General features: G+C 68.8%; 56 protein-coding genes (2 of these 56 running past the window's edge). 27 read left to right on the top strand and 29 right to left on the bottom strand.

Annotated features, from left to right (window positions below; all coding sequences use genetic code 11):
• From ASF27_RS17655 to mnmA, 4 genes are all read right to left on the bottom strand, one after another.
• Positions 1-101 carry the 5' portion of a tetratricopeptide repeat protein gene (locus ASF27_RS17655; RefSeq protein WP_056362091.1) on the bottom strand. Its footprint begins 796 nt before the window's first position, so 101 of the gene's 897 nt are visible here — the first part of the coding sequence; its start codon is at positions 99-101; its stop codon lies beyond the left edge, outside the window.
• Positions 88-1,818: a dihydroxy-acid dehydratase gene (ilvD, locus tag ASF27_RS17650; protein WP_056173966.1), complete on the bottom strand. Its 1,731-nt coding sequence runs from the start codon at positions 1,816-1,818 to the stop codon at positions 88-90. Before ilvD ends, ASF27_RS17655 begins: the two co-directional genes overlap by 14 nt.
• Positions 1,819-2,210: 392 nt before the next feature.
• Positions 2,211-2,864 carry a class I SAM-dependent methyltransferase gene (locus tag ASF27_RS17645; RefSeq protein WP_056173964.1) on the bottom strand — a complete coding sequence of 218 codons (654 nt, stop codon included), beginning with the start codon at positions 2,862-2,864 and terminating at the stop codon, positions 2,211-2,213.
• Positions 2,865-2,901: 37 nt separating this feature from the next.
• Positions 2,902-4,050, bottom strand: a complete 1,149-nt coding sequence (mnmA, locus tag ASF27_RS17640) for a tRNA 2-thiouridine(34) synthase MnmA (protein ID WP_056362087.1) — start codon at positions 4,048-4,050, stop codon at positions 2,902-2,904.
• Between the two features lie 334 nt (positions 4,051-4,384).
• Between mnmA and ASF27_RS17635 the strand changes: the two genes are divergently transcribed.
• The 8 genes from ASF27_RS17635 (at position 4,385) to ASF27_RS17600 (ending at position 12,327) form a co-directional block, all read left to right on the top strand.
• Positions 4,385-5,947: a flagellar hook-length control protein FliK gene (locus ASF27_RS17635; RefSeq protein WP_056362084.1), complete on the top strand. Its 1,563-nt coding sequence runs from the start codon at positions 4,385-4,387 to the stop codon at positions 5,945-5,947.
• A 13-nt stretch (positions 5,948-5,960) separates the two neighbouring features.
• Positions 5,961-6,638 carry a flagellar hook capping FlgD N-terminal domain-containing protein gene (locus ASF27_RS17630; RefSeq protein ID WP_056173954.1) on the top strand — a complete coding sequence of 226 codons (678 nt, stop codon included), beginning with the start codon at positions 5,961-5,963 and terminating at the stop codon, positions 6,636-6,638.
• A 101-nt stretch (positions 6,639-6,739) separates the two neighbouring features.
• Positions 6,740-7,015: a DUF1153 domain-containing protein gene (locus ASF27_RS17625; protein ID WP_018044452.1), complete on the top strand. Its 276-nt coding sequence runs from the start codon at positions 6,740-6,742 to the stop codon at positions 7,013-7,015.
• Positions 7,016-7,246: 231 nt separating this feature from the next.
• Positions 7,247-8,860: a flagellar basal-body MS-ring/collar protein FliF gene (gene fliF / locus ASF27_RS17620; protein WP_056264277.1), complete on the top strand. Its 1,614-nt coding sequence runs from the start codon at positions 7,247-7,249 to the stop codon at positions 8,858-8,860.
• 44 nt (positions 8,861-8,904) lie between these two features.
• Positions 8,905-9,957 (top strand): flagellar motor switch protein FliG, encoded by a 1,053-nt coding sequence (fliG, locus tag ASF27_RS17615; RefSeq protein WP_056173951.1) that lies wholly within the window; start codon positions 8,905-8,907, stop codon positions 9,955-9,957.
• A complete protein-coding gene (locus ASF27_RS17610; protein WP_056362081.1) occupies positions 9,954-10,541 on the top strand; it encodes a FliH/SctL family protein in 588 nt (195 codons plus the stop codon). Before fliG ends, ASF27_RS17610 begins: the two co-directional genes overlap by 4 nt.
• A gap of 18 nt (positions 10,542-10,559) precedes the next feature.
• Positions 10,560-10,904 (top strand): flagellar motor switch protein FliN, encoded by a 345-nt coding sequence (gene fliN, locus ASF27_RS17605; RefSeq protein WP_056173945.1) that lies wholly within the window; start codon positions 10,560-10,562, stop codon positions 10,902-10,904.
• Positions 10,905-10,959: 55 nt separating this feature from the next.
• Entirely contained in the window at positions 10,960-12,327 is a 1,368-nt protein-coding gene (locus ASF27_RS17600) for a sigma-54 dependent transcriptional regulator (protein ID WP_056173943.1), read from the top strand.
• A 106-nt stretch (positions 12,328-12,433) separates the two neighbouring features.
• Here the strand turns inward: ASF27_RS17600 and ASF27_RS17595 are convergent, their stop codons facing one another.
• Together ASF27_RS17595 and ASF27_RS17590 are read right to left on the bottom strand one after the other, a co-directional pair.
• Positions 12,434-12,709, bottom strand: coding sequence for a hypothetical protein (locus tag ASF27_RS17595; RefSeq protein ID WP_056174174.1), 276 nt, complete (start codon positions 12,707-12,709; stop codon positions 12,434-12,436).
• A 109-nt stretch (positions 12,710-12,818) separates the two neighbouring features.
• Positions 12,819-14,132 (bottom strand): hypothetical protein, encoded by a 1,314-nt coding sequence (locus ASF27_RS17590; protein ID WP_056174171.1) that lies wholly within the window; start codon positions 14,130-14,132, stop codon positions 12,819-12,821.
• A gap of 242 nt (positions 14,133-14,374) precedes the next feature.
• On the opposite strand from ASF27_RS17590, the gene ASF27_RS17585 reads away from it, so the two are divergent.
• Positions 14,375-14,779 (top strand): hypothetical protein, encoded by a 405-nt coding sequence (locus ASF27_RS17585; protein ID WP_200918879.1) that lies wholly within the window; start codon positions 14,375-14,377, stop codon positions 14,777-14,779.
• A 70-nt stretch (positions 14,780-14,849) separates the two neighbouring features.
• Entirely contained in the window at positions 14,850-15,896 is a 1,047-nt protein-coding gene (locus ASF27_RS17580) for a lysylphosphatidylglycerol synthase domain-containing protein (RefSeq protein ID WP_056173940.1), read from the top strand.
• A gap of 1 nt (position 15,897) precedes the next feature.
• On the opposite strand, the gene gmk is transcribed toward ASF27_RS17580, so the two are convergent.
• The 12 genes from gmk to ASF27_RS17530 all read right to left on the bottom strand — a co-directional run bounded on the left by gmk (position 15,898) and on the right by ASF27_RS17530 (position 27,756).
• Positions 15,898-16,542 (bottom strand): guanylate kinase, encoded by a 645-nt coding sequence (gene gmk, locus ASF27_RS17575; RefSeq protein WP_056173937.1) that lies wholly within the window; start codon positions 16,540-16,542, stop codon positions 15,898-15,900.
• A gap of 11 nt (positions 16,543-16,553) precedes the next feature.
• A complete protein-coding gene (locus tag ASF27_RS17570; protein WP_056362078.1) occupies positions 16,554-17,432 on the bottom strand; it encodes a YicC/YloC family endoribonuclease in 879 nt (292 codons plus the stop codon).
• Between the two features lie 268 nt (positions 17,433-17,700).
• Positions 17,701-19,062 carry an endolytic transglycosylase MltG gene (mltG, locus tag ASF27_RS17565; protein WP_056362075.1) on the bottom strand — a complete coding sequence of 454 codons (1,362 nt, stop codon included), beginning with the start codon at positions 19,060-19,062 and terminating at the stop codon, positions 17,701-17,703.
• A 237-nt stretch (positions 19,063-19,299) separates the two neighbouring features.
• A complete protein-coding gene (locus ASF27_RS22455; RefSeq protein WP_156467570.1) occupies positions 19,300-19,674 on the bottom strand; it encodes a hypothetical protein in 375 nt (124 codons plus the stop codon).
• On the bottom strand, positions 19,653-20,066 hold the full coding sequence (locus tag ASF27_RS22450) for a hypothetical protein (RefSeq protein ID WP_156467569.1): 414 nt from the start codon (positions 20,064-20,066) through the stop codon (positions 19,653-19,655). The genes ASF27_RS22455 and ASF27_RS22450 overlap by 22 nt, the downstream gene beginning before the upstream one ends.
• Positions 20,067-20,170: 104 nt before the next feature.
• Entirely contained in the window at positions 20,171-21,433 is a 1,263-nt protein-coding gene (gene fabF / locus ASF27_RS17560) for a beta-ketoacyl-ACP synthase II (RefSeq protein ID WP_056362072.1), read from the bottom strand.
• 99 nt (positions 21,434-21,532) lie between these two features.
• The gene (locus tag ASF27_RS17555) at positions 21,533-21,769 is read right to left on the bottom strand and encodes an acyl carrier protein (protein WP_018044468.1); all 237 of its coding nucleotides are present in this window, start codon (positions 21,767-21,769) and stop codon (positions 21,533-21,535) included.
• 309 nt (positions 21,770-22,078) lie between these two features.
• Complete coding sequence (gene fabG / locus ASF27_RS17550; RefSeq protein ID WP_056362069.1) at positions 22,079-22,819, bottom strand: 3-oxoacyl-[acyl-carrier-protein] reductase; 741 nt, start codon at positions 22,817-22,819, stop codon at positions 22,079-22,081.
• Between the two features lie 14 nt (positions 22,820-22,833).
• Positions 22,834-23,772 (bottom strand): ACP S-malonyltransferase, encoded by a 939-nt coding sequence (fabD, locus tag ASF27_RS17545; protein ID WP_056173925.1) that lies wholly within the window; start codon positions 23,770-23,772, stop codon positions 22,834-22,836.
• A gap of 91 nt (positions 23,773-23,863) precedes the next feature.
• Positions 23,864-24,580 carry a carbonic anhydrase gene (locus ASF27_RS17540; protein WP_056173922.1) on the bottom strand — a complete coding sequence of 239 codons (717 nt, stop codon included), beginning with the start codon at positions 24,578-24,580 and terminating at the stop codon, positions 23,864-23,866.
• Positions 24,581-24,879: 299 nt separating this feature from the next.
• Positions 24,880-26,106: a BLUF domain-containing protein gene (locus ASF27_RS22445; protein ID WP_156467568.1), complete on the bottom strand. Its 1,227-nt coding sequence runs from the start codon at positions 26,104-26,106 to the stop codon at positions 24,880-24,882.
• A gap of 33 nt (positions 26,107-26,139) precedes the next feature.
• A complete protein-coding gene (locus ASF27_RS17530; protein WP_244481034.1) occupies positions 26,140-27,756 on the bottom strand; it encodes an EAL domain-containing protein in 1,617 nt (538 codons plus the stop codon).
• 486 nt (positions 27,757-28,242) lie between these two features.
• On the opposite strand from ASF27_RS17530, the gene rpoZ reads away from it, so the two are divergent.
• The 4 genes from rpoZ to ASF27_RS17510 all read left to right on the top strand — a co-directional run bounded on the left by rpoZ (position 28,243) and on the right by ASF27_RS17510 (position 32,848).
• Entirely contained in the window at positions 28,243-28,647 is a 405-nt protein-coding gene (rpoZ, locus tag ASF27_RS17525; protein ID WP_056092390.1) for a DNA-directed RNA polymerase subunit omega, read from the top strand.
• A 249-nt stretch (positions 28,648-28,896) separates the two neighbouring features.
• Positions 28,897-31,134, top strand: coding sequence for a bifunctional (p)ppGpp synthetase/guanosine-3',5'-bis(diphosphate) 3'-pyrophosphohydrolase (locus ASF27_RS17520; protein ID WP_056261919.1), 2,238 nt, complete (start codon positions 28,897-28,899; stop codon positions 31,132-31,134).
• A 43-nt stretch (positions 31,135-31,177) separates the two neighbouring features.
• Entirely contained in the window at positions 31,178-31,768 is a 591-nt protein-coding gene (gene pyrE / locus ASF27_RS17515; protein ID WP_056303258.1) for an orotate phosphoribosyltransferase, read from the top strand.
• A gap of 402 nt (positions 31,769-32,170) precedes the next feature.
• A complete protein-coding gene (locus ASF27_RS17510) occupies positions 32,171-32,848 on the top strand; it encodes an NYN domain-containing protein (RefSeq protein ID WP_056362220.1) in 678 nt (225 codons plus the stop codon).
• Between the two features lie 16 nt (positions 32,849-32,864).
• On the opposite strand, the gene ASF27_RS17505 is transcribed toward ASF27_RS17510, so the two are convergent.
• The 3 genes from ASF27_RS17505 to dapA all read right to left on the bottom strand — a co-directional run bounded on the left by ASF27_RS17505 (position 32,865) and on the right by dapA (position 34,956).
• Entirely contained in the window at positions 32,865-33,431 is a 567-nt protein-coding gene (locus ASF27_RS17505; protein ID WP_056362062.1) for a peroxiredoxin, read from the bottom strand.
• Between the two features lie 70 nt (positions 33,432-33,501).
• Positions 33,502-33,975 carry an SsrA-binding protein SmpB gene (gene smpB, locus ASF27_RS17500; RefSeq protein WP_056173907.1) on the bottom strand — a complete coding sequence of 158 codons (474 nt, stop codon included), beginning with the start codon at positions 33,973-33,975 and terminating at the stop codon, positions 33,502-33,504.
• Between the two features lie 81 nt (positions 33,976-34,056).
• Positions 34,057-34,956: a 4-hydroxy-tetrahydrodipicolinate synthase gene (gene dapA / locus ASF27_RS17495; protein ID WP_056362060.1), complete on the bottom strand. Its 900-nt coding sequence runs from the start codon at positions 34,954-34,956 to the stop codon at positions 34,057-34,059.
• A 183-nt stretch (positions 34,957-35,139) separates the two neighbouring features.
• On the opposite strand from dapA, the gene ASF27_RS17490 reads away from it, so the two are divergent.
• Positions 35,140-37,467 carry a lytic transglycosylase domain-containing protein gene (locus ASF27_RS17490; protein ID WP_056362057.1) on the top strand — a complete coding sequence of 776 codons (2,328 nt, stop codon included), beginning with the start codon at positions 35,140-35,142 and terminating at the stop codon, positions 37,465-37,467.
• Between the two features lie 8 nt (positions 37,468-37,475).
• On the opposite strand, the gene ASF27_RS17485 is transcribed toward ASF27_RS17490, so the two are convergent.
• From ASF27_RS17485 to ASF27_RS17460, 6 genes are all read right to left on the bottom strand, one after another.
• Positions 37,476-37,751 carry a hypothetical protein gene (locus tag ASF27_RS17485; RefSeq protein WP_056173898.1) on the bottom strand — a complete coding sequence of 92 codons (276 nt, stop codon included), beginning with the start codon at positions 37,749-37,751 and terminating at the stop codon, positions 37,476-37,478.
• Positions 37,752-37,761: 10 nt separating this feature from the next.
• Complete coding sequence (locus ASF27_RS17480) at positions 37,762-39,711, bottom strand: hypothetical protein (RefSeq protein WP_082479262.1); 1,950 nt, start codon at positions 39,709-39,711, stop codon at positions 37,762-37,764.
• A gap of 119 nt (positions 39,712-39,830) precedes the next feature.
• A complete protein-coding gene (locus ASF27_RS17475; protein WP_056262219.1) occupies positions 39,831-41,657 on the bottom strand; it encodes an ATP-binding cassette domain-containing protein in 1,827 nt (608 codons plus the stop codon).
• A gap of 64 nt (positions 41,658-41,721) precedes the next feature.
• Entirely contained in the window at positions 41,722-41,931 is a 210-nt protein-coding gene (locus ASF27_RS17470) for a hypothetical protein (RefSeq protein WP_056303269.1), read from the bottom strand.
• Positions 41,932-42,006: 75 nt separating this feature from the next.
• On the bottom strand, positions 42,007-42,321 hold the full coding sequence (locus tag ASF27_RS17465; RefSeq protein ID WP_056092422.1) for a polyhydroxyalkanoic acid system family protein: 315 nt from the start codon (positions 42,319-42,321) through the stop codon (positions 42,007-42,009).
• Positions 42,322-42,465: 144 nt separating this feature from the next.
• Entirely contained in the window at positions 42,466-42,813 is a 348-nt protein-coding gene (locus ASF27_RS17460) for a septal ring lytic transglycosylase RlpA family protein (RefSeq protein ID WP_056173892.1), read from the bottom strand.
• 609 nt (positions 42,814-43,422) lie between these two features.
• Here ASF27_RS17460 and ASF27_RS17455 point away from each other — a divergent pair.
• Positions 43,423-44,616, top strand: a complete 1,194-nt coding sequence (locus ASF27_RS17455; protein ID WP_274533799.1) for a site-specific DNA-methyltransferase — start codon at positions 43,423-43,425, stop codon at positions 44,614-44,616.
• Between the two features lie 63 nt (positions 44,617-44,679).
• On the opposite strand, the gene mutY is transcribed toward ASF27_RS17455, so the two are convergent.
• Complete coding sequence (gene mutY / locus ASF27_RS17450) at positions 44,680-46,047, bottom strand: A/G-specific adenine glycosylase (protein ID WP_082479261.1); 1,368 nt, start codon at positions 46,045-46,047, stop codon at positions 44,680-44,682.
• Between the two features lie 126 nt (positions 46,048-46,173).
• On the opposite strand from mutY, the gene ASF27_RS17445 reads away from it, so the two are divergent.
• From ASF27_RS17445 to ASF27_RS17400, 10 genes are all read left to right on the top strand, one after another.
• On the top strand, positions 46,174-46,671 hold the full coding sequence (locus ASF27_RS17445; RefSeq protein WP_056173886.1) for a DUF721 domain-containing protein: 498 nt from the start codon (positions 46,174-46,176) through the stop codon (positions 46,669-46,671).
• Between the two features lie 93 nt (positions 46,672-46,764).
• Positions 46,765-47,421, top strand: coding sequence for a thioredoxin domain-containing protein (locus ASF27_RS17440; protein WP_056261939.1), 657 nt, complete (start codon positions 46,765-46,767; stop codon positions 47,419-47,421).
• A 172-nt stretch (positions 47,422-47,593) separates the two neighbouring features.
• Positions 47,594-47,968, top strand: coding sequence for an AtpZ/AtpI family protein (locus ASF27_RS17435; RefSeq protein WP_056173881.1), 375 nt, complete (start codon positions 47,594-47,596; stop codon positions 47,966-47,968).
• Between the two features lie 85 nt (positions 47,969-48,053).
• A complete protein-coding gene (locus tag ASF27_RS17430; protein ID WP_056173877.1) occupies positions 48,054-48,809 on the top strand; it encodes a F0F1 ATP synthase subunit A in 756 nt (251 codons plus the stop codon).
• Between the two features lie 110 nt (positions 48,810-48,919).
• Positions 48,920-49,147 carry a F0F1 ATP synthase subunit C gene (locus tag ASF27_RS17425; RefSeq protein ID WP_018044493.1) on the top strand — a complete coding sequence of 76 codons (228 nt, stop codon included), beginning with the start codon at positions 48,920-48,922 and terminating at the stop codon, positions 49,145-49,147.
• Between the two features lie 130 nt (positions 49,148-49,277).
• Positions 49,278-49,841: an ATP synthase subunit B gene (locus ASF27_RS17420; protein ID WP_056173874.1), complete on the top strand. Its 564-nt coding sequence runs from the start codon at positions 49,278-49,280 to the stop codon at positions 49,839-49,841.
• A 112-nt stretch (positions 49,842-49,953) separates the two neighbouring features.
• Positions 49,954-50,439 (top strand): ATP F0F1 synthase subunit B, encoded by a 486-nt coding sequence (locus ASF27_RS17415; RefSeq protein WP_200918883.1) that lies wholly within the window; start codon positions 49,954-49,956, stop codon positions 50,437-50,439.
• A gap of 283 nt (positions 50,440-50,722) precedes the next feature.
• Complete coding sequence (locus ASF27_RS17410; protein WP_056362054.1) at positions 50,723-51,646, top strand: ABC transporter ATP-binding protein; 924 nt, start codon at positions 50,723-50,725, stop codon at positions 51,644-51,646.
• On the top strand, positions 51,643-52,404 hold the full coding sequence (locus ASF27_RS17405) for an ABC transporter permease (RefSeq protein ID WP_056173867.1): 762 nt from the start codon (positions 51,643-51,645) through the stop codon (positions 52,402-52,404). Before ASF27_RS17410 ends, ASF27_RS17405 begins: the two co-directional genes overlap by 4 nt.
• A gap of 33 nt (positions 52,405-52,437) precedes the next feature.
• A complete protein-coding gene (locus ASF27_RS17400) occupies positions 52,438-53,403 on the top strand; it encodes a hypothetical protein (protein ID WP_056362051.1) in 966 nt (321 codons plus the stop codon).
• A 10-nt stretch (positions 53,404-53,413) separates the two neighbouring features.
• Here ASF27_RS17400 and ASF27_RS17395 read toward each other — a convergent pair whose 3' ends face one another.
• Positions 53,414-54,178: an alpha/beta hydrolase gene (locus ASF27_RS17395; protein WP_056362048.1), complete on the bottom strand. Its 765-nt coding sequence runs from the start codon at positions 54,176-54,178 to the stop codon at positions 53,414-53,416.
• Between the two features lie 160 nt (positions 54,179-54,338).
• Between ASF27_RS17395 and ASF27_RS17390 the strand changes: the two genes are divergently transcribed.
• Positions 54,339-54,375 carry the 5' end (the start) of an FkbM family methyltransferase gene (locus tag ASF27_RS17390; protein WP_056173858.1) on the top strand. Its footprint extends 794 nt past the window's final position, so 37 of the gene's 831 nt are visible here — the first part of the coding sequence; it begins with the start codon at positions 54,339-54,341; its stop codon lies off the right edge, out of view.

Genomic DNA, 54,375 nt, shown 5'->3' with positions numbered 1-54,375 from the left:
CCGGCCGCCATGGCGACGCGCAGCCGTCCGCGCGTCAGCCGATCCGGGGCGGCCCGGTCCGGCCGCACGGGGCGGCCGAGGGCGGTCCTAGATGTCGGCATAGGTGTGCGTCTCCTCGGCGCCGCCCGGATGGGTCACCGCGCCGTCCACGGCAGGACCTACGGTCTGCATGTACTTCCACAGGTAGCCGGACGTCGCCGAGTTGGTCCGCGGCGTCCAAGCGGCCCGGCGCGTGGCGAACTCCTCGTCGCTCACGGCGACGTCGAGGGTGCCGTTGATCGCATCCAGGGTGATGACGTCGCCGTCCCGGATCAGGCCGATGGGGCCGCCGATGGCGGCTTCCGGCCCGACATGGCCGACGCAGAACCCGCGCGTCGCGCCCGAGAACCGGCCATCGGTGATGAGGGCGACCTTGTCGCCCATGCCCTGGCCGTACAGAGCCGCGGTGGTCGAGAGCATCTCGCGCATGCCGGGGCCACCCTTCGGGCCCTCGTAGCGGATGACCAGAACCTCGCCTTCCTTGTAGGTGCGCTTCTGGACCGCTTCGAAGCAGGCCTCCTCGCCATCGAACACCCGGGCCGGGCCGGTGAAGACCTGGGCGGATGCCGGCATACCCGCGACCTTCACGATGGCGCCCTCGGGGGCGAGGTTGCCGCGCAGGCCGACGACGCCGCCCGTGGGGGTGAGGGGCGTGTTGGCGGCCCGCACCACGTCCTGGTCCGGGTTCCAGTGCACCCGCTCCATGTTCTCCGCCATGGTGCGGCCGGTCACCGTCATGCAGTCGCCGTGCATGAAGCCGTGGTCGAGGAGCGTCTTCATGAGGAGCGGGATGCCGCCGACCTCGAACATGTCCTTGGCGACGTAGCGCCCGCCCGGCTTCAGGTCGGCGATGTAGGGCGTGCGCTTGAAGATCTCGGCGACGTCGAACAGGTCGAACTTGATGCCGCATTCGTGCGCGATGGCCGGCAGGTGCAGGGCCGCGTTGGTGGAGCCGCCCGAAGCGGCCACCGCCGCCGCCGCGTTCTCGAGGCTCTTGCGGGTGACGATGTCGCGCGGACGGATGTTCTTGGCGATAAGCTCCATCACCTTCTCGCCCGCCGTCATGCAGAATCTGTCGCGGATCTCGTAGGGAGCCGGGGCACCGGCCGAGTATGGCAGCGCCAGACCCATGGCCTCGGAGACGGTCGCCATGGTGTTGGCGGTGAACTGGGCGCCGCAGGCGCCGGCCGAGGGGCAGGCGACCTGTTCCAGCTCGTCGAGGTCGTCGAGGGACATATCGCCCACCGCAACCTTGCCCACGGCCTCGAACAGGTCCTGCACCGTGACGGGCCGACCCCGGAACGAGCCGGGCAGGATCGAGCCGCCGTAGATGAAGATCGACGGCACGTTGAGGCGCACCATGGCCATCATCATGCCGGGCAGGGACTTGTCGCAGCCGGCCAGCCCCACGAGGGCGTCGTAGGCGTGGCCGCGCATGGTGAGTTCGACGGAATCGGCGATGACTTCGCGGGACGGCAGGGAGGCGCGCATGCCGGCATGCCCCATGGCGATACCGTCGGTGACCGTGATGGTACAGAACTCGCGCGGGGTGCCGTTGGCGGCCGAAACCCCCTTCTTCACGGCCTGGGCCTGACGCATCAGCGAGATGTTGCAGGGCGCCGCCTCGTTCCAGCACGAAGCCACGCCGACGAGCGGCTGATGGATCTGCTCCTTGGTGAGGCCCATGGCATAGAGGTACGAGCGGTGGGGCGCGCGCTCGGGTCCCTCCGTCACGTGACGGCTCGGAAGCTTGGACTTGTCGGTGGTGCGCGCGTCCATGGTCAATCTCGCCGCCCCGGCCTGCTACCGCTTGGACATGAGGTCCGGTCGTCCGGTGTGCCGCACGACCCCACGCGGGTGGCGTGCGAACCCACGTGGTTCACTCGTCGAATGACTCGGAACTGTGCGGTAAATCGTTGGGGGGACTACCGTTTACCGCACGGCATGAGGTGGTCCCGGTTTATGGCGGGATCGCGGCGGGGGCTGGCGCCTCCCAAGGCAAAGTCTGGATGGTTTTGGGGTGTTGCGACCTCGCCACAGCCACGCTTTGGTCCGGTGCGACCGCGCGAAGGACCTTCGGAGGAGGATGAAATTCCAAGCCGCAATCATGAAGAAGCCCGGAGCGTGCGGGACGAGCCGGGCCGGATTCAGAGGTTCGCGGGGTTGCGGTGTCAGGCGCGTTTGCGCATCCGCAGGATCTTGAAGAAGCCACCCGGGAAGGTCGGGGCGACGCCGATGAACTCGACGCCGTTGGTCCGCGCCCAGGCCTCGATCCGTGTGGATTTGAAGTCGGACGACCACCCGATCTTGGTGCAGAGCGGGGCGACGATCTCCTCGACCTTGGCCATCGGCCCGTCCGTCTGACCGAAATGGTTGGCGAGCACGATCTCGCCGCCCGGCCGTACCACCCGCAGGAACTCCGACAGTGCGCCTTCCGGATCCGGCACCAGGGTGATGAGGAACTGGGCCACCACGGCGTCGAAGCTGGCGTCGGCGTAGCCGAGGCGGCAGACGTCCATCACCTGGAGACCGCGCACGTGGGTGAGGCCGCGCCGGAGCACCTTGGCGCGGGCGCGCTTCAGCATGTCCTCGGACAGATCGACTCCGCAGACGAAGCTGGTACGCGGGTAGTAACCCAGGGAGAGGCCGGTGCCGACGCCGGCTTCGAGGATGCGCGGACCGCAGGCCACGGCCGCTTCCACGGCGTCGCGGGCGGCGGGTTCGGTCAGCTTGTCGTAGACGACGTCGTAGACCGGCGCCCAGCGGGCATAGGCCTTGCGCATCAGGGCGGTGCTCGGACCGGCCTCCCGCGGCTCGCTCAGCATGTCGATCTCGAAGTCCTGTGGGAAGTGGAAGAGTGGGTCAGGCCGCCTGCGCGGCTCCAGCCTGCAACGCGTCGATGCGCCGGATGGTGCCACCGCCGAGCACCCGCGCACGCGGGCCGTCATCCGCGTAGATCACGCAGGCCTGACCCGGCGAGACGCCGTCCTCGGGCGTCGCCAGAACGACCTCGGCGGTGCCGGCGGCGGTGTCGAGGGTGAGATGGGCCGGGCGCGGCTCCCGGGTCGACCGGACCCGCACGGCCACGGACAGATCGACCGGCACGCTTTCGGACAGCCAATTCACGTCGGTGAGGCGAATGCGACTGGTGGCCAGGGCCTCGCGCGGGCCGACGACCACGCGGGCGGTGTCGGGCTCCAGGCGCACCACGTAGAGCGGTTCGCCCACGGCGAGGCGCAGGCCCCGGCGCTGGCCGACGGTGTAGTTGACGATGCCCTCGTGGCGACCGAGGATCCGGCCGGCGAGATCGACGATGTCGCCGGCCCGGGCAGCGTCCGGGCGCAGGCGGGCGATGACGTCGGCGTAGCGCCCCTGCGGCACGAAGCAGATGTCCTGACTGTCCGCTTTCTGTGCGACCGACAGGCCGAGCTCATGGGCGAGGCGCCGGGTCTCGTCCTTCGGCAATTCACCCAAGGGAAAGCGCAGGAAATCGAGCTGCTCGCCCGTGGTGGCGTAGAGGAAATAACTCTGGTCGCGGGCGGGATCGAGGGCGCGGTACAGGCCGCGTCCGCCCTGCGGCATGGGCCGGCTCGCGACGTAATGGCCCGTCGCCAGGGCGTCCGCATCGAGGTCGCGCGCCGTGGCGAGGAGATCGCGGAACTTGATGGACCGGTTGCACTCGACGCATGGGATCGGCGTCTCGCCCGCGAGGTAGCTCTCGGCGAACCGGTCGATCACCGATTCCCGGAACCGATCCTCGTAATCGAGGACGTAATGCGGGATCTCGAGGACTTCGGCGACCCGGCGGGCATCGTGAATGTCCTGGCCGGCGCAGCAGGCGCCCTTGCGATGGGTCGCTGCACCATGATCGTAGAGCTGGAGCGTGATGCCGACGACGTCGTAGCCCTGGCGCTTCAGGAGGCCGGCCACGACGGAGGAATCGACGCCGCCGGACATGGCGACGACGACACGCGTCTCGTGCGGGGCCTTGGGAAGATCGAGGGAATTCATCGCGCCAGGTTTCACCGACGGGGCCGGTCCGGTCCCGGTCGCGAGTCTATAGCGTTCCTTGCGCCCGAGTTCCAGGGACAGGGCCGGCAGGGCCGATCGCCACCGGAACGGACTCGGGCCGCGCCTTCGAAGAGCGCGCGTCTCTAGGAACGAAACGGCTTACGCGAAGTCGGGCATCCCGCTGCAGACCCGGCAGGTTCTGCCGGGCGACGCGCAGATTTCGCCGGATCGCCTTCGGGCCGCTGCGAAAAAATCTCGTCTTTACAAGATATTGACTGGTTCGGGAGGCTGGCGCGTCCCTTGCTCCAGGATCCGACAAGGAGACCTTGGACCCATGGCGCAGACGTTCCTCGAAACGGATTTTCTCCTGCGCCGTGCGACGCCGACCGCCCCCCGTGTTTCGGCGCAAGCCCCGGCACGGGCCGCTTTCGTCGTTCGTGATCCCGAACCGTCCCGTGCGACCGTGGCCACCCGGTCCCAGGACGTCCATACACCGGACGCCCGTACGCAGACCGCCCGGGCCGAGCTTGCCCGCGCGAACATCGCCAGCCGATCCGAGCGAGCCCGGACGCCGGACATCGACACGGGGCAGACCCGGACCACGGAACGGACCAAGGCCGGGTCATCGAGGATCGATTCATCCGGGGCTGAAAGCTCACCGGCGCCCGTTCGAGCCGTGCGTGACGCCCCGGCTCCTTCGGCGAAGGTCTCGACAAAGGCGAATGCCGGCCCATCCGGCGAGGCTGGGGCTGGGACGAACGCCCTGTCGCAGGACCGGGCAGGCCTCGTCGCCTCCGTTCCGGCCGGCGCTGCGGGCTCCCCCGAGGCGGGCATGGCCGGGGCGGTCCTCGCCAGTTCGAATGTCGCGGCGATCATCGGTTCCTCGGAAGTGGGTACCGGCGACGGGACGGAGGAGGACACGGACCCCGCCGGGCTGTCGGCCGACGAGCCGGCCATCTCCCTCATGGGCTTCGGCGTTCTGCCCGCGCCCCCTCCGCCCCAGCCCATGCTCCAAGCAGGACCCGGCCAAGGGGGACAGACATCCGTCGCTGGGGACGCGGTGTCGGGGGGGCAGGATGCGGCGGGTCAGGCCTCAGCCGTGACTGGGCAAGTCTCGTCCTCGCCGGGTCAGCTCCAGCTTCCATCCGGGAGCGTCCCGTCGCCCAGGGGCGAGGCGCCCGCCGCCGCTGGGCAGAATACCCTTGCCCGGCCGGACATATCGGCGGCCGGAACGTTCGATCCGGCACTCGGCGGCAAGTCCGATGCGGCGGTGGCCGTGCACGAGGCGTTCGGCAGCGCCGAGCCCGTCGCGGCGTTCGCCATGCCCGAAGGGTTGTCCGCCGTCCGGGAGAATTTCGATGCGCTCGTGCCGGGCTTCTCGGCCGCGCCCGCCGCAACGGCGGCGTCCGGTGCGTCGGTCACGGCCGCCCCCGCGCCGCAAGCCGCCGCGCCCGCCGTACCGTTGGGAGCCGTGCCGATGACCATCGGCCTACGCTCACTTCAGGGTTCGAACCATTTCGAGATCCGGCTCGATCCCGGTGAACTCGGACGCATCGACGTCAGCCTCGACATCGACAAGGAGCGCGGGACGGTGATGGCACATCTCGTCGTCGACCGCATCGAGACCCTCGCCCTGCTCCAGCGCGATGCCGGCAGCCTGCAGCAGGCCCTTTCGCAGGCCGGCCTCGACGCCCCTGAGGCCAACATCAGCCTGTCCCTGCGCAGCGACACGCAGTCCGGCGGCCAGGGCACGGAGAACCAGGGCTCCGATGGGCGCCGCCCCGATGGCCGCTCCGGTGGACCCGGCCTTTCCCACCAGCCCGAGGGCCGCGCCGCCCTCGAAGCCATCCCCGTACGCACCCTGAGGGGCCTGACCGGCCTCGACATCCGAATCTGAAGGGGCATCCGATATGTCATCCGGCATCAGCAGCTTGGCGAACACCGCCGCGTCGGCGAGTTCGACCACCAGGACGTCCGCCCAGGAGATCGCGGGCAACTTCACGCAATTCCTGACGCTGCTGACGACGCAGCTCAAGAATCAGAATCCCCTCGACCCGATGGACACCAACCAGTTCACCCAGCAGCTGGTGCAGTACGCGGGCGTCGAGCAGCAATTGAAGTCCAACGATCGCCTCGACTCGATCCTCACCAACGCCAAGGCGTCGAGTTCGGCTTCCGCCACGGGCTTCATCGGCCAGACCGTGACCGCCGACGGCAAGACCGCCGATCTGGCCGGCGGCTCGGCCACCTGGACCCTGACGCCCTCGCGCGCCGCCACCCAGGCGACCATCACCATCACGGATGCCCAGGGCAACGTGGTGGCGACGCAGAGCAAGGCCATGCCGGCCGGGGCGCAGAGCTATGTGTGGGACGGGCGGGCATCCACGGGGATGAGCGCACCGTCGGGAACCTATTCCATCAAGGTCGATGCCCGCGACGCGACGGGGACCCAGGTGAACGTCGATACGCAGATCACCGGCAAGGTCGACGGGATCGATCTCAGCGGCACCGCACCGGTCCTCCTGATCGACTCTGCACGGGTTCCGATCGGCAGCGTGCGGAGCATCGGAACAGGGTTGTCCACATGAGCTTCGAGACGAATCAGATGCAATCGTTCCGCTTCAACATATTTTAAGTGGAGGCAAGTAGCTTCCAATCTCGACAGGTCAGTCGAGTTGTAGAGCGTATCATGACCGAACCAAGCCGCCCGAGAGTGAAGTATGTGATCGGGCCTGATGGTAGTCCATTAACCATTGCCGATCTTCCCCCGACGACTACCCGCCGTTGGGTGATCCGTCGCAAGGCCGAGGTGGTCGCCGCCGTGAGGGGTGGCCTGCTCAGCCTGGAGGAGGCCTGCCAGCGCTATACCCTCACCACCGAGGAGTTCCTCAGCTGGCAGTTCTCCATCGACCAGCACGGCCTTGCCGGCCTGCGCACCACGCGCATCCAGCATTACCGGCACTGACGAATCGGATCTGACCGGGACCGCCTCGTCCGACGGGGAAAGCGCCCGCCGATCCTCTCGAAAGACCGCGCCCCCCAGGGGACGCGGTTTTTTCGTGTTTTCGGGGGGCGCTCGTTCGGATTCCCGCGATGGTCTCCGCATCGTTAACCGCTCGCTAACCACGGCCTGGGCAAATTTTGCCGGGCGGGGGCGGGGTGTCCGCCACGCTTGTTCGGGTGGGTGCGTCGCGCGGTGAAATCGGTTCTCGAACTGGTGATGAAGTTGGGGCCGGCGCGGTTGGCCGCCATGGCCGCCGTCACCATGACGCTGATCGGTTTCTTCGCCTTCGTGATCCTTCGCGTCTCGAAGCCCGACATGGGCGTGCTGTTCGCCGACCTGTCCATGTCCGACTCCTCCGCGGTGATCCGCGACCTCGATGCGCGGGGCATCAAGTACGAGACCAAGGGCGATGCCGGTCAGACCATCATGGCTCCCCGCGCCGATCTTCCCCGCCTGCGCATGGATCTTGCCGGCAAGGGGCTGCCGGGCCAGGCGGGTGTGGGGTACGAGATTTTCGACAAGGGCGATGCGTTCTCGTCCACCAACTTCGTCCAGAACGTGAACCACCTGCGGGCCCTCGAGGGGGAACTGTCCCGCTCCATCCGCGCCATCGGCCGGGTCCAGGCGGCGCGCGTCCACCTCGTGATCCCCGAGCGGCGCCTGTTCGACCGTGACCGCGAGACGCCGAGCGCCGCCATCGTGCTCAAGCTCATGGGCGACCTGGATCCGTCCCAGGTCCGCGCCATCCGCCACCTCACCGCCTCGGCGGTGGAGGGGCTCAAGCCCGAGCGGGTCTCCATCGTCGACGAGCGCGGCCGACTTCTCGCCGATGGCGCCCGTGACGCGGAGGCCGACAAGGGGCTGGGGCTCGAGGAGAAGCAGGTCGGCCTCGAACGGCGCCTGCGCGCGCAGATCGAGGAGATCGTCGCCGGCATCGTCGGTGCCGGCCGCGCCCGGGTGCAGGTCAGTGCTGAACTCGACGTCAACCGCATCGAGAGCCGCTCCGAGAGCTTCGATCCCGAGAGCCGCGTGGTGCGCTCGACCCAGACCCGCAGCGAGACCTCCCTGACGGGCGGGACCGAGGGAGCCGTCAGCGTCGGCAACGAACTGCCCGGAGCCAATCAGCCGGGCGCCGCCCCGGCCCAGAAGGATTCCACGAACAAGAACGAAGAGACCACCAACTACGAGATCTCGCGGGTGACCAAGACCGAAGTTGTCGAGGGCGGCCGGGTCAAGCGGCTCTCCGTGGCGGTCCTCGTCGACGGAGCCTACGTTCCGGGGGCCGACGGCAAACCCACCTACCAGCCGCGCCCGGCGGCCGAAGTCGAACGCATCACGACCCTGGTGCGCACGGCCATCGGCTTCGACAAGGCGCGCGGCGATCAGGTCGAGGTGGTCAACCTGCGCTTCGCGGAGGCTCCGGCCCCGCCCGAGTTCATCGAGCCGAGCCTCGTCCAGTCCCTGATGTCACCCTCCAAGGAGGACGTCATGCGCATCGTCGAGCTGACGGTCCTGGCCATGCTGACCCTCATCGTGCTGCTCGCCGTGGTGCGTCCGCTCCTGCGCAGGGTGCTCACCGCCGAGCCCGTCGCCATCGCACTGGTGGCCGGCCCGTCCGCGAGCACCGGCGACCCTGCGCTGGATGCGATGATGGCGCCACGCGACAACCCGACCGCCCGCCTCGTCGATTTCGCCAAGATCAACGGCCAGGTTCAGGCCGAAACCGTGCAACGAGTGGTCGACATGGTCCGTGCCAGCCCCGGCGAGACCGTCGAGGTCCTGCGCAACTGGATCAACGACAACTGAGATCCGCCTAGCCTTTCGCGCGTCGTCCCTAAGGAGTTGAGGCCATGTCCTCGGGTTTGAACATCGCGGCGGAACTGGCCAATGCCGGCGGAGCGGCCTTCGCCGCCATGCCCGGCACCCAGCGCGCCGCCGCCCTCCTCCTGCTGCTCGGCGATACCGAAGGTGCGCCGATCTGGCAGATGCTCGACGAGGACGAGGTCAAGAAGGTCTCGCACGCCATGGTCCAGCTCGGCTCCCTCGAGGCCGAGACCGTGGAGAAACTCATCGTCGATTTCGTTTCGCGCCTGTCGTCGGGCGGCGGCATTACGTCGAACTTCGAGCGGACTGAATCGCTCCTCCTCAAGATCTTTCCGCAGGATCAGGTTTCCTCGATCATGGCCGAGATCAAGGGGGCCTCGGGCAAGCGGGTCTGGGCGAGCCTGACCCAGATCGATCCCGAGATCCTCGCCTCGTTCCTGCGCAACGAGTACCCGCAGACGGTGGCCGTGGTTCTCTCGAAGGTCCGCTCGGAATACGCCGCCAAGGTGCTGACCATCCTGCCCGAGGATTTCGCCATCGACGTCCTGAACCGGATGCTGCGCATGGAGACGGTGCAGAAGGAGGCCTTGCGCCACATCGAGGAGACCCTGCGCGTCGAGTTCGTCTCGACCATCGCCCAGACGACGCGGCGCGACGCCCACGAGCTCATGGCCGATGTGTTCAACGCCTTCGACCGCCAGACGGAAGGCCGATTCCTCGCCGCCCTCGATCAGGCCAACCGCGGGTCGGCGAAGAAGATTCGCCAGCTGATGTTCACCTTCGAGGATCTGCTGAAGCTCGATCCGGGCAGCGTGCAGACCCTCCTGCGCAAGATCGACAACGATACCCTGTGCCGGGCCCTGAAGGGGGCGGAGGAGCGCGTGCGCGGCTTCTTCCTGTCGAACATGTCCACCCGGGCGGCCAAGAACATCACCGACGAGATGGGATCGCTCGGGCCGATCCGCCTCAAGGAAGTCGACGAGGCCCAGGCCAAGATGACCGAACTCGCCAAGGACCTGGCCGAGAAGGGCGAGATCATGATCGCCAAGTCGAGCGGTGAAGAGGAACTGGTCTATTGAACGCCCGTCCCTTCTTGTTCGACACCGACTTCCGGCCCCGCCCCGCCAGCGTCGCCTCGCCCAAGGACGATGCGGCCCTGGCCGAGGCGGTGGCCGACGCCTACGCCCGTGGCGTGCAGGAGGGCCGCGCCCAGGCCGAGATGCAGGCGCAGGGTCGCATGGCCGATGCCCTTACGCGCCTCGGGCTCGCCGCAGCCGGATTGCTCGGCCAGGCGGACGCACGCGACGCCGAGCGCGAGGCGCAGGCCATGGATTTCGCCGTGGCGCTGGCCCGGCGCATCGCCGGCGAGGCCCTCGATACACAACCCCTGGCCGCCATCGGCGATGCGGCCCGTTCCGCCCTGCAGCATCTGCGCGGCGTGCCTCACCTCGTGGTCCGCGTCCACGAGAGCCTCGTCGACGAAGCCGAAGCCCTGGTGAAGCGTCTGGCGCGCGAGCGTGGCTTCGAGGGCCGCCTCGTGGTTCTCGGGGAACCCGACCTCGCTCCGGGGGATGCCCGGATGGAATGGGCCGACGGCGGTGTGGTGCGCGACCGCGCCCGCATCGAAGCCGCCGTGCTCGATGCCCTCGGCCTCACCGCCTGATCCTTTGAAAGCCAGACCATGTCGGACGATTTCACCCTGCCGCAGCTCAATGGAATGGATGCGTCCTTCGATGGACTCGGCACCGAATCCATCCGCGAAGCGCCGACCACACCCAAGAGTGCAGCCGACCTCGAACAGGTCTTCGACGTGCCCGTGGTGGTCTCGGCGGTGCTCGGCTCCTCGCGCATGCCCATCGGTGATCTGCTGCGGCTCCAGCCCGGTGCCGTGCTCGAACTCGACCGCAAGGTCGGCGAGGCCATCGACATCTTCGTCAACAACCGCCTCGTCGCCCGTGGCGAGGTCGTCCTCGTGGAGGAGCGCCTCGGCGTGACCATGACCGAGATCATCAAGAACGATCACTGACCATTCCCGGCCCACCGCGCGCCCGCGCGAGGCCCCGACACGGAGACCTTGAGCCATGCGGCTTCTCATCATCGGACGCCTCAACGGCGAACTCGTCACCGCTTCCAAGATCGCCATGAACCGGGGAGCGGCGGTCACCAACGCCGAGAGCTTGCCGCAGGGACTGGCTGTGCTGCGGGCCAAGGGCGCCGACCTCATCATGATCGATGTCGGTCTGCCGATCCGCGAACTCGTCACCGCGCTCACCGACGAACGCATCCGCACGCCCGTGATCGCCTGCGGCATCGCCACCGACGCCAAGGCGGCGGTGGCGGCCATCCAGGCGGGCGCACGCGAATACATTCCCCTGCCCCCCGACCCCGAGCTCATCGCCGCGGTGCTGCAGGCGGTCTCCGAAGACGGGCGCGCCTTCGTCTGGCGGGATGCTTCCATGGAGCGGGTGGTGAAGCTCGCCGAACAGGTCGCCCGCTCGGAGGCGTCCGTGCTCATCACCGGCGAGAGCGGCACCGGCAAGGAGGTGCTGGCCCGTCACGTCCACGGCAAGTCGAACCGCACGGCCAAGCCCTTCGTCTGCGTCAATTGCGCGGCGATCCCCGAGGCGCTCCTCGAATCCGAGCTGTTCGGCCATGAGAAGGGTGCCTTCACCGGCGCGGTCGCCCGCCGCATCGGCCGCTTCGAGGAAGCCAGTGGCGGCACCCTCCTCCTCGACGAGATCTCGGAGATGGACGTACGGCTGCAATCGAAGCTGCTGCGTGCCCTCCAGGAGCGGGTGATCGACCGGGTCGGCGGCTCGGCGCCGGTCAAGGTCGATATCCGGGTGCTCGCGACCTCGAACCGCAATCTCCTCGACGAGGTTCGAAAGGGCACGTTCCGCGAGGATCTATACTACCGCCTCAACGTCGTTCACCTGAAGTTGCCGCCTCTGCGTGAGCGCCCCGCCGATATTCTCGAACTCGCTGGCCACTTCGCCCGGAAATACGCCGAGGTGAACGGCGTGCCCGTGCGACCCCTGAGCCGCGAGGCGCAGGGGCTCGTCCGTGCCAATCCCTGGCGCGGCAACGTGCGGGAACTCGAGAACACCCTTCACCGGGCGGTTCTGCTGGCTTCCGGTCCGGAGATCGGCCCCGACGCGATCCTGACGCCCGAGGGCGAAAGCATCGGTGGTCCCGCCGCCGGTCCGGCCGAGCGTGCCGCGCGCGTCGCCGAAGCCGCCACCCGCGGCCTCGTCGGCCAGACGGTGGCGCAGGTGGAGTGCGACCTGATCCTCGACACCCTCGACCATTGCCTCGGCAACCGGACGCATGCCGCCAAGATCCTCGGCATCTCGATCCGGACCCTGCGGAACAAGCTCAACGAGTATGTCGATGCCGGTCTGAGCGTGGCCGAACCCGGCAGCGCGCGGGCGGCTGCCGCCTACGGCTGACGCCCGGGTGAAGGAGGTGCTCCGACGAGCATTCCGGGGCTCGCCGCTGGCTCTCCAGGGAGACCGCTTTACGGGGGATTGGGTTCAGCTCACCCCCCAATGGCCCTCAGCGGTTCCGCGCGGCCTCGTCGGCGACCTGGGCCGCGTGCGCCCGCTCGAGCTTCTCCAGGGACACGAAGCGGGCGATATCGGCTTCGACGTCGCGGATCGTCTCCTCGACGAGGTGCTGCTGCAGCGCGATGCGTGGATCGTCCGCCGCCAGCCCATCTCGGGTCTGGAGACGCTGCACCGCTTCCTTGACCACGCCGTAGACGGATTCCCGTGCCTCGCGCGTCATGGACGGGTTTACGGCGCGAGCGATGAGGTCGGAGAATTCGGACATGTCGTTCCGGCTGTGACGCATGGGCGGGCGGGAATGCCGGCTCGGCGAGATACCACGACGAACCGGTGACCGAGAGCCGCTATCCGATCCGGCCGGATCGGTCGCAGCCTCAGAGACGCTGATCCTTCAGACCGGCGACGATCAGGGCGATGGAACTCCACACCACCAGGAAGCAGAAGAACCCGACGACGAGGGCATACCCGCGTTGCGGATACAGCGAGGCGATGGGTAGATCCGGCGGCACGAAGGTCGCCAGAAAGATCTGCTGCTTCGTGGCCGCGACGCGGGCCCGATCGACCATGAGATTAGCGGATTCGTTGAGTTTGCCCGCGATGGTCTTCTCGACCTGCAGCCCTTCGTATTCGAGCAGCGCCCGGGTCATGTTGTTCGACGGGTCGGAACCCGAGAGACCTTCCGTCGTCAGCTGATCCTGAAGCCGTTTGGTCTGCTGCTGGATCGCCGCGAGGTTGGCGACGAGGGTCTGGATGCTGCGGGACTTCTCGTCGAGGTTCGAGCCGCGAAGAACCTGGAGATCGGTTTCGGCCTTGAGCTGATCCTTGCGCAGGCTGCCGAGGGTCGTCAGCGTCGCTTCCGCCGCCTTGATCGGATCGATGATGCCCCAGCGGTTGCGGAATTTCTGAAGGGCGAGGTGGGCTTCGCGCAGGCGTGTTTGCGCCCGCACGGCATCGGCTTCGGCATGGGCGACGAGATCGGCCTGGGCCGCGCGCGAGATCTGGTTGATCAGCACCTCGGTGCGCGCGATCACCTCCTTGGAGATCGCGAGCGCATCCTGCGGCGTGAAGGCGCGAACCGTCAGGGTGATCACGCCCGAGATCACGTCGATGCGGGCGATGACATGCTTACGCCAGTATCGAGCCAGGTCCTCGATGGGCTGGGGCGGCCGATAGCGGGTCCAGAAATCGGCCTCGTCACGGGCGAACATCGCCGAGACCTTCAACGTTTCTTCCATCTTGGACACCAGCGTCTGGCTCTGGATATAGTCCTTGACGATGAAACTGTCCTGACTGTTATGCTTCTGGATCAGGTCGGCGAACTGGCCGACCGAAGCCTCCTCCATGGGCTCGACATTGCCCCGGACGGTGAATTGTGCTTCGGCGACGTACTGGTTGGCGGCGAAGCCGTAGAGATAGATCGCCAGCATCAGCGTCGGTAGCAGCACGAAGACGCTGAAGTTGCGGATCAGGTCGATGGTGAGGTTCGGCGGCTTGGAGGATGCCGGCCGCAGGCCGGGAAGGCGCCGCCAGTCGAGGCGTTCGCTCGCCCTGCGCAGGAGGGTCGGCGCCCGGCCGGTGGGGATCGGTTCTACGGTCTCGGCGTTGCGCCGCAGATCGGGGACCGCCCGCAGTGCGAGGTCGATGACCCCGCGCAGGCGCTCCGACTGCTTGACCTCGTCGACATTCATCGCATCGGATTCCTGAAGGCTCGGCGCGCGAACGCGACCCCACACCGCGCTTCCGGCACCCATGGCACCGGAGGCGGCGCGGAGCCCTTTCGACCCCATGCCGTTACCTTGGGAAGTCCCGTGTTTTTCGGCCCTTTTTAAGGCGTGGCTTCAGCGGTCGAGCCCGGGTGGCTAGACCCGAGCGGCCGGGTCGAGCGCAGGAACGAATGAACGCCGGGCAGACCGCCCCGCCGAGGAACACGATGACACGAGACCTGACCGATGTGACGCCCGATAAGATCCGGTACGCCCGGGCCAAATTCGGTGATGTCGTTCTCGTTTGCACCAAATGCGCCAAGCGTCAGGGACTGCCCAAGGGCGCCGTGCGCACGATCCTCAAACGCGCCCTGAAGGAGTGCGGCGGATCGTCGAAGGGGGGCCTCCTCAAGCCCCGCCTCGTAGAGGTCGGCTGCCTCGGACCATGCCCGAAACGGACCGTGGCGGTGGCAACGACCGCGAGCCTCGCCGAGGGGCGCATCGTCCTCATCGATCCGGCGGGGGACCGTCGGGCGATCCTCGCCGCCCTCCTCCCCGATTTCGGCCCCAAAGCTAAGCTAACGCCGCCCGGCACTCCGGAAGATCCGTGTTCCGGGCCGCGTGCGCCCTGAATTCCCGAGGCTATCCGCCCCCCGCGATGATGCAGATCCGAAGCGTTTCGATCCGCCAGGATCGCCCATCATGAAGCCGTCTTCGACCGGCGCCATCGGCCGGGCGCTCCTGCGCCGGCTGCCCTTGATCGGGACGATTCTGGGATTGGGCCTCGGGATCTGGCTCGTGGTGACGCACGATCTGCATGCGGTCGGGGAGGCGTTCGGGCGGATCGGCGCCCTCGGCCTCGTCGGCATCGTCCTTGTGCGGGCGGCCATCGTCGCAACCTGTGGTTTTGCCTGGGCGCGGCTCCTTGCGGGGCTCGCTCAGGTTGAAACGGGGGCGTTCCTCATCCTGCGCTTCGTGCGCGAGGGCATCAACGTGCTGCTGCCCGTCGCCTCGGTGGGGGGGGATGTGGTGGGGGGACGCCTGCTGACGTTCTGGGGCGTGACCGGGTCGCTCGCGGCGGCCTCGATCCTCGTCGACATGCTGATGCAGGTCGCAACCCAAGGTCTGTTCGCGCTCCTCGGCGTGGTGCTGCTGACGCGGGTGGGCGGCGGCACCGCCGAGGCCTTGGCGGCCTGGACGGCGGGTGCGCTCGCCGTGACGGCGGTGATCGTCGCGGCTTTCTTCGCGGTCCAGCGCAGCGGCGCGGCCCGTGACCTCGTGCGCCGTTCCACCGACCGGATGCGCCGCTGGGCTGGCGCGGCCGTGACGCCGCGGAACGGCGCGCCGGGCGGGGTCTACGACGCCCTCGACGCGGTCTGGGCCCCGGATCGGCGCGGTGCGCTCGCGGCCGGATTCGGCCTCCACCTCCTCGCCTGGGGCATGGGCGCCGTCGAGATCTGGATCGCGCTCGCCTGCATCGGCGTCGAGGGGGTGACGTGGACCGAGATCGTGGTGATCGAGGCGCTGAGTCAGGCGATCAAGTCCGCGGCGTTCCCGGTGCCGAGCGGGCTCGGGGTGCAGGAGGGCGGGTTCGTGCTCCTCGGCGGCCTGTTCGGCCTCGATCCCGGGACGGCGCTGGCGCTGTCGCTGGCCAAGCGCGTGCCCGACGTGGTGCTGGGCGTGCCGGCCCTCATCGCGTGGCAGATGCTGGAGGCGCGCCGCGCCACGGTGGTCTCGCCCCGGGTGTAGCTCAGTCCGGCTCGGCGAGCAGTCCCTCGACGAACGGCGTCAGGCCGGTGCGACGGTCGCGCTTCAGCCGCTCGGCGATGAGGATGCCTTCGAGCGAGCGGAAGGCGTCGTCGAGGTCGTCGTTGACGATGACGTAGTCGTACTCGCTCCAGCGCTGGATCTCCATCCGGGCGTTGGCGAGGCGCTTCTCGATGGTGTCGGGCGAATCCTCGGCCCGGCGCTCCAGGCGGTGGCGCAGCTCGGCGAGCGAGGGCGGCAGGATGAACACCGTCACCACGTCCTGGGTGAGCTTGGACCGCACCTGCCGGGTGCCCTGATAGTCGATGTCGAAGATCATGTCCCGGCCGGCCCCCAGTACCTTCTCCACGGGGCGGCGCGGGGTGCCGTAGAAATTGCCGTGCACCTCGGCCCATTCGAGGAGGTTGTCTGCGCTGCGCAGGGCGTCGAAGGCCTCGCGGTCGATGAAGTTGTAGTGCTTGCCGTCGATCTCCGAGGGGCGGCGCGCGCGGGTTGTCACCGAGATGGAGAGGTCGAGGCCCCATTTCGGGTCGCCGGCCACGGCCCGCGTCAGGGTGGTCTTGCCCGCGCCCGAGGGTGAGGACAGGATGAGGATGAACCCGCGCCGCTCGATCGCCGTCGCCTGCATCGCAAAAAAACCTACTCGACGTTCTGAACCTGCTCGCGGAATTGCTCCACCACGGCCTTCAAGTCGAGTCCGATCCGCGACAGGGCGATGTCGTTCGCCTTGGCGCACAGGGTATTGGCCTCGCGGCCCAGCTCCTGCGCCAGGAAATCGAGCTTGCGGCCGACGGGACCACCGGCCGCCAGCAGGTCGGCGGCGCTGGCGAGGTGGGCGGCCAGGCGGTCGAGTTCCTCGCGGACATCGGCCTTGGCGGCGAGCAGCACCGCCTCCTGGTGCAGGCGGTCGGGGTCGAGGTTGCCGACCGCGATCAGGGTCGAGACCGTGGCGGCGAGGCGGGCGCGCACGGCCTCGGGCTTGCGTGCCGGGCAGTCCTCCGCCGCTCGGGTCAGGCGGCCGATCTCGGCGAGCTGCGCCTCGATGACGGCGCGCAGCTGCCGCCCCTCGGCGCGGCGGGCCTCCACGAGGTCGGTGACGAGGCGCACCACCCCCTCGGCGAGATCGCGGTGGAGGGCCTCCGTATCCGTCGACGCGTCGTCCTCGGCCTCGATGACGCCGCGCAGGGCCAGGAGCCCGTCGAGGGTCGCCGGGGCGACGCCCTCGGGCCGGGGCACCCGCGCCACCGCCGCCGCGAGTTCGGCCAGCAGCCCCTCGTTGATCTTGATGCGCGGGGCCGCGTCGGGTCGGGAGAGGTTGAGGGAGAGCTGGCACTGCCCGCGCGCCAGGGTCTTCTGCAGGGCGGTGCGGGCGACCTCCCCGGCCGCGTCGTAGCCGTTGGGCACGCGCAGGCGGACCTCCAGCCCGCGCCCGTTCACGGCGCGGACCTCCCAGGCCCATTGCACCGCCCCGGTGGTGCCGGCGGCCCGGGCGAACCCTGTCATGCTGGAGAGGATCATTGTTGGACGGGACCGTATTCGAAGGAGAGCCACACCGGTTGCCGCTCCCCTCTCCCCGCCGGGCGGGGAGAGGCCTGCCTGCACCTCGGCGTGCAGGCGGGGAGCGCAGGCGGAGCCGAAGCGAAGATGAGGGGGCCTCTCATCAGCAGGAGGCTCGTTCGGGGCCGCCCCCTCACCCTCGGCTGCCGCCTCGCCGCGCCGACGACGGGGGCGTCGCGGCCCTCTCCCCACAAGCGGGGCGCGGGGACGCGCGCGGCTACCCCGCGTCTCACGGCTGCTTCAGCACCGGGACGCTTTTGGGCGAATTCAGGTCGAAGGTCTTGTTGCGTAGGGGATCGAGGCGTGTGCCCTCGGAGGCGTCGAAGGCCTTCGGACGCGGGGCCGAGGGGTCGGCGCCGCCGGCGAAGTTGGTGCCGTCGGCCGGTGCGTAGGCCGAGGCGCGGCCCGGATCGGGCGTCGGGTTGGGCTCGACCTTGTCGACGGCCGCGTCCGGGGTCGGGGCCTGGCGGGCGCGCTCGACCTGGCGCCAGCGGGCGACGTTGCGCGAGTGGCCCTCCAGGGTCTCGGCGAAGGCGTGGCCGCCGGTGCCGTCGGCCACGAAGAACAGGTCCTTGGTACGCGACGGGTTGGCGACGGCCTCGAGGGCGGCGCGGCCTGGATTGGCGATGGGGCCGGGCGGCAGGCCCTCGATCACGTAGGTGTTGTAGGGCGTCGCGCGCTCGATCTCGGAACGCTGGATGCCGCGCCCGAGGGTGCCGCGCCCGCCCACCAGCCCGTACACGATGGTCGGGTCCGATTGCAGCTTCATGCGCTTGTTGAGGCGGTTGACGAACACGCCCGCCACGCGGGGCCGCTCATCGGCCCGGCCGGTCTCCTTCTCGACGATGGAGGCCAGCGTCACCATCTCGGCCGGGGTCTTCACCGGGATCTCGGCGGAGCGGCGCTTCCAGATGTCGGCCAGGACCTCGCGCTGCTTGGCGCGCATGAGGTTGACGATCTGCTGACGGGTGGCGCCGCGCTCGAACTTGTAGGTGTCGGGCAGAAGCGCGCCCTCGGCCGGGATCTCGTTGATGTCGCCCGACAGGATGTCGTTGTCGTTGAGCCGCGCCACGATCTGCTCGCTCGTCAGTCCCTCCGGGAAGGTGACGGCGTGCTGGACCTGGCGGCCCGACGACAGGGTCTCGATGGCGTCGTTGATGCTGGCATGGGCCTTGAACGTGTACTCGCCGGCCTTGAGCGCCTTGCCGCTCAGGCGGGCGGCCCATTCGAACAGGGCCGTGTGGGCGATGACGCCCTCGCGGGACAGGGCCTCGGCGATCTCGGAGGTGCCGCTGCGGGGCGAGATGACCACCACCTTGTCGGCGGGCAGCGGCCCCGGCTCCTTCACCTGCCGCTCGAACAGCGTCATGCCGATCATCACCCCGATGGCCAGCACCACCGACAGGGTGAGCAGGCCCGAGATGGTGGCGAGCAGGCCGCCCCGGCGGCGCTCCGGCAGATCGGGCGGCGGCGGCGCGGCGGTGGGCTTGATGGCCTCGCTCGGGCTGCGCGGCGACAGGCGCTGCGGCAAGGCCCGCTCCTCGGAGGCGGCCGGCACGGGCTCGGGATTCGGGCGCTTGCGGAAGAACATGACGATCCTGTTCGGGCCTCGGGCCCCCTCCCCCGCCGTGTTTTTCGGACGTGGGACAGTCTCGCACCCCCTCGAATGGGCGCGACGGGCTGGCCGTTAGGCGCGCGAGTTTGGTCGGTTTTGTGGCGAAATGGGAGGTTTGGTTGGCGGGATTCCCGGGGGCAGGCCCAACTGCTTGACCAAACTTACGGAAAATTCGGCGCAAAGTTCAGTTAGAAGATGTGTAATGCTCGTGGACTAAATATCGTATTCAATCACTATCGCTTTTGGTAGGTAGAATCCGTTAAGCATGGAGTTATCAATAGTTATGGAGCTCCGGTCCGTAACTTTAAACATTCCCTGGAGCGCCTTGATTGCTGGATGCTTCTCTGTTATCATTTCCGTGTCGCTGACTTCAATGCATAGCGTCAATTCTTTATGACCTGAAAGAATTTCCGAGATATTCCGATAAAAACTATGTTTGTCTTTTATGGAAACGTCTGGCACAAGCCATAATCGCCAAGCATCGATGTCTGTGTTATAGAACCAAAGTGCTGCTTTTATGTTGATATTTCTTTCGCGTAATAAGCGGATCAACTCGTGTCCAGCGGTCACCAAAATTTTTTGATCCATTCGATGACATCCTGTGTTGCATTGATCATCAATTGTGAAGATATCGCGTCACTGGAGTCATATCTTAGATCTGGTTTCCATTCACATACAATTGCCCACTGCGCTGCAAAGGAAGAGTCGCTTTCTTCCTTAGATCTTAACTCCTGTGATAGCCCAGCCAGTTTAATCAGCTTGGCAATATCGTGGCTATACAAATCAAAAACAAAGTTTTTATCGGGTATCGTTTCAGCTTGAAACCGTGCTGCAATTACTGCCTTTATTCCGATTTCAACTGCAAATCCAGCCAGATAATGTGCATTTGAGAAGCGCTGGTGGGCAAGAAGTAAAACTGCGTCCTCCAGTTTAGCCGTCGCAACTCTTTGCAAAGTAGCTCGGCGAAGACCCAATGCCATGCACGATCCTCTTATGGTCAGCCAGTAATGTCTGCTTAAAATTTGAATAGATGAGTAAAATAATTGGCGCTAGCAGTCTGATCGCGACAGAAGTAACTTGCTATTCAGTCCACCCGCCGCATCACCAAGCTCGCATTCGTCCCACCGAACCCGAACGAATTCGACAGCACCACATCGACGCGCTTGCGCTTGGCCTCGTGCGGTACGAGGTCGATGGCGGTTTCGACGGAGGGGTTGTCGAGGTTGAGGGTCGGCGGGAGGATGCCGTCGCGAATGGTCAGCACCGAGAAGATGGCTTCCACGGCGCCGGCCGCGCCGAGCAGGTGGCCGATGGCGGATTTGGTGGACGACATGGCGGCGCGGGGCGCGGCGTCGCCGAGCAGGCGTTCCACGGCCTTCAGCTCCAGCTCGTCGCCCATGGGCGTCGAGGTGCCGTGGGCGTTGATGTAGTCGATGTCGGAGGCCTGGATGCCGGCGCGCTTCACGGCGGCGCTCATGCAGCGGAAGGCGCCGTCGCCGTCCGGGGCCGGCGAGGTGATGTGGTAGGCGTCGCCCGTGAGGCCATAGCCGACCACCTCGGCGTAGATCTTCGCGCCGCGCGCCTTGGCGTGCTCGTACTCCTCCAGCACGACCACCCCGGCGCCCTCGCCCATGACGAAGCCGTCGCGGGCCTTGTCGTAGGGGCGAGACGCGCAGGTCGGGTCGTCGTTGAAGCCCGTGGAGAGGGCGCGGCAGGCGGCGAAGCCCGCGAGCGCGAGGCGGTTCACCGGGGATTCGGCGCCGCCTGCCACCATGACGTCGGCATCGCCGAACTGGATCAGCCGGGCCGCGTCGCCGATGGCGTGGGCGCCCGTGGAGCAGGCGGTGACGACGGAGTGATTCGGGCCCTTGAGGCCGTGGGCGATTGAGACCTGACCGGAGGCCAGGTTGATGATCCGCCCGGGGATGAAGAACGGCGAGATCCGGCGCGGACCCTTGTCGTGCAGGGTCACGGACGCGTCGTAGATGCCGCCGATGCCGCCGATGCCGGAGCCGATCATCACGCCCGTAGCGCACTGATCCTCGTGGCTCTTCGGATGCCAGTCGGCGTCGTCCAGCGCCTGGCCGGCGGCCGCCATGGCGTAGACAATGAACGGATCGACCTTGCGCTGCTCCTTCGCCTCCATCCAGGCATCCGGATCGAAGGTGTCGTTAGAGCCGTCGCCGAACGGCACGGAACAGGCGATGCGGCAGGCAAGATCGTCGACTGGGAAAGCCGTGACCACTTTGGCCGCCGACTCACCCGCGATCAACCGGCTCCAGGTGGCCTCGACCCCGCTGGCCAGCGGCGTCACCATGCCCAAACCCGTCACCACAACCCGACGCATCGCGCTATCCCGAACCGGTCCCATCATGAAACGAATGGCGCGCGGGGTCGGACACGACCCCGCTTATGACTCGCGAGTCAATCGGCGCCTCGTCGTGCCTCAGGCGGAGTTCTTCTCGAGGAACTTCACCGCATCGCCGACCGTCTGGATGGTCTCGGCCGCATCGTCGGGGATCTCGACGTTGAATTCCTCCTCGAACGCCATCACGAGCTCGACGGTGTCGAGGCTGTCGGCGCCGAGATCATCGATGAAGTTCGCGCCCTCGACCACCTTCTCCGGCTCGACACCGAGGTGCTCGACAACGATCTTCTTCACGCGCTCAGCGATATCGCTCATCGTTCTTGGTCCTTAGCTCTTCAAGGTCGTGATGGTGTCGCCGTGGCCGCCGGCCCGTGACCGAAATGGACTGGTCTGGGATACGGCCGGTGTGTTCGATCGCGCGCGTCTCGGGCGGTCCTTAACAAGGTCCGCGTCGTTATGGAAATCTCCGCAACACGCCGAACCGTCAACCCCCCTCGCACGGCAGGCGGGGTGTTAACACAGGGTTCCGGTGCTGGCGAGGCCTGGTTCACAAGCCGTTCATCGCTGTGGCTTTTTCGAGCCGCCCGGGGCTGTTCCGGGTGTGCGGTGCAGCAAAGCTTGCGCTCACACCATCGCCATGCCGCCGTTGACGTGGAGCGTCTGGCCCGTGACGTAGCCGGCCTCGTCGGAGGCGAGGTAGAGGGCAGCGGCCCCGATCTCCGCGCCGGTGCCGAGGCGGTTCATGGGCACGCGGGTCAGGATGCCCTCGCGCTGCTTCTCGTTCAGGGCGTCCGTCATCGGCGAGGCGATGAAGCCCGGCGCGATGCAGTTGACCGTGAGGTTGCGGGTGGCGACCTCGGCCGCCATGGCCTTGGTCATGCCGACCAAGCCGGCCTTCGCGGCGGCGTAGTTCACCTGGCCCGGATTGCCCGTGGTGCCGACGACGGAGCCGATGTTGATGATGCGGCCGTGGCGGCGCTTCATCATGCCCCGCACGGCGGCGCGCGACAGGCGGAAGGCGGCGCTGAGGTTGACGGCGATCACCGCGTCCCACTCGTCGTCCTTCATCCGCAGGAGGAGGTTGTCGCGGGTGATGCCGGCGTTGTTCACCAGCACGTCGAGGCCGCCCATGGCGCTCTCGGCCGCCGGCACCAGGGCCTCCACCGCCGCCTTGTCGGAGAGGTCGCACTCGGCGATGTGCAGGCGCTCGCCCCCGAGTTCCGCCACCAGGGCTTCGAGGGCCGGGCGCCGGGTGCCCGACACCGTCACGGTGGCGCCCTGCGCGTGCAGGGTCTTGGCGATGGCGCCGCCGAGGCCGCCCGTGGCGCCGGTGACGAGAGCCTTGCGGCCGGAGAGATCGAACATGGCTCGTCCTGTGCTCAGAAGGTGGGGAACGCCGCGACGTCGTCGGGCGTGCCGACGGCGCTGGCCGCGGCCCCGGCGGCGATGCGCTTGACGAGGCCGGTGAGCACCTTGCCGGCGCCGATCTCGTTGAAGCAGTCGATGCCCTCCGCCGCCATGGCGGCGACGCTCTCGCGCCAGCGCACGGTGCCGGTCACCTGGGCGACGAGCGCGTCCCGGATGGCGTCGCGGTCGGTGATCGGGGCGGCCAGGACGTTGGCGTAGATCGGCACCACGGGGGTGTGCATGGCGACCTGCCCGAGGGCCGCCCGCATGGCCTCGGCGGCCGGGGCCATGAGGCGGCAGTGGAACGGCGCCGAGACGTTGAGCATCACCGCGCGCTTGATCCCGCGGGCCTGCGCCAGGGCGACCGCGCGCTCCACGGCGGCGCGATCGCCCGACAGCACCACCTGGCCGCCGCCGTTGTCGTTGGCGACGTCGCACACGCCGCCCTGCGCCGCCTCTTCGGCGATGGCCTGCGCCGCGGCGATCTCGGCACCGATGAGGGCCGCCATGGCGCCCGCGCCAGGGGCGACCGCCGCCTGCATGGCCTCTCCGCGAATCCGCAGCAACCGCGCCGCGTCCGCGATGGAGAAGGTGCCGGCGGCGGCGAGCGCCGTGTATTCGCCGAGGGAATGGCCGGCGACGCAGGCCACGTCGCGTTTGAGATCGAGGCCGCGCTCGGCCTCCAGCACCCGCAGGGTGGCGAGCGACGCCGCCATGAGGGCCGGCTGGGCATTGGCCGTGAGGGTGAGCTCGTCCACCGGCCCCTCGAACATGAGGCGGGAGAGGTGCTGCCCGAGGGCCGCATCGACCTCCTCGAACACCGCGCGGGCCTGCGGAAAGGCCTCGGCCAGCGCGCGTCCCATGCCGACGGCCTGGCTGCCCTGGCCGGGGAAGATGAGTGCGCGCGCCATTGAGCTGTCCTCGTTCGCGAAGAGGGCGGCGCAGTCGCACCGCCCGCCCCCCGTGTCAACTTTTCCCGTCGAACGCGACGGACGGCGCCGGTCAGGCCTCGTCGAAGAAATCCACCGTGCCGGTGTCGAGGCTGTAGGAGGCGCCGACGATCCGCAGCTTGCCGGCCTTCAGGGGATCGAGCAGGGACGGCTCCGAGGCGGAGCGAAGACGGTTCACCACACGGCTCACATTGGCCCGGACGCAGTTCTCGACGTAATCGCCGGGCTTGTCGCGCTGCGACAGGATTGCGGGGACGATGGGCTCGATCATCCGGCCGATGGAGCCGGGATAGACGGTGTTGTTCTTCACCACATCGATGGCGGCCTCGACGGCGCCGCAGCGGCTGTGGCCCATCACCAGAACCAGGGGCACGCCGAGCTGTGAGACGCCGTACTCGATGGAGCCGAGGGCGGCGGTGTCGACGCAATTGCCGGCGTTGCGCACGATGAAGAGTTCGCCTAGGCCCCGGCCGAACAGGATCTCGGGCGAGACGCGGGAATCCGAGCAGCTCACCAGCACCACGAACGGGGTCTGGCCGAGCGCGATCTCGATGCGGCGCTCGCGGCCCTGCACGGCGCGCACGGGGCTGTCGGTCTGGTAGGCGCGGTTTCCCTGCTTCAAGGTCTCCAGGGCCTCGTCGGCGCCGAGCGTCGTCTTCTTCGCGGACGGGCTTGCCGCAAGGGCCGGCAGGCTGGTGGCGGCAAAGCACGCGGCGCCAAGGCCGCAGCCGCAGGCGAGCAGGCCGCGGCGGCTGAGCAGGGTGGTCATCGGTTTGGAGCTCCCCTCGTTCCGGTCTCGGGCGAGCCCCGGACGCGCGAGGATAAGGAGTATTCGGCACGGTGTCGCCCGGGCCATTCGCGCAGGGCGGTGCCGGGATGAGGCGGCCCGTTCGGACGTACGGGCCGCCTCATCCCGGGGGGCTTGGCCCCACGACGCCGGATCCTTCCCTACGCCGTCCGGCTCGAATCAAGTGTATTCCGGGGCGGAACTCGAGGGACGCGACCCCTCGTCGTCCCACCGCCGGGGACTCCGACGGCGTGTCCGGTCATCGACGTGGCCCGGCCCTCTCAGGCGACGGCCTTGATCGACGAGCCCGAGCGATCCTCCCGGTGCGCAGGCGCGGTGCCGCGATCCCCGTTTCCGGAACGCCCCGGGACCGCACCCGCTTCTTGGCTCATGGCGCTCGCGAGCAGCTGCGCACGCCCGGCCCAGAGGTCGCGCTCCCGCGAGAGCCGGTCCGACTGTTCCTGCTGGAGTGCGATTGCGATGCGCAGGCCGTCGAGTTCGTTGCGCAGGTCCGTCGTCAACTGACGCTCCTGCGCGAGGGCCGTGCGCAGCACCGTGAGGACGGCATCGGGCTTGGCCGCAAAACGATCCCCGTCGTCCGATGCTGCGCGGGCGGCTTTCGCCTCGCCGGCCTTCGTTTCAGCGGCTTGCGCCGTCCCGCCGTCCTGTCTGCGTCCCGCATCCTGCGCGATGGAAGCACCTCGCTCGGTGCGGGCGCCGTCCCTGTTGGAAGCGCCGTCCCTGTTGGAAGCGTCTTCCCTGTTGGAAGCGTCTTCCCGCACGGGAGCGTCTTCCCGCACGGGAGCGTCTTCCCGCACGGGAGCGTCTTCCCGCACGGGAGCGTCTTCCCGCACGGGAGCGTCTTCCCCGACGGAAGCGTCTTGCTCGATCGAAGATCCGTGCCTGGCCTGCAAGGCTTGGCCGGGTTGCGGCAACTCGGCTCGGACGCGCGCGACGTCCAGCGTCGCCCTGGATCCGGGAGTGGGAAATCTGCCGGTGGCCGCCGATTTCTCGGCTTCCACCGGCTTATCGGCCCCCGCGGGCGTCCCGGAAGCGGCGAGGCTCGCCGGTGGCAGGCCTTCCTCGTCCAGCACCAGTTCGTGCAGCATGGCGAACACCGCGTCGCCGTCGAGGCGGGTCAGATCGAATCCGCTCGCGGACGCGATTCCCTCCCAACGGGTTTTGCCGAGTGCGGATTGCCCGACGAAGGCCATGGACCAATTGGTGAAGCTGCGATTCTCGGTCGGGCCGCATTGCAGAACCGTCACGTCGCCGTGGCGCGGATCGCACTGGATGCGCTCGAAGGTAGTTTCGACGCCGCGCTGCGGGCCTTCCAACACCTGCGCGAACGCCCCGGCATTGAACATCAGCGCGCCCGTGACGTCGACGCCGGTGTTGTTGCGCTGCGAGGCCGCAAGGATCTGGGAGACCGCCTGCGCGATCTCGGCGTCCGTGCCTTGAAGAAGATTCTTGCTGGCATAGACCAGTCGGTAAAGGTCGCTCATCATGAAAACTCCGAAATCGAAAATAACCGCAATCTTTTATCTGGGGTTGTCGAGCGTGAGGAACTTGAAGACTTCGGAAGCGGAAATGGGCTTGCTGATGAGGTAGCCCTGCACATCGGTGCACCCCTCCGCCCGGATACGCTCCAACTGGTCGGCGGTCTCGACGCCCTCGGCGACGGTGGTCATCCCGAGGCTTCGCCCCAGGCCCGCGATGGCCCGGATGATCGCTTCGCCGTCGCGCTTGCCCGAAAGGTCGCTGACGAAGGACCGATCGATCTTGATCTTGTCGAACGGGAACGAGCGGAGGTAGCTCAGGGACGAGTACCCGGTCCCGAAATCGTCCATCGACACGCGGACGCCGAGTTCGCGCAGGCGATGCAGGGTCTGCAGGGTCTTCTCGCTCTCGTTCAGGAGGACGCCTTCGGTGATCTCCACTTCCAGGCGCGTCGCAGGGAGGCCCGAGGCCGACAGGGCCGACATGACCATCTCGACCAGACGCTCGCTCTTGAACTGCGCCGGCGAGACGTTCACCGCGACGGAGAGCGGGGCGGGCCAGGTCGCCGCGTCGCGGCAGGCCTGACGCATGACCCATTCGCCGATGGGAACGATGAGGCCGATCTCTTCCGCCAAGGGAATGAAGTCGAGGGGCGAGACCATGCCCCGCACGGGGTGCTGCCAGCGGATCAGGGCCTCGCACCCCACGAGACGGTTGCCTTCCAGCTGGAGCTGTGGCTGGTAGTGCAGGTAGAACTCGCGGCGTGCCAGGGCCTGACGCATGTCGAGTTCGAGCTGACGGCGCGCCTGCATGCGCGCATCCATCTCCGGTTCGAAGAAGCGATAGGTGCCCCGCCCGTCGAGCTTGGATCGATAGAGGGCTAGGTCGGCGTTCTTCAGGAGCCGGTCGGCATCCTCGCCGTCGTTCGGCGCGAGGGCGACGCCGACACTGGCGCCGATGGTGAGGAGCTGCCCTTCGACCATGTAGGTCCGGCCGACCAGATCGACGATGCGCCGTGCGAGGATCTGGGTATCGGATGCTCCGCGAATCCCGGTTTGCAGGATCACGAACTCGTCGCCGCCGATCCGTGCCACGGTGTCCGTGACCCGCACGGTCGAGCGCAGGCGATCGGCGACCTTCTTCAGGAGGGCATCTCCCATGGGGTGGCCGAGGGTATCGTTGATGGGCTTGAACCGGTCGAGATCGATCAGCAGGACTGCGCAGGCCTCCCCGGTCCGCTGCAACCGTCCCAGGGCTTCATTCAGGCGCTCGCGCAGGAGCAGGCGGTTCGGCAGGCCCGTGAGCAGATCGTGACGGGCCATCTCCTCGGCTTGCGCTTCGGCGGCGCGCCGCTCCGTGACATCCTCGAACGCGACGGCCCAGCGCCCGCCCGCGACGGGGTGCAGGTGCACCTCCAGCAGGTGCCCGCGAAGGGTCACTTCGAACCGGGACGAGTCCGGCTGCACGAAAGAGCGCGGAAGCTGGGCTCGAACCTGGCTCCAGGTATCCCCCGCATGGTCCCGGACGAGGTACAGCACCTGTCGAAGGGACGATCCCACGGGGATCAAGGCCTTCTCGCTCCCGAGCAGGCGCAAGGTCTGGCCCGACGCGAGGACGATGCGTCCGGTCTCGTCGATCAGCAGGAGGCCGTGGCGCATGGCATCCAGGTACGGCAGCAAACCAGCGACGAAGGATGGGACCTCCGTTTGGGAGCCGGAATTGATATTTGTTATGTCTCGGATGGTTGTTTCGATCTGATTGCGCAGTGGAGCGGCCATATCAAAGCAATCCGATGCCGGCGCTGAAATCGCCATGGGCGTGTTATCGAACGGTCTGCCTGGGAACAGCTAAATTTCTACTAAGCCGTGGCTACCATGATCGCGTCTGAACTCGGCCGCACAACGTCGCACCGCGTCGTCTCGGGGGAGCGCCCTCGCCGGTGCTTTGCAAGTCCGGGATCCCGCGTTTCCGAAGTTTCCGGGATCGACGGCCGTTCGTCGCGTCGGGGCCGAGCCGCGGGCGAGACCGCACGCCCCTGCCCAGGGGCGTCGCTCCATCCCCACCCCTGCCTTGTTGCCAAACGTCAAGGGGTGTAAGAGGCCGGTTCAATTCCCCACACCCTGTTCGAGGAAGGAGCCGTCCACATGGCTCGCGTCACCGTTGAAGACTGCATCGACAAGGTCGAGAACCGGTTCGAGCTCGTGCTGCTCGCGAGCCACCGCGCCCGCCTGCTCGCCGCCGGCGCACCCCTGACCATCGACCGCGACCGCGACAAGAACCCCGTCTGCGCCCTGCGCGAGATCGGCGACGCGACCATCACGGCCGACGACCTCAAGGAACAGCTCATTCACTCGATGCAGAAATACGTCGAGGTCGACGAGCCCGAGGCCGAGACCGTGCCGCTGCTGTCGAGCTCGCCCGCCGCCGCCGCCGTCGCCCCGCAATCCACCAGCGACGACGTGCAGTTCGACCGCATGAGCGAGGAAGATCTTCTGCGCGGCCTCGAGAACCTGGCGCCCCCGACCGAGACGGACGAAGAGGCCGAGTAATCGGTCCACCCGACGGGACGTTTCGAACAACCCGGCCTCGCGGCCGGGTTTTTTGTTGGATGTCCGCGCCCGAAACCCTGCTCGTCGCGCCTTCGCTGCGGCCTGCGACGTTCTAAAACCAACGGGGGGCCGCATTAATGTCCGCCCGCGCGCCTTGGGGGCTGGCGTGGGCGCGTGCGATGCGGGACAAATCCAGGGGGGCGCCCGCGCGGTGCGGGACTTCGAAGCCGAAAAGGGTCTGTCTCGCGGATGATGCGCCAATACGAGCTTGTCGAGCGGGTCAAGCGCTACAACCCCGCCACGGACGAAGCCCTGCTCAACCGCGCCTACGTCTACGCCATGCGCGCCCACGGCACCCAGAAGCGGGCGTCCGGCGACCCGTTCTTCGCCCATCCCCTCGAGGTCGCCGCGATCCTCACGGATCTGCGCCTCGACGACGCCACCATCGTGGCCGCCGTGCTGCACGACACCGTGGAGGACACCGCCGCCACCCTGGACGAGATCCGCGCGATCTTCAGCCCCGAGATCGGCGCCCTCGTGGACGGCCTGACCAAGCTGAAGCGCCTCGACCTCGTCTCGAAGCGCGCGGCCCAGGGCGAGAACTTCCGCAAGCTCCTCCTGGCGGTGGCGGCCGATGTCCGCGTGCTGCTGGTGAAGCTCGCCGACCGCCTGCACAACATGCGCACCCTCCACCACATGCGCGTCGACAAGCGCGAGCGCATCGCCGAGGAGACCCTCGACATCTACGCGCCCCTCGCGGGTCGCATGGGCATGCAGGAGCTGCGCGAGGAACTGGAGGATCTGGCGCTTCGCAACCTCAAGCCTGAGATCTACGCCACCATCGCGCAGCGCCTCTCCGACCTCACGGCGAAGTCCGAGCGCCTGGTCGAGAGCATCGAGCAGGACCTCACCGCGCGGCTGGCCGCCCAGGGCATCACCGCCGCCGTGACGGGACGGCAGAAGCGCCCCTACTCGATCTCGGCCAAGATGGAGCGCAAATCCGTCGCCTTCGAGCAATTGTCGGACATCTTCGGATTTCGCGTCATCGTCGAGTCCCTGGCCGATTGCTACGGGGCCCTCGGCGTCGTCCATACCACCTGGCCAATGGTGCCGGGGCGCTACAAGGACTACATCTCGACCCCGAAGCAGAACGATTACCGCTCGATCCACACCACGGTGATCGGTCCGAAGAGCCAGCGCGTCGAGCTGCAGATCCGCACCGCCGCCATGGACGAAATCGCCGAGTACGGCATCGCCGCCCACGCCCTCTACAAGGAGGGGGCGGCCCGGGACGACGCGGGCGGCGTCCATCCGCGGCTCGCCACCGAGAGCGGCGCCTACCAGTGGCTGCGCCGCACCATCGAACTCCTGGCCGAGGGCGACAGCCCGGAGGAGTTTTTGGAGCACACCAAGCTCGAGCTGTTCCAGGACCAGGTGTTCTGCTTCACCCCGAAGGGCCGGCTCATCGCCCTGCCGCGCGGGGCGACGCCCATCGACTTCGCCTACGCCGTGCACACGGACGTGGGCAATTCGGCGGTGGGCGCCAAGATCAACGGCCGCATGGCGCCGCTCCTGCACGAACTCGTCAACGGCGACGAGGTCGAGATCGCCCGGGCCGACGGGCAATCGCCCCCGGCCGCCTGGGAATCCCTCGTGGTGACCGGCAAGGCTCGCGCGGCCATCCGCCGGGCGACGCGCTCGGCCGTGCGGCGGCAATATGCCGGCCTCGGCCGCCAGATCCTCGACCGGGCCTTCGAGCGGGCGGCGAAGAGCTTCTCCGAGGACAAGCTGCGCGGCGCCCTGCCGCGCCTCGCCCGCCTCTCGACGGAGGACGTGTTCGCGGCCGTGGGCCGGGGCGAGATGTTCTCGGGCGACGTGGTGCGGGCGGTCTATCCCGACCACAAGGACGAGCGCCGCACCGCGCCCTCCCCCCTGCAGCAGCCCGTCGCCGGCGGGGCCGGACGCCTCAGCCTCTCGAAGGACCAGACCATGCGTCTGACCTTCCCGGAGGGACCGTCCGAGGCCGGGCGCCCCGACGCGATCCCCATCCGGGGCCTCGACACCGACCTGCCCGTGAGCTTCGCGCCCAATGGCGGCGCCGTGCCGGGCGACCGCATCGTCGGCATCCTCACCCCCGGGATCGGGGTGACCATCTACCCGATCCAGTCGGCGGCCCTGGCCGCCTTCGACAACGAGCCCGACCGTTGGCTCGACGTGCGCTGGGACGTGGAGGCCGGCGCCAGCGAACGTTTCCCGGCGCGCCTCGCCCTCCAATCCATCAACGAGCCGGGCGTGCTCGCCTCCATTGCCCAGGTCATCGCCGACCACGACGGCAACATCGACAACCTCTCGATGAAGCGCAAAACCCAGGACTTCACAGAGATCGTCATCGATCTGGCGGTGTGGGACCTGAAGCACCTCAACGCCATCGTGGCGGAGCTGCGCGGCAAGCGCACGGTGGCACGGGTGGACCGGGTGAACGGCTGAGCCTACATACGCCCGCAATCCCGAACCGACCGGAGCCGAGATCATGACCCCTGAGCAGGTGCTCGCCGAATTCCGAGACGCGAACGCCCTCCTCGACGGGCATTTCGTCCTCAGTTCCGGCCTGCACTCCGGGGTGTTCCTGCAGAAGATGGCGATCTTCTCCGATCCGGTCCGCACCGCGCGCCTGTGCAAGGCACTGGCGGCGAAGATCACCGAGCGGTTCGGCCCCGTCGACATCGTGGTCTCGCCCGCCATCGGCGGCATCGTGCCGGGCTACGAGACCGCCCGGCACCTCGGCGCCCGCGCGATCTTCGTGGAGCGCGACCCCGGCGGGCCCTTCACCCTGCGGCGCGGCTTCAGCATCCCGGCGGGGATGCGGGCCGTCATCGTCGAGGACATCGTCACCACCGGGCTCTCGGCGCGCGAGTGCCTCGCCTCCCTTGGCGGCGAGGCCGGCGAGATCGTGGGCGCGGCCTGCCTCATCGACCGCTCGGGCGGGCGCGGCGAGATCGGCCTGCCGCTGGTCACCCTCGTCACCCTCGACATCCCGGCCTATCCGGCGGATGCCCTGCCGCCCGAACTCGCCGCCCTGCCTGCGGTCAAGCCCGGCAGCCGGGTCTCACCGAAACCGTGAGAGGCATACGGCGCCGCGCCTCCGGAACTTGCGTCGGGGCCGGCCACTTGTCCGCGTATCGGCCCCAAATCTGGGTCGTCGACATCACCCAAGCAGGCGCGCCAAGCTGGTGCGCCAAGCGATCGACAATTACATCCTCCGGAAACGCATTGAAACCAGGCCGGGTAATCTCATAAAAAGCCAGTGCCATTATGCTTGAGCTTGACAAAATTCTTATTAACCTGCATTAGTGATGTAGATTGTTTCGGCGCTCGTTTTTGAAGCACGGTCGTTTGTCGAGCTCGCCGATTTGAAGTCAGGTCTTCCGAGGCCGATGCGTACAATTAAGCTATCAGATCTTTTAGGTATCGGAGCGCTCAAGGCCTCTACGACCTAAATGCTTATCAGAAAATGGATCATTACATGAGCGCACAGCAGCGCAGCGCCCTCTTCATTGACGGGGCCAACCTCTATGCCGCTACCAAAGCGCTTGGGTTCGATATCGATTACCGGCGTCTGTTGAAGGAATTCCAGGCGCGCGACAATCTCATTCGGGCGTTCTACTACACCGCCATGGTCGAGGATCAGGAGTATTCTTCGATCCGCCCGCTGATCGATTGGCTCGACTACAACGGCTACCGAGTCGTGACCAAACCCGCCAAGGAGTTCACGGATTCCGCCGGGCGGCGCAAGATCAAGGGCAACATGGACATCGAGCTCGCCATCGATGCCCTCGAACTCGCCCCCCGCATCGACCATATGGTGCTGTTCTCCGGCGACGGCGATTTCCGCTCCCTCGTCGAGGCGATGCAGCGCAAGGGCGTGCGCGTCACCGTGGTCTCCACGATCCAGACCCAGCCCGCCATGGTCGCCGACGACCTGCGCCGGCAGGCCGACGAGTTCCTCGACCTCGTCCAGCTCATCCCCCGGGTCGGGCGCGATCCGGGCGAGCGCACCATGCGGTCCGCCCCGGACGCACGCGGTCCCGCCGACACCGCCACCCGCTCGCGCGGCGAGACCCCCGAGCGCTCGGCCCGCCCGAGCCTCGGCCTCGAGACCCGCTACGGCATCCGCCAGGGCGAGGACAACCCCGAGGGGTAAGGACGGCCGTTGCGAATCATGCTCCCGCGTCGAGCCAGGCGATGACCTGTTCAACACTGCGGTCGGGCGGGAAGACCGGGTAGAACACCTGTCTCACCCGCCCGTCGTCGAGCACCAGGGTGAGGCGGCGCAGGAGGGTGAGGCCGCCGGCCGTGAAGGTCGGCAGCCGCATCGCCTGCGTGAGTGCCCCATGCGGATCGGCCAGCAGGCTGAACGGCAGGTGCAGGCGCGCCGCAACCTCGCGCTGGTAGGCGCTCGTCTGCGTCGAGAGCCCGTGCACATGGGAAACCCCGCGCCGGATCAGCTCGGCGTGGTGATCGCGAAAGTTGCAGGCCTGGGGTGTGCAGCCGCGCGCGCCCGGAATCGCGTCCCACTCGGGCACGAGAGTGGGCCGGCCGGGTTCGCCCGTGCGTGGATAGGCGTAGATCACCGCACGGCCCGGCAGGCGGCTCAGGGACACCCGCGTTCCGTCCGTCGCCTCGAGGGACACGTCGGGCGCGATCAGGCCTTCGAGGTGGCGGGCGGCGCCGTCATCCTCCGGCACGGGCAGGTCGGCGGGCAGGGACGCGTAGTCGGGGGTCATGACGGCGATCCGGCGGTTGGGGCGGCGTCAGGCTATCCACGCTCCACCCCGGCGGCCAATCGCGAAAAGTTCAGCCGCGGTCGCGCATGATCCGGGCGCGATCGCGCTCCCAATCGCGCTGCTTCGTCGCCTCGCGCTTGTCGTGGAGCTTCTTGCCGCGCCCGAGGCCGAGCTCGATCTTCGCCCGGCCGCGCTCGTTGAAGTAGATCTTCAGGGGCACCACGGTGAAGCCCTCGCGCTGTGTGGCGCCGATGAGCTTGTTGATCTGCTTTCGGTGCAGCAGCAGCCGGCGCGGGCGCTTGGTCTCGTGGTTGAAGCGGTTCGCCTCGACGTATTCGGGGATGTAGGCGTTGAACAGCATCAGGTCGGAGCCCGACGGCCCGGCATAGGCCTCGCCGATGGTCGCCTTGCCCTTGCGCAGGGATTTGACCTCGGTGCCAGTGAGCGCGAGCCCGGCCTCGATGGTGTCGGTGATCTCGTAATGGTAGCGGGCGGCGCGGTTGTCGGCGACGACGCGGCGATCGGGATCGGGTTTGGGTGCCATCACATCGTCGGTTCAGGCCGGCCGCCGGAATACGGCCGGGCCGAGGGATATGGTCTGTCGCGTGCGGTTTCGCCAGCGGTTTCAGCCGTCCAGAAGACCGGCATGGCGCAGGGCGGCATCGATCGCCGCCTTGCTCTCCTCGCTCACGGGCAGGAGCGGCAGGCGCAGATCCTCGCGCATGTGCCCGAGGCGGGACAGGGCGTACTTCGCCGGCGCCGGGTTCGGCTCGATGAACATGGCCGTGTGCAGGGGCATCAGGATGTCCTGCAGCTGGAGCGCCTTGGCGTAGTCGCCGGAAAGCGTCGCTTCCTGCAGGTCGGCACACAGGCGTGGGGCGACGTTCGACACCACCGAGATGCAGCCGCAGCCGCCCTGGGCGTTGAAGCCCAGGGCCGTCGCGTCCTCGCCGGAGAGCTGGACGAAGTCCGGCCCGATGGCCTGGCGCTGGAAGCTGACCCGGTCGAGCCTGGCCGTCGCGTCCTTCACCCCGACGATGTTCGTCAGCTCGGCAAGGCGTGCCATCGTCTCGACGCTCATGTCGACGATGGAGCGGCCGGGAATGTTGTAGAGGATGATCGGGATGCCGATGGCGTCGTTGACGGCCTTGAAGTGGGCGTAGAGCCCGGCCTGGGACGGCTTGTTGTAGTAGGGCGTCACCACCAGAACCGCATCGGCGCCGGCCTTCTCGGCATGGCGCGCGCGCTCGACCGCCTCGGCGGTGGAGTTCGAGCCGGCGCCCGCGATCACGGGCACGCGCCCGGCGGCCTCGGCGATGCAGATCTCGACCACGCGGTCGTGTTCGGCCGGAGTCACCGTCGGGGTCTCCCCCGTGGTGCCGACGGGCACGAGGCCGTGGATGCCCTGCGCGATCTGCCAGTTCACGAAGGCACGGAACGCGGCCTCGTCGAAGGCGCCGTCCCGGAACGGCGTCACGAGGGCGGTCATCGCGCCCTTCAGGCGCCGGGTGGTCGTGCTGGTCATCCTGGCGTTCCCGGCCCTTGGGGCTCGTCATGCGCCGGGGCCAGGACCGGCCCCGTATCAGGCGGGGAGACATAAGGCCTCGGCCGCACGGGCGCAAACGCTGCTTTGACGGGGTTAATGCCTTCTTAACGCCCTTTGGATGAGCTTGAAGGAGGCCCGCTCCCGCAGGGATTCGTAAGATCCATGGTGTTCCGGACGTGTTCGCATCGCGCCGCCCTGGCCCTCTTCCTGGGCGGCACCGCCCTGGCCGGGACGGCCTTCGTCAGTTCGACCCTGCCCCGCCTCTTCGGCTCCGGCGTGCTCGCGGCGGGATCGGACGCGCTGCCGGCGAGTGATGCCGCCGCCCCGTCGAGCGCCCTGACCGATACCAAGACCCTCGATCCCGTGGCGGCCGACGCCCTGAAGGTCGAGGCGCGGAGCACCGAGACCCCACCGGCCGACACGGCACCGCCCGGGGCCCGGACGGGCCTGCCCGCCACGGTGAAGGCCTACGCCTCGGCCGACCCCGAGGCCGGCATCGCCTTCCCCTTGCCCGACGCCGCCGTCTCGCCCGCGGCTCCGGTGCCCGAGCTGCCCGATCCGGTCCGCGCCGCCCGCATCGCCCCCGACATCGACGTGCCGGCCCTGCGCCAGGCCATCGACGCCTACCGCAAGGGGCGCGTCGGGGACGGCGATCGCCTGCGCGACGGGTTCAAGGACCCGGCCGCCCGCGCGCTCCTCGAATGGGTCGCGATCCGGGCCGGCGCCGGGATCGGGTTCGAGCGCACCATCGCGTTCACCCGCGCCAATCCGGACTGGCCGGCCGGGCCGCTGCTGCGTCGGCGCGCCGAGGAGGCCCTGCTCATCGAGCGCAAGGGACCGGCCATCGTGCGTGCCTATTTCGCGGCCTCCAAGCCCGCGAGCGCGCCGGGCCGGTTCGCCCTGGCCCTGGCGTTCCGGGCCGAGAACCTCGATGCCGACGCCGCCGCCCTGGTGCGCGAGCTGTGGCGCTCGGACACCTTCGGGCGCAGCCTCGAAGCCAAGGTGATGGACGCCTTTCCGGGCGTGCTCACCCGCATCGACCACCGCTTCCGCATGGAGCGCGCCCTCCTCAAGGAGGATTACGAGACCGCCGGCCGCGCCGCCGCGCTCGCGGGCGGGAGCTATGCCAGCCTGGTGCGGGCCCGCCGCGCCGTGGAGGACAAGAGTTCGGGCGCGCCCGGTGCCCTCAACGCGGTACCGCCGTCCCTGCGCAACGACTCGTCCTACATCCTGTCGCGGGCGCAGCACCTGCGCCGCACCGACAAGTATGCCGAGGCGGCCGCCCTGCTCTCCGTCGCGCCGACGAACCCGGACGTCCTCGTCGACGGCGACGAGTGGTGGGTGGAGCGCCGGATCGTCGCTCGCAAGCTCGTCGATCTCGGCGACGCCCGCACCGCCTACATCGTCGCCGGTCGCCACAGCGCCCGCACGGTGGAGAAGCGCATCGAGGCCGAGTTCCATGCCGGCTGGATCGCCCTGCGCTTCCTCGACGACGCGGGAACCGCCGCCCGTCATTTCGACGCCGCCGCCGCCATCGCCGAGACGCCGATCTCGCAGGCCCGCGCCGCCTACTGGCAGGGCCGCGCCGCCGAGGCCGAGGGGCGGACCGACGTGGCGAAGGCTGCCTACGAGCGCGCCGCCCTTCAGCCCATCGCCTATTACGGCCAGCTCGCCCGGGCGAAGCTCGGCCGCGCCAACCTGTCGCTCCGCTCGATTCCCGAGCTCGACGCACCCGCGCAGGCGGCCTTCTCGGACCGGCTCTACGTCCGGGCCCTGCGCATGCTGGAGGCGGCCTCCCTGAAGGATCTGGCCCTGCCGCTCTACATCGACGCGGCGACGAAGCTTTCCGATCCGGCCGAACTCGATGCCCTCGGCAACATCGCGGCGGATGTCCGCAACGCCCGGGCGCTCGTGGCCATCGGCAAGATCGCCGTGCAGCGCGGTTTGCCGCTGGACGCCCACGCCTACCCGACCATCGGCATCCCGGCCTACGAGGCGTCCGCCGCCGTGCCCCTGGTCGAGAAGGCCATGGTCTTCGCCATCGCCCGGCAGGAGAGCCAGTTCGACCCCCTGGCCCAGTCGAGCGTCGGCGCGCGCGGCCTGATGCAGATGATGCCGGCCACGGCCCAGCGCACGGCCCGCCGGGTCAGCGCCGCCTTCGACCAGGACCGGCTCACCAGCGATCCGGCCTACAACGCCCGCCTCGGCCACGCCCATCTCGGCGAGCTCATGGACGATTGGCGCGGCTCCTACATCCTCGCCTTCGCCTCCTACAATGCCGGCGGCGGCAACGTGAAGAAGTGGATCGACGCCTACGGCGATCCGCGCAAGGCGGGCGTCGACCCCATCGACTGGGTCGAGCGCATCCCCTTCACGGAGACGCGCAACTACGTCCAGCGGGTGATGGAGAACCTGCAGATCTACCGCACCCGCCTCGACACCAAGAGCGCGCTCCTCATCGACGGGGATCTGCAGCGCGGCGCGCGCTGAGGGACAGGTCAGGCCGCCTGTCGCCCGGGCGAGACGGCGCCCACGGCCGCACCCGCGAGGTAGGCCGCGAGGATCAGAGCACCGACCTCGACCCAGAGGCCGGCGCGGCCCGGAACGAGCCCGGCGAGGCTGAGCCCGCCCGCAACGGCCGCCGCGAGCACCAGGGCGAGGGTCCCCGCCAGGGTCGACCCCGTGCGCGGCAGGCCGGCGAAGCGGCCCACCACCGCGCCGAGGAGGAAGCCGAGCACCAGGGCCGGGCCGATCAGCGTCAGCAGGGGGATCACGCGAGACTCCTCATGGGCGCAGGGCCAGGCCGATGCCCTCGGCGGGCGGGCGGCTTTGCGCGGCGGGATCGGCGGCGACCCGGTCCGGCGGGAGGCCGGCCTGGAGCAGATACTCGACAAGGGCGAGGGCGCGCTGCCGCGGCAGGTCCGGCTCGGGCTCGGACGGGATGTCCGCTTTGGCGGGCGGCTTCTCGGGAGGCGTCTTGGTGGCGGCCTTGGCGCTCGCGCCCGTGGCGGGCTTCGCCTTGGTGTCGGCCTTCGTGGGCGCCTTGGCGTCCTTCGGGGGCTCGACGGAGGCCGTGCTGTCCACGGCGGTCTCGACGGCCGGCTTCGGGGCCGGCGGGGCGCCCGCCGGGTCCGTGTGGCCGGTGACCGCGATGCGGCCCGTGGGGCAGGCCTTGGCCCAGGCCGCCACCGAATCGAGGAGGGGATAGAACGCCGCCGTCAGGATGGCGCTGCCGGGCACGAACGTCAGGGCCCGGCCCGGATCGAGGGCGGTGAACCGCGTCGCACAGGCCTTCGCGTCGGGGGCGGTACCCACGCCCGGCACCGCGATGGCCGCACTGCCCTGCCACCCGGCGGGCAGCGCGCGGGGCAGATCCGATTCGATGCGGCGCGCGCTCTCGGCGTAGAGGCTGTCGCCCGTGAGCGTGAGGGCGCGGTCGGCGATGCGGATCTCGCCACGCGCCAGCACCGCCAGGGTGGCAATGCCCTGATCGAGGGCGCCCGTCAGGCCCTCGGGGGCGCCGTCAGCGAGGCGGCTCCGGTCGACGATCCGCTCGCGGAAGAACTTTGGACGCAGGGCCGCGAGGATGCGCTCGCGGGTGGCCGCGTCCGGCAGGTGGCCGCCCAGGGTCACGCTGTCGGCCTCGCGCCGGAGCTGGACGCGGTAGGGCTTGAGCGGCCGGGTCTCCAGGCGCACCGGCCCGGCCGCGACGCCGGAAGGGCGCCCGTCACGCAGGAGGGTCGCGATCTCGTCCACCGCCTGCCCGTCGAGGGCGACGCCCGTGACCGACACCGCGCCGCGCGCGAAGGCGACGCCGCCCTCCTGCAGCAGGGCGACGAGGCGCAGGGCGAAGGCGGCGAGGCCGGCGGGATCGATGGCGGGATCGAGGCCGCGTGCCGTGCGGGTCTCGTCGAGGATGCCGGCGCCCTCGGCGATCTCCGTGGCGCGGGCCCGCAGGCTGGCGCGGGCGGCCTCGGAGACCACGTGGCCCGTGAGGGTGATGGCGCCGCCCGGCGCGCGGGCGAGGCCGAAGGCGAAGTCCGGAACGTTGGCCGGCAGGATCTCGATGGTGCCGAGGGTGAACCCCGTGGGCGGCGTCGCGAGGGACGAGCGCAGGCGCGCCTCGTCCTCCGTCGAGATCGCCTCCCCCCGAACCGACAGGCGCGTGTCGGACAGTTCGACCCGGGCGCCGGGTTGCAGGGCCTTGAGTGCCGAGATCGCTTCCGCGGCGGCCTGCGCGAACTCGGCCGGCGCGCCGTAGGCCGTACGGGCGTCGTCGTCGAGGCGCGTGCCCGGCGCGAGGGACGGGGTCAGACGGTCGGCCAGGGCAAGGCGGCCGATCTCGGCCGGGCGGTTGCCCGTGAGCGCGATGCGGTCCGGCCCCGTGCGCGTGGCCGTCCACACGAAGGGAGCGGCGGTCTCGACGAGCCCGAGACTGCCCTCGATCCGGCGCAGGCCCGGCAGGGCGGCGAGGCGGGCCAGGGTGGTGTCGCGGGACACCGCGTCGGGCGCTTCGCCGAACACCACGAGGTCGCGGCCCCGCGCCGTGGCACGCAGCCACGGCTCGGTGCCCGCCCGCGCCGTCTCGCGCACGATCGCGGCGGCCTCCGCGTCGAGGCGCGCCTCCAGGGGCGGCGTCACCAGGGGCACGGCGACGCCGAGGATCACGGCGACGCCGGGCAGGCCGACGAGCCAGCCCGTGCGACGGATCAGGGCGGAAAGAGAGGCGGACACGTTCGATCCCGGTGGAAGGCGGCGTTTCGCGAAGCGGCGCTTGGCGAAGTGGCGCTTGGCGAAGTGGCGCTTGGCGAAGCCAACCCAATCATACGGTTTTCACGGCATCATGAAGGCCGTCACGCGTCGCGCAGCATCTCCAGTTCGAGCCAGCGGTCCTCGGCCTGGCCGAGCTGGGTCTCGGCCTCGCTCAGCAGACCCGAGGCCTTGGCGAAGCGCGCCGGATCGCGGGCGTAGAGATGCGGGTCGGCCAGCACCGCCCTCAGCTTGCCGATGTCGGATTCGAGCTTCTTGATCCGCTCCGGCAGGGTCTTCAGCTCGTGCTGGTCCTTGAAGTTGAGCTTGCCCTTGGGGGGGGCGGCCTCCGCCTTGGCGGCCTCCTGCGCCTTGCCGCGCTCGCGCTGCTCGGCCCGGCCCGCCCGCGTGGTCGAGGCGACGGTGCGGGCCTGCACGCCCTCGCCGCGCTGGGCGATCATGTCGGTGTAGCCGCCCGCATACTCGATCCAGGCGCCCTCGCCCTCGCTGACGAGGACGCTGCCCACGACCCGGTCGAGGAAGTCGCGGTCGTGGCTGACCAGGATCAGGGTGCCGGAATAGTCGGTGAGCATCTCCTGCAGGAGGTCGAGGGTCTCGAGATCGAGGTCGTTGGTCGGCTCGTCGAGGACCAGCAGGTTGGCGGGCTGTGCGAGTGCCCGGGCGATGAGGAGGCGGTTGCGCTCGCCGCCCGACAGCACGCTCACGGGGGTGCGGGCCTGCTCGGGCGCGAACAGGAAGTCCTTCATGTAGCCGATGACGTGGCGGCTGACCCCGCCGACGGTGACCGAATCGCCGCTGCCGCCGGTGAGCACCTCGGTCACGGTCATCGACGGTTCCAGGACCGCGCGGGTCTGGTCGAGGAGCATCATCTTGAGGTTGGTACCGAGCGCGATGGTCCCGGAATCCGGCGGTTGCTGGCCGGTGAGCAGGTTGATCAGCGTGGTCTTGCCGGCGCCGTTGGGGCCGACGATGCCGAGGCGGTCGCCGCGCATCACCCGGATCGACAGGTCGGCGACGATGGTGCGCTCCCCGTAGGCTTTCGCCGCGCCCTTGGCCTCCACCACGAGGGCGCCCGACGGGTCGGCCTCCGTCGAGCTCATGGTGGCGGTGCCGACGGGGCGGCGGTCCTCGCGCCGGTCCTTGCGGAGCTGATGAAGGTTGCCGAGGCGCCGGACGTTGCGCTTGCGCCGGGCCGTGACGCCGTAGCGCAGCCAATGCTCTTCGTCGGCGATCTTGCGCTCGAGCTTGTGCCGGTCGCGCTCCTCCTCCTCGAAGAACGCGTCGCGCCACGCCTCGAAGGTGGTGAATCCCTGCTCGATCCGCCGGGTGGTGCCGCGATCGAGCCAGACCGTGGTCTTCGACAGGGCCGAGAGGAAGCGCCGGTCGTGGCTGATGAGGATGAGCGCGCCGCGCACGCTCTTCAGTTCGGCTTCCAGCCACTCGATGGCCGGCAGGTCGAGGTGGTTGGTCGGCTCGTCGAGGAGCAGAATGTCGGGCTCGGGCGCCAGGGCCTGGGCGAGGGCCACGCGCCGGCCCTCGCCGCCGGACAGGCGCGACGGGTCCTCCTCCCCGGTCATGCCGAGGCTCTCCAGCAGATAGCGGGCGCGGTAGGCCTCGTCGCCGTGGGTGAGCCCGGCTTCTACGAAGTCGAGGGTGGTGGTGAACCCTGAGAAGTCCGGCTCTTGGGCCAGATACCGGATGGTGGTGCCGGGCTGGACGAAGCGTAACCCCTTGTCGGGCTCCACCAATCCGGCGGCGATCTTCATCAGGGTCGACTTGCCCGAGCCGTTGCGGCCGACGAGGCAGGTACGCTCGCCCGGCGAGATCGCGAGCTCGGCCCGTTCGATGAGGGGCGTGCCGCCGAAGGTGAGGGCGACGTCTTGGAGGGTGAGAAGCGGGGGAGCGGCCATGGCCGGGCTTATGGCAGTGCCGGCGCCCGTGAACAAATGGTTCGGGGCGCCGGACGCGGAAACCCTACATGACCGGGTTGGCGGGACCCGTGGGCGCAGGGCCGACATCGGGGCCGACGCCCGGATCGTTCACGGGAATCTCGTCCGGCGTCACGTCGGGCGCTTCCGTCGGCGTCTGGCCGGGAAACTCGGGCGCGGGCAGATCGGGCCCGGGCGGCGGCGTCTGCGGAGCCTCGTAGGGCGTCTCGGGAACGGGAGCACCGGGATTCGACATGGCAGGCCTCGCGAAAAGGTCGGGCGTGAGGAACGGGCGCCCGGCGTGCCGGTTCCGCCTCGTTTCCGGTCCCGCCTACTTCTTCGTCAGAAGGAGGTTGCCCTCCTGGCCGAGCTTCTTCTGGATGCGTTCGGCGAACAGGGCGAGCAGCAGCGGCAGGCGCACTTCGACCCGAACGGTCTGGGGGCCGACATCCACCTGCCCGTCGACCTTCTGGCCCATGGCCGCCATGGCGAAGTCGAGGCGGTCGTCGGTCCAGGCCAACTTGTCGACGGCGACGCCGGTCTTGTCGAGCAGCCCCTGGACCTGACCCATCCCGTCGGCGATGCGCCGGCGGGCTTCGGCCAGGCCGAGCTCATGCGGGATTTCGACGATCAAGGGCTTGGCCATGGGGGTCCTGCGCGGTTGGCTCCGACCCCCGACATGGGGACGGCCGCCGGCGAGACAACGCCGGCGGCTGCGGAAGGTGACGTTTTCGAGGGAGGCGACGCGATGCGGGCCTCGGTTTTCACGAGGCGCGCTGCGATGCGCGCCTCAGTGAACCACGCTCAGCGCCACATGGGTCACGCCGCCCATGCCGATGGCGCGGGCCGGTCCCTTGGCGAGGTCGATGATCCGGCCGCGCACGAACGGCCCCCGGTCGTTGATCCGCACCACCACGGAGCGGCCGTTGCGCTTGTTCTGCACCAGCACCCGTGTGCCGAAGGGCAGGCTGCGATGGGCGGCCGTCATGCCGTTCGGGTTGAAGCGCTCGCCGTTGGCCGTCTGGCGACCGCTTCCGTACCAGGACGCGCCACCGCTCTGGGCGGCGGCCGGCAGGCTGGCGAAGGTCATGACGGTGCCGATGAGGGTGGCGGCCACACGAACGGAATTGATGTTCATTCGGTCTTGCTCGGTTGTTTCGGATGGCCGGCAAAATGAATTTGAACGGGGCCAAAATGAGACCGGGTGAAATGAGGCATTTGCGGTCACATATGAGGCTAGATCAAAGGCATCATCTGTAGTTGTACAACAATGTAGTGTGGATCGATGTGTGAAAGCCGAAAAGACGTTTCATTCCAAGTGAATGCTGCCGTGGGCCGATCCGGCCGCGGGCTCTGCCTGCCCCCGCACCGAGCAGCAAAAAACTGCCCTGCGCGCGACGAAACCCAGCCATGCGCCGCCCTCCCGGGGCCGAAGAAGAAAGATTATTTTCAAGATCGCGGCTTGGGGGCCGGTTGCCTGACGTCCGAGGGTTCAGCAGACCCCGCCCTACCCGTGTTCTGGATCGGTGGAAGTGTTGGCGACATCTCGGGTTATGCCCTCCGACACCCAGGGCAACACTGATGCAGGACCGATCGGTGCTCGCAATTAGCCTGCGGGACGGTCCGGCAACGCACCCGGCAAAAACTGCAGCCCCAAATCGAGACGCATTCGCCTCAACCCGGCAACCCGCCCTTTACGTTAACGGCCGCATGGTCCGCCTTGTCAGTCGCGTAACCGGTGTTTGCCATGGCTCCCCTGCGTACCGCGGTTGCCGATACCGTCGCCCGGAAAAGTGTCTCGCGTACCGGGCGACTCGTGTCGGCGCCGCGGATGGGTCTCGTACCCCCCGTTCAGCGCCTTCCCCTCGATGAGATTCTCGTTGGGGATTGCATCGGCGCCATGAACGCCCTGCCGGCGGGCAGCGTCGACTGCGTGTTCGCCGATCCACCCTACAACCTCCAGCTCGGCGAGGGCTCGCTCCTGCGGCCCGATCAGAGCCGCGTCGACGCCGTCGACGACGCCTGGGACCAGTTCTCGAGCTTTGCCGCCTACGACGCCTTCACCCGCGCCTGGCTCACCGCCGCCCGCCGGGTGATGAAGCCGAACGCGACCCTGTGGGTCATCGGCTCCTACCACAACATTTTTCGCGTCGGCGGCGCGCTCCAGGACCTCGGGTTCTGGATCCTCAACGACATCGTCTGGCGCAAGGCCAACCCGATGCCGAACTTCCGCGGCAAGCGCTTCACCAACGCCCACGAGACCCTGATCTGGGCGTCGCGCTCGGCCGAATCGAAGGGCTACACCTTCCATTACGAGGCGCTGAAGGGCGGCAACGACGACGTCCAGATGCGTTCGGACTGGTTCATCCCCCTCTGCACCGGCGACGAGCGCCTGAAGGGCGCCGACGGTCTGAAGGTCCACCCGACCCAGAAGCCGGAGGCCCTGCTCGCCCGCACCATCCTGTCGGCGACGAATCCGGGTGACGTGATCCTCGACCCGTTCTTCGGCACCGGCACCACCGGCGCCGTGGCCAAGCGCCTCGGCCGCCGCTTCATCGGCATCGAGCGCGAGACCGTCTATGCCGACGCGGCCCGCGCCCGCATCGACGCCGTCGAGCCCCTGTCGCAGGCCGCCCTCATGGTGGCGCCGACGAAGCGCGCCGAGCCCCGCGTCGCCTTCCTCAGCGTTCTCGAGGCCGGTCACATTCGTGCCGGCGAGACCCTCACGGACGCGCGCGGGCGGCATTCGGCCATCGTGCGCCCCGACGGCACCGTGATGGCCGGCCCGGCCTCGGGCTCGATCCACAAGATCGGCGCCCTCGTGCAGGGCCTGCCGGCCTGCAACGGCTGGGATTTCTGGCACGCCACCCGCGACGGCAAGCCCGTGGTGATCGACGTGTTCCGAGCCCGGATGCGGGCCGCCATGGGTTCGGCCGCCTGAATTTCTGGTACAGCCCGCCTTCCGCGGAATGCCCTCTCCCGCAAAGTGGGGAGGGGTCGCGCCCTACTGCCCGCGCGTCCTCGGCCGGCCGCGTTTTCGCGGCGGGGCAGGCGGCGCCTCCTCCGGCTCCCCAAAAAACCCCTCCCCGTCCTCGACGGGCGGTGCCACCACAGCACGCGGCGCCGGCTTCGGCACCGGGCGAAAACTCGGCGGTGGCTGCGGAGCCTCCACTTCCGGCTCGGCGAAGAGCGGCGTGTCGGCGACCGCCCGCAGGGCCTTCGGGCGCCCGCGCTTCACCGGCTCGGGCTTCGGATCGAAGGCGTGGGCCAGCACCTTCTTCATCACGCCGGGCAGTGGCTCGTCGTCGAGATTCCGCCGGGGCGTGAAGCGCATGCCGGCGGGGGCCTGGGTGCTCAAGGCGACGCGGGCGAGGAAGACCGTCAGCTCGAGGGGGAAATGCGTGAAGCCGTGGCGCACGAGCCCCGGCAGACGCTTCCAGCGGGCGTCGAACGGCGCGTCGAGGAGGGCCTGGGCCGGATCGTAATCCGGCTCCCACGGGCTCATGGGCGGCTCGGCCATGGCGCCGAGCAGGCCCTCCGGCGGGCGGGTGCGCAGGAGGATCGCCTCATCGCCGGCCCGGACCGCCACGAAGGCCGCGCCCTTGCGCAGGGTCCCCTTCACCGCCTTCAGTTTTCGCGGAAACGTCTCCTGCGTGCCGGCGGCCCGGGCGCGGCACGGCGCCATCCACGGACACAGGGCGCAGGCCGGGCGCTTGGGTGTGCAGATCGTGGCGCCGAGATCCATCACCGCCTGCGCGAAATCGCCCGGCCGGTCGTGCGGCACCAGGGCTTGTGTCACGGCGCGAACCTCCGTGCGGGCGGCCGGCATCATCGTCTCGATGGCGTAGAGGCGGGTCATCACCCGTTCGACGTTGCCGTCGACGGCGGCCTCCGGGCGGTCGAAGGCGATGGCCGCGATGGCGCCGGCCGTGTAGGCGCCGACGCCGGGAAGCTTTCTCAGGCCCGCGAGGGTGTCGGGAAACGCGCCGGCCTCCGCCACAGCCTTGGCGCAGGCGTGGAGGTTGCGCGCCCGGGAATAGTAGCCGAGCCCGGCCCAGGCCGACATCACCGCCTCCTCGGGGGCGGCCGCCAAGGCATCCACGCTGGGGAAGCGTTCCAGAAACTTGTGGAAGTAGGGTTTCACCGCCGCGATGGTGGTCTGCTGCAGCATCACCTCGGAAAGCCAGATCCGGTACGGGTCCGGCGCCTGCCCCGGCAGGGCGCGCCAGGGCAGGACGCGGCGGTGCCGGTCGTACCAGGTCAGCAGATCGTCCGCCCGGGGACTTGGTAGATCGCCCGCCAGGGGGCTTGGTAGATCGCCCGCCAGGGGGCTTGGTAGAGATGCGTCGGTCACGGGGCTCGGCACTGGCATGGGGCACCCGTCCTTACTCCGGTCGCTCGACGCCTCCAACCGGGCCTTCGGCGGCACGCAACGCCGTGCTAACCATTCGGGCGCGATACGGTGTGGATCGGCGGCGGGAAACGGAAGCGGTTGCGCATGGCGCGGGTCAAGCCACTCGCCGAACTCCTCGATGCCTGCATCGGCCCGGCCTTCGCCGCGCAGGGCTTCGCCTCCACGGACATCCTCGCCGCCTGGCCCGAGATCGTCGGCGAGCGCCTGGCGCGCTACTGCCAGCCCTCCAAGCTCGAATGGCCGCGCCGGCGCCGCCGCGAAGAGGAGGGCCGCCCCGATCCCGGTACTCTGGTGGTGCGGGTGGAGGGCGTGTTCGCCCTCGAACTCCAGCACCTCGCCCCGATCGTGATCCAGCGGGTCAACGCCCATTACGGCTGGGCCTGCGTCGCCAAGATCGTCATGCGCCAGGGCCGGGTCGACCGTATCGGCCGAAAGGTGCCACCGCCCGTCGTCGACCCCGTCCGCCGCGGCGAAGTGGCACTCGCGGTCCGCACCATCGACGACGACGCCCTGCGCGATGCCCTCGACCGCCTCGGCATGGCGGTGGTCGCGACGGCCCCGAAAGCCGTGCCCCGGCGCTGAGTCGGGCGCCCGCGCGCCTTGTCAGGACGGCCGGCAGATTCTACCGCAGGCGGGAGACGATGCGTTTGTCCGCAAGCGGAGCCTGTCACGACCATGATCACCCGGCGCGACGCCCTCAAAGCCACCGGCCTCGCCATCGGCGCGGCGGCCCTCCTGCCCCGGTTCACCCTGGATGCGTTCGCGCAAGGCGGGGCGAATCTCTCGACCCTGATGGAGCCCGGGCCCTTGGGCGACGTCTGGCTCGGCCCGAAGGACGCGAAGGTGACGATCATCGAGTACGCCTCGATGACCTGTTCCCATTGCGCCGCCTTCCACCGGACGACGTACCCGGTCCTCAAGGAGCGCTACATCGACACCGGCAAGGTGCGCTTCACCCTGCGGGAATTCCCCCTCGATCCGCTCGCCACCGCGGCCTTCATGCTGGCGCGCTGCGACGGCGACGCGAAGTACTACCCCATCACCGACCTGCTGTTCGACCAGCAGCAGGGCTGGGCCTACGTGCAGAAGCCGCAATCGCCCGTGGACGCCCTGGAGCAGATGCTGCGCCAGGCCGGTTTCTCGAAGGACAAGTTCGAGGCCTGCCTCAAGGACCAGAAGCTCTACGGGGCCATCAACACGGTCAAGCAGCGTGGCATGGACACCTTCAAGGTGGATTCCACCCCGACCTTCTTCATCAACGGCGAGCGTTACACCGGCGAGATGTCCATCGAGGGCATGGAGAAGGTGATCAAGCCGATTCTCGGCGCCTGACGCATCGCTTTTGCGATGCACGGGCAAAACAGCGAATTCCCGAATGGGCGCAATATGTTAAGTCGTGTCGAGGTCGCCTTGACACCCAAGGTGGGCGAAACTATGTTGCCGCCCGCTTGAAGGAGGTGTCCCGGCCGGTTCTCTCCGCTCTCGCCAATGTGAGTTTTCGCGTATGAGCGGCAACGACGCTGGGGATGGGCGCGGAGCCGAACGGGAGCAAGCGCGGGACGAGGACCTCTCCCAGAGGCTCAAACGTCTCGAGACGCAGATCGAGCGGAAGCGGCCCAGCGCCCCTCCCGGTCCTTCGTCGCGTTCCGGTTCTTCGACCGGGCCCTCTCCTCTCGGCCAAGCGATGCGACTCTCCACGGAGTTCATCGCCGGCGTCCTGGCGGGGGGCATACTCGGCTGGATGTGCGATCATTTCCTGGGGACGAAACCCTGGGGCCTGATCGTCCTGCTGATGCTGGGCTTCCTGACCGGCGTCTATAACGTCATGCGTGTCTCGGGATCGCTCTCGAAGGCGCCGACGAAGGAACGGGATCGCTAGGCGATTTCGTGAGAACGCCGCTCGCGCGGCGATTGGTGGTGGCGGGCCTCCGGCCCGTTCGGTTTCGAAAAGGACGGGAGCGGCAATGGCCGTAAAGATGGATCCGATCCACCAGTTCGAGCTCAAGCCGCTCGTCTCGTTCGGACATATCGGTAACCAGGAGATCGCGTTCACGCAGTCGGCCCTGTACATGTTCGCCGCCGTGGGGATCATCGCGCTGATCACCATCGTGGCCACCGCGCAGCGCTCGGTGGTGCCGGGTCGCATGCAGTCCATGGCCGAGGTGTTCTACGAGTTCATCGGCTCGACCCTGCGCCAGTCCGCCGGCCACGGCTCCGAGCGGTTCATGCCCCTGATCTTCTCGCTGTTCATGTTCGTGCTCGTGCTGAACATGCTCGGCATGATCCCCTACGCCTTCGCGGTGACCAGCCACATCATCGTCACCTTCGCGCTGGCCTTCCTCGTGATCGGCACCGTGATCGTCTACGGCTTCATGGCCCATGGCACGAAGTTCCTGAAGGTGTTCGTGCCCTCCGGCGTGCCCGGCTGGCTCCTGCCGATGATCGTCGCCATCGAGATCGTGTCGTTCATCTCGCGCCCCATCAGCCTCGCGGTGCGTCTGTTCGCCAACGTGCTCGCCGGCCACATCGCCCTCAAGATCTTCGCGGGCTTCGTTCCGGCGCTCCTCGCCGCCGGCGCCTGGGGGGCGATCTCGCCCCTCCCTCTGGCCCTCAGCGTCGCGGTCACGGCCCTCGAGTTCCTCGTGGCCGGCCTGCAGGCCTACGTCTTCGCCACGCTCGCTTCGATCTATCTCAGCGACGCGCTGCATCCCGGCCACTAAGGCCGGTGGATTCCGGCCCTCGCGGCCGGGCACCCCTTCCGTCCCCGGGTCCGCCCTCGCGGCCCGGATTCTCTCCACGCAACGACGACACGGACCCCAGGAGCAATTTGATGGATCCCTTAGCTGCCAAGTACATCGGTGCCGGCCTCGCCTGTCTCGGCATGGCGGGCGCCGCCATCGGCCTCGGCAACCTCTTCGGCCAGTTCTACGCCGGTGCCCTGCGCAACCCGTCGGCCGCCGACGGCCAGCGCGGCAACCTGCTCCTCGGCTTCGCCCTCACGGAAGCGCTCGGCATCTTCTCGCTGCTCGTCGCGCTGCTTCTCCTGTTCGCCGTCTGAGTCCAGCGAACCGATACCGGGCCGGACGCGGCATCCCCGAGGGGATGCGGCGTCCCCAAAGGGATGCAAGGCGCGTCCGGCCCCAGTCTCTGATTTGACCGCAAGTCCCCCGATTTGACCGAAGGACGTCATGGCTCAGCCGGCTCATCCGACCGCAACGCATGAAGGCTTCGCCGCGACGCCGGCCTCCGAGCACGGCGGCGGCTTTCCGCCCTTCGAGAGCCACACCTTCGCGTCCCAGCTCATCTGGCTCGCCCTCGCCTTCGGGCTGCTCTACTACCTCATGGACAAGATCGCCCTGCCGCGCATCCAGTCCATCCTGAACGACCGCGCCAATCGCCTGTCGTCGGACCTCGACGAGGCCCAACGCCTCAAGGCCGAGGCCGACGCCGCCGGCGCCGCCTACGAGAAGTCCTTGAGCGATGCCCAGGCCAAAGCCCAGGCCATCGCACTCGAGACCCGCACGGCCCTGACGCGGGACGCCGAGACCAAGCGCAAGGCGCTCGAAACCGAACTCAACGCCAAGATCGCGGCCTCCGAGGCCACCATCCGCGGCCGCACCGCCGAGGCCATGGGCAATGTCCGCGGCATCGCCGGCGAGACGGCATCCGCCATCGTCGAGCGCCTGACCGGCCGGAGCCCGGACGAGGCGGCCATCGCCAAGGCCCTCGATAGCGTCGCCCTCCCGCACTGAGCGGGCACGCCACCCTACACCTTACCGGCCGGCGGTCCCTCCGGGGAGCCGACGGCTCCGCCCAGGACCGATCCTCCGGCCCGGGCGCCATCGAGTTGGGACGACGAGCATGTTGTTGGAAGCCGAATTCTGGGTCGCAGTCGCCTTCGTGCTGTTCATGGCCGTCGTCTGGAAGGTCGGCGGCTTCAACCAGATCACCAACGGTCTCGACGGCCGGGCCAAGCGCGTCCGCTCCGAGCTCGACGAGGCCCGCCGCCTACGTGAAGAAGCCGCCGGTATCCTCGCCGACTACAAGAAGCGCCGGTCCTCCGCCGAGGCCGAGGCCGAGGCCATCGTCTCCGGTGCCCGCGCCGAGGCCCAGCGCATCGCCGACGAGGGCCATGCCCGCCTGAACGAATTCATCGCCCGCCGCACCAAGTCGGCCGAAACCAAGATCGCTCAGGCCGAGGTCCAGGCCACCGCCCAGGTCCGAGCCGCCGCGGCCGACGCCGCCGTGAAGGTCTCGGAGGTCATCCTGCGCGAGCGCATGCAGGGCGACGCGGCCCAGGATCTGGTTCGCCAGAGCCTCGGTGAGGTCCGCACCCGCCTCCGGGCCTGAACGCCCCATCGACCTGACGGGAGAGCCGCCGCGAGGCGGCTTTTTTCGTTTCCCGGATCGTTCGCGGGTCGGGGCTCGGCTGGGATCGGACGATCGCGACAGGCTCCCTCTCCTGGAAGGAGAGGGTTGGGGTGAGGTGTGTGACCGATTCGGATGAGCTACACACCTCACCCTGTCCCTCTCCTCCAGGAGAGGGCCGCGCCGGTCGGCCCCGCCGCCGGGCCGACTCATCTGTCCCGTAGCCCGGCCCCTCGCGCGCAAGCGCCCTCCAAGCGGAGACTCGATGCCGCCGATCATCTCGATTGCCAACCTGTCCAAGGTCTACGGTACGGGGCACAACGCCCTGAAGAACATCTCCCTCGACATCCGCAAGGGCGAGATCTTCGCCCTGCTCGGCCCCAACGGCGCCGGCAAGACCACGCTGATCAGCATCGTCTGCGGCATCGTCACGGCGAGCGCGGGCAGCATCCGCGTCGACGGACATTGCATCGACAAGGATTACAAGGCGGCGCGCCGGGCCATCGGCCTCGTGCCGCAGGAGCTCACCACCGACGCCTTCGAGACCGTGTGGGCCACCACCGGTTTCAGCCGCGGCCTGTTCGGTCTGCCCCCCGACCCGGCCCATATCGAGCGGGTGCTTCGCGACCTCTCCCTGTGGGACAAGAAGGACAGCCGGATCATGACCCTGTCGGGGGGCATGAAGCGGCGCGTGCTCATCGCCAAGGCGCTCGCCCACGAGCCCCGCATCCTGTTCCTCGACGAGCCCACGGCCGGCGTCGACGTGGCCCTGCGCCAGGACATGTGGCGCCTCGTGCGCAAGCTGCGCGACCAGGGCGTCACCATCATCCTCACCACCCACTACATCGACGAGGCCGAGGAGATGGCCGACCGGGTCGGCGTGATCCGCAACGGCGAGATCATCCTCGTCGAGGAGAAGGCCGAGCTCATGCGCAAGCTCGGCAAGAAGCAGCTCACTCTCCACCTCGACGCCCCGCTCGCGGCGTTGCCCCCCGCCCTCTCGGGACACGACCTCGAACTGGCGGAGAACGGGCGCGACCTCGTCTACACCTACAGCACCAAGGGCGACGCGGCCCTGACGGGGTTGCTCGCCGACCTCGCCCGCGCCGGCATCGGTTTTCGCGACCTCGATACCAGCCAATCCTCCCTGGAGGACATCTTCGTCGACCTCGTGAAGGAACGGCCATGAACTGGTACGCGGTCCGCGCCCTCTACCGCTTCGAGATGGCCCGCTTCTGGCGGACCGCCCTGCAGAGCATCGTCGCCCCCGTCATCGCCACGTCCCTGTATTTCGTGGTGTTCGGCGCGGCCATCGGCTCCCGCATGGCCTCCGTCGACGGGGTCGCGTACGGCGCCTTCATCGTCCCCGGCCTGATGATGCTCTCGCTCCTGACGCAGAGCATCGCCAACGCCTCGTTCGGCATCTACTTCCCGCGCTTCGCCGGCACGATCTACGAGATCCTGTCGGCACCGGTCTCGCCCCTGGAGATCGTGCTCGGCTACGTCGGCGCGGCGGCGTCGAAATCGATCCTCATCGCGCTCATCATCCTGGCCACCGCGACGCTGTTCGTGCCGATCCGCATCGAGCATCCGTTCGTGATGGTGGGCTTCCTCCTGCTCACGGCGGTGACCTTCAGCCTGTTCGGCTTCCTCATCGGCCTGTGGGCGGACGGGTTCGAGCGGCTGCAGCTCGTGCCGCTCCTCATCGTCACGCCGCTGACGTTCCTGGGCGGCAGCTTCTATTCCATCGACATGCTGCCGCCGGTGTGGCGGGCCCTGAGTCTCGCCAATCCCGTGGTCTATCTCATCAGCGGGTTCCGCTGGTCGTTCTTCGGCAATTCCGACGTCGGTATCGGCGTGAGCTTCGCCATGGCCCTCGTGTTCCTCGCCCTGTGCCTTGCCGGCGTCACCTGGATCTTCCGCACCGGGTATCGCCTGAAGAGCTGAGCGGCCGTCGCCGTCGGGATGGAGAAACGAGGCATGTCTACGCGCGTCTACAAGGTCGACGAGGCCGATATCCGCCGGGCCTTTCCGCCCAGCCTTGAGCCTCCCGGCCTGCTGATGGAGTTCGGGCAATGGCTCGCGGGCCGGCCCTGGGGCAGCGTCGGCTGCTTCGATCTTGCCGGAAGCTGGGCCGATGATGCGCCCATCGTGGACGGCACACCCCTGCGCCGGGAATTCGCCCTGTTCCTGCATCTGCCGGACGGATCGGAGGCGGGGTTCTGGCTCCCGCCCGGACACGATCCGAACGCGCCGAGCATCGTCGGCCTGGGCTCCGAAGGCGAGGCTGGCGTCATTGCCCCGAGCCTCGAAGCCTTCCTCGCGCGTCTCGCGGTCGGGGCCTTCGACGATGGCGGCACATGGAGCGATTTCGCGCCGTCCGAACTCGTCGTGGAGGACGGCCTCGATGACTTGGCGGAGTGGTTGCGGGGACGGCTGGGTCGAGCCGACCTCGAGGCCGTCGCGGTGCCGGGCGACAGCATCGTGTTCGCGACCCGGATGGCGCGTCGGAGCGAGGAGCGCGAAGCCTATTGGGGCCGGCATCCGGCGCTGGCCGATCTGGCCCATCTCCTGAATGCTCATCGTCCCAAAGGCCGCAACCCCTGGGATTCGACCCGTTTCGAGGTCTCCCTCGTCGGCGACCTGTTTCAAGCGCGTGTCTTCGAACGTGGACCGCAGCCGATTCCCGAAGCAGCCCTCATGGAGCCCATACTCCGGGCTTTGCGCGACGCACAGGCGCTGTCCGAGCCGGGATGCGGCCTGTGGTTCACCATGCACTTCGACATGCACGCGGACGGGACCATCCTGCCGCGGTTCGATTATCAGACCCGCCCGGTCATCGACGGGGCGCCGGCGCCCGTGGATCAGGGGCGTGCCGACCTTGCCCGTGCCCCCCGGCCCGAGCGCTGGGTTCCTGCGTGGCTTTCGGACCCGGACGCCGCGTAGATGTCCGGTCTCAGGCCCGTCCGTCGAGGAACGCGAGGACGCCCTCGCGATGCTGCCGGTCGCCCACCGCCGTGCTGTGGTCGCGATTGGGCAGTTCCAGGGACTGGGCGTTGGGCATCAGGGCGACGAGGGCCGGGCCGGGCCCCGAGACCGTGTCGAGGGTGCCGACGGTGACCAGGGTCGGCGCCCGGATCTCGGCGACCTCGGCCCGCGACAGGGTCTGGCGCGAGCCGCGCATGCAGGCGGCCAGCGCCCTGAGATCGCTCTTCGTCTGTTCGGCGAAGGTGCGGAAGGCCGCGGCGGTGGGGTTGGGAGCGGGAGTGCCGGGCTCCGCCTCCAGGGCTTCGGCGATCCCGCTCGGCAGACCGCGTCCCTCCACGAGGTGCAGGCCGAGGCCGCCGAGGAGGAGGGAGCGCACGCGGGGTGCGTCGTCCAGCGCCAGGTAGGCCGCGATGCGCGCGCCCATGGAATAGCCCATGACGTCGGCGCGATCGATGCCGAGATGGTCGAGGAGGCGGGCCGCGTCCCGGGCCATGAGGTCGGACCCGTAGGCCTCCGGATCGTAGAGCTTCTGGCTCTCGCCGTGGCCGCGATTGTCGAGGGCGATCACCCGGCGCCCGGCCTCCGACAGGGTCTTCACCCAGAGGGTGTTGACCCAGTTGACGCGGTGGTTCGAGGCGAAACCGTGGATCAGCAGGATCGGGTCGCCGGCCCCGTCGCGCGCGGCCGTGTCGAGGTAGGCGATGCTGACGCCGTCGGAGAGGAAGGTCTGCATGGGAGGCTCGGGGTGATGGGAGGCTCGGAGTGATGGAAGGCTCGGGGTACGGCAGCGGGCGGGGCCGATGCCGTTGTGGTCCGCGCCGGCGATGGAGGGAAGCCCCCCGGATGGCGCCGGCGCTTGCCCCCGCCGGATCGGGCTGGCATCACCCCTGGCGATGAAGGACACGCAGCCCTACGGCACCTACGCCCCCA

This window comes from Methylobacterium sp. Leaf102 (assembly GCF_001422425.1).
Classification (GTDB): Bacteria; Pseudomonadota; Alphaproteobacteria; order Rhizobiales; family Beijerinckiaceae; genus Methylobacterium.
This window is presented reverse-complemented; position numbering and strand designations above follow the sequence as displayed.

Excerpts from the sequence above, each read along its gene's own strand:
- ASF27_RS17465 (WP_056092422.1), bottom strand. The coding sequence starts at position 42,321 with ATGGCCAAGCCCTTGATCGTCGAAATCCCGCATGAGCTCGGCCTGGCC.
- ASF27_RS17600 (WP_056173943.1), top strand. The coding sequence starts at position 10,960 with ATGCGGCTTCTCATCATCGGACGCCTCAACGGCGAACTCGTCACCGCT.
- fliG (WP_056173951.1), top strand. The coding sequence starts at position 8,905 with ATGTCCTCGGGTTTGAACATCGCGGCGGAACTGGCCAATGCCGGCGGA.
- fabF (WP_056362072.1), bottom strand. The coding sequence starts at position 21,433 with ATGCGTCGGGTTGTGGTGACGGGTTTGGGCATGGTGACGCCGCTGGCC.
- ASF27_RS17520 (WP_056261919.1), top strand. The coding sequence starts at position 28,897 with ATGATGCGCCAATACGAGCTTGTCGAGCGGGTCAAGCGCTACAACCCC.
- ASF27_RS17410 (WP_056362054.1), top strand. The coding sequence starts at position 50,723 with ATGCCGCCGATCATCTCGATTGCCAACCTGTCCAAGGTCTACGGTACG.
- dapA (WP_056362060.1), bottom strand. The coding sequence starts at position 34,956 with ATGACCAGCACGACCACCCGGCGCCTGAAGGGCGCGATGACCGCCCTC.
- mutY (WP_082479261.1), bottom strand. The coding sequence starts at position 46,047 with ATGCCAGTGCCGAGCCCCGTGACCGACGCATCTCTACCAAGCCCCCTG.
- ASF27_RS17570 (WP_056362078.1), bottom strand. The coding sequence starts at position 17,432 with ATGATCCTCTCCAGCATGACAGGGTTCGCCCGGGCCGCCGGCACCACC.
- ASF27_RS17555 (WP_018044468.1), bottom strand. The coding sequence starts at position 21,769 with ATGAGCGATATCGCTGAGCGCGTGAAGAAGATCGTTGTCGAGCACCTC.
- pyrE (WP_056303258.1), top strand. The coding sequence starts at position 31,178 with ATGACCCCTGAGCAGGTGCTCGCCGAATTCCGAGACGCGAACGCCCTC.
- ASF27_RS17635 (WP_056362084.1), top strand. The coding sequence starts at position 4,385 with ATGGCGCAGACGTTCCTCGAAACGGATTTTCTCCTGCGCCGTGCGACG.
- fliN (WP_056173945.1), top strand. The coding sequence starts at position 10,560 with ATGTCGGACGATTTCACCCTGCCGCAGCTCAATGGAATGGATGCGTCC.
- mltG (WP_056362075.1), bottom strand. The coding sequence starts at position 19,062 with ATGTTCTTCCGCAAGCGCCCGAATCCCGAGCCCGTGCCGGCCGCCTCC.
- mnmA (WP_056362087.1), bottom strand. The coding sequence starts at position 4,050 with ATGAATTCCCTCGATCTTCCCAAGGCCCCGCACGAGACGCGTGTCGTC.
- smpB (WP_056173907.1), bottom strand. The coding sequence starts at position 33,975 with ATGGCACCCAAACCCGATCCCGATCGCCGCGTCGTCGCCGACAACCGC.
- ASF27_RS17510 (WP_056362220.1), top strand. The coding sequence starts at position 32,171 with ATGAGCGCACAGCAGCGCAGCGCCCTCTTCATTGACGGGGCCAACCTC.
- ASF27_RS17440 (WP_056261939.1), top strand. The coding sequence starts at position 46,765 with ATGATCACCCGGCGCGACGCCCTCAAAGCCACCGGCCTCGCCATCGGC.
- ASF27_RS17585 (WP_200918879.1), top strand. The coding sequence starts at position 14,375 with ATGACACGAGACCTGACCGATGTGACGCCCGATAAGATCCGGTACGCC.
- ASF27_RS17505 (WP_056362062.1), bottom strand. The coding sequence starts at position 33,431 with ATGACCCCCGACTACGCGTCCCTGCCCGCCGACCTGCCCGTGCCGGAG.
- ASF27_RS17405 (WP_056173867.1), top strand. The coding sequence starts at position 51,643 with ATGAACTGGTACGCGGTCCGCGCCCTCTACCGCTTCGAGATGGCCCGC.
- gmk (WP_056173937.1), bottom strand. The coding sequence starts at position 16,542 with ATGCAGGCGACGGCGATCGAGCGGCGCGGGTTCATCCTCATCCTGTCC.
- ASF27_RS17420 (WP_056173874.1), top strand. The coding sequence starts at position 49,278 with ATGGCTCAGCCGGCTCATCCGACCGCAACGCATGAAGGCTTCGCCGCG.
- ASF27_RS17395 (WP_056362048.1), bottom strand. The coding sequence starts at position 54,178 with ATGCAGACCTTCCTCTCCGACGGCGTCAGCATCGCCTACCTCGACACG.
- ASF27_RS17430 (WP_056173877.1), top strand. The coding sequence starts at position 48,054 with ATGGCCGTAAAGATGGATCCGATCCACCAGTTCGAGCTCAAGCCGCTC.
- ASF27_RS17590 (WP_056174171.1), bottom strand. The coding sequence starts at position 14,132 with ATGAATGTCGACGAGGTCAAGCAGTCGGAGCGCCTGCGCGGGGTCATC.
- fabD (WP_056173925.1), bottom strand. The coding sequence starts at position 23,772 with ATGGCGCGCGCACTCATCTTCCCCGGCCAGGGCAGCCAGGCCGTCGGC.
- ASF27_RS22455 (WP_156467570.1), bottom strand. The coding sequence starts at position 19,674 with ATGGATCAAAAAATTTTGGTGACCGCTGGACACGAGTTGATCCGCTTA.
- ASF27_RS17630 (WP_056173954.1), top strand. The coding sequence starts at position 5,961 with ATGTCATCCGGCATCAGCAGCTTGGCGAACACCGCCGCGTCGGCGAGT.
- ASF27_RS17435 (WP_056173881.1), top strand. The coding sequence starts at position 47,594 with ATGAGCGGCAACGACGCTGGGGATGGGCGCGGAGCCGAACGGGAGCAA.
- ASF27_RS17470 (WP_056303269.1), bottom strand. The coding sequence starts at position 41,931 with ATGTCGAATCCCGGTGCTCCCGTTCCCGAGACGCCCTACGAGGCTCCG.
- ASF27_RS17645 (WP_056173964.1), bottom strand. The coding sequence starts at position 2,864 with ATGCTGAGCGAGCCGCGGGAGGCCGGTCCGAGCACCGCCCTGATGCGC.
- ASF27_RS17475 (WP_056262219.1), bottom strand. The coding sequence starts at position 41,657 with ATGGCCGCTCCCCCGCTTCTCACCCTCCAAGACGTCGCCCTCACCTTC.
- ASF27_RS17460 (WP_056173892.1), bottom strand. The coding sequence starts at position 42,813 with ATGAACATCAATTCCGTTCGTGTGGCCGCCACCCTCATCGGCACCGTC.
- ASF27_RS17445 (WP_056173886.1), top strand. The coding sequence starts at position 46,174 with ATGGCGCGGGTCAAGCCACTCGCCGAACTCCTCGATGCCTGCATCGGC.
- ASF27_RS17580 (WP_056173940.1), top strand. The coding sequence starts at position 14,850 with ATGAAGCCGTCTTCGACCGGCGCCATCGGCCGGGCGCTCCTGCGCCGG.
- ASF27_RS17490 (WP_056362057.1), top strand. The coding sequence starts at position 35,140 with ATGGTGTTCCGGACGTGTTCGCATCGCGCCGCCCTGGCCCTCTTCCTG.
- ASF27_RS17625 (WP_018044452.1), top strand. The coding sequence starts at position 6,740 with ATGACCGAACCAAGCCGCCCGAGAGTGAAGTATGTGATCGGGCCTGAT.
- ASF27_RS17540 (WP_056173922.1), bottom strand. The coding sequence starts at position 24,580 with ATGACCACCCTGCTCAGCCGCCGCGGCCTGCTCGCCTGCGGCTGCGGC.
- ASF27_RS22445 (WP_156467568.1), bottom strand. The coding sequence starts at position 26,106 with ATGATGAGCGACCTTTACCGACTGGTCTATGCCAGCAAGAATCTTCTT.
- fabG (WP_056362069.1), bottom strand. The coding sequence starts at position 22,819 with ATGTTCGATCTCTCCGGCCGCAAGGCTCTCGTCACCGGCGCCACGGGC.
- ASF27_RS17400 (WP_056362051.1), top strand. The coding sequence starts at position 52,438 with ATGTCTACGCGCGTCTACAAGGTCGACGAGGCCGATATCCGCCGGGCC.
- ASF27_RS17425 (WP_018044493.1), top strand. The coding sequence starts at position 48,920 with ATGGATCCCTTAGCTGCCAAGTACATCGGTGCCGGCCTCGCCTGTCTC.
- rpoZ (WP_056092390.1), top strand. The coding sequence starts at position 28,243 with ATGGCTCGCGTCACCGTTGAAGACTGCATCGACAAGGTCGAGAACCGG.
- ASF27_RS17595 (WP_056174174.1), bottom strand. The coding sequence starts at position 12,709 with ATGTCCGAATTCTCCGACCTCATCGCTCGCGCCGTAAACCCGTCCATG.
- ASF27_RS17530 (WP_244481034.1), bottom strand. The coding sequence starts at position 27,756 with ATGCGCCACGGCCTCCTGCTGATCGACGAGACCGGACGCATCGTCCTC.
- ASF27_RS22450 (WP_156467569.1), bottom strand. The coding sequence starts at position 20,066 with ATGGCATTGGGTCTTCGCCGAGCTACTTTGCAAAGAGTTGCGACGGCT.
- ilvD (WP_056173966.1), bottom strand. The coding sequence starts at position 1,818 with ATGGACGCGCGCACCACCGACAAGTCCAAGCTTCCGAGCCGTCACGTG.
- ASF27_RS17455 (WP_274533799.1), top strand. The coding sequence starts at position 43,423 with ATGGCTCCCCTGCGTACCGCGGTTGCCGATACCGTCGCCCGGAAAAGT.